The 57,671-nt window shown below is 71.8% G+C and carries 39 protein-coding genes (1 of these 39 only partly in view); 29 read left to right on the top strand and 10 right to left on the bottom strand.

The genetic code is table 11. The features are described from left to right. Window positions 1–165: 165 nt before the first annotated feature. Window positions 166–999 carry a hypothetical protein gene (locus WMF20_RS00395; RefSeq protein ID WP_437609652.1) on the top strand — a complete coding sequence of 278 codons (834 nt, stop codon included), beginning with the start codon at window positions 166–168 and terminating at the stop codon, window positions 997–999. Between the two features lie 33 nt (window positions 1,000–1,032). Here the strand turns inward: WMF20_RS00395 and WMF20_RS00390 are convergent, their stop codons facing one another. Next, window positions 1,033–1,815: a hypothetical protein gene (locus WMF20_RS00390; RefSeq protein ID WP_437609650.1), complete on the bottom strand. Its 783-nt coding sequence runs from the start codon at window positions 1,813–1,815 to the stop codon at window positions 1,033–1,035. 55 nt (window positions 1,816–1,870) lie between these two features. Here WMF20_RS00390 and WMF20_RS00385 point away from each other — a divergent pair, with 55 nt between their 5' ends. The 6 genes from WMF20_RS00385 to WMF20_RS00360 all read left to right on the top strand — a co-directional run bounded on the left by WMF20_RS00385 (window position 1,871) and on the right by WMF20_RS00360 (window position 10,219). After that, window positions 1,871–2,779, top strand: coding sequence for a dienelactone hydrolase family protein (locus WMF20_RS00385; protein WP_437609648.1), 909 nt, complete (start codon window positions 1,871–1,873; stop codon window positions 2,777–2,779). Between the two features lie 198 nt (window positions 2,780–2,977). Then, on the top strand, window positions 2,978–4,333 hold the full coding sequence (locus WMF20_RS00380) for a cyclic nucleotide-binding domain-containing protein (RefSeq protein ID WP_437609646.1): 1,356 nt from the start codon (window positions 2,978–2,980) through the stop codon (window positions 4,331–4,333). Between the two features lie 274 nt (window positions 4,334–4,607). After that, a complete protein-coding gene (locus WMF20_RS00375) occupies window positions 4,608–6,353 on the top strand; it encodes a serine/threonine-protein kinase (RefSeq protein ID WP_437609643.1) in 1,746 nt (581 codons plus the stop codon). A gap of 8 nt (window positions 6,354–6,361) precedes the next feature. Beyond that, window positions 6,362–7,348 (top strand): tetratricopeptide repeat protein, encoded by a 987-nt coding sequence (locus WMF20_RS00370; RefSeq protein WP_437609641.1) that lies wholly within the window; start codon window positions 6,362–6,364, stop codon window positions 7,346–7,348. Beyond that, window positions 7,348–8,988 (top strand): SBBP repeat-containing protein, encoded by a 1,641-nt coding sequence (locus WMF20_RS00365; RefSeq protein ID WP_437609639.1) that lies wholly within the window; start codon window positions 7,348–7,350, stop codon window positions 8,986–8,988. Before WMF20_RS00370 ends, WMF20_RS00365 begins: the two co-directional genes overlap by 1 nt. Window positions 8,989–9,523: 535 nt before the next feature. After that, a complete protein-coding gene (locus tag WMF20_RS00360; protein WP_437609637.1) occupies window positions 9,524–10,219 on the top strand; it encodes a hypothetical protein in 696 nt (231 codons plus the stop codon). A gap of 210 nt (window positions 10,220–10,429) precedes the next feature. Here WMF20_RS00360 and WMF20_RS00355 read toward each other — a convergent pair whose 3' ends face one another. Then, a complete protein-coding gene (locus WMF20_RS00355) occupies window positions 10,430–14,350 on the bottom strand; it encodes a lamin tail domain-containing protein (protein WP_437609635.1) in 3,921 nt (1,306 codons plus the stop codon). Between the two features lie 58 nt (window positions 14,351–14,408). Then, a complete protein-coding gene (locus WMF20_RS00350; RefSeq protein ID WP_437609633.1) occupies window positions 14,409–15,728 on the bottom strand; it encodes a hypothetical protein in 1,320 nt (439 codons plus the stop codon). 80 nt (window positions 15,729–15,808) lie between these two features. Here WMF20_RS00350 and WMF20_RS00345 point away from each other — a divergent pair, with 80 nt between their 5' ends. The 10 genes from WMF20_RS00345 (at window position 15,809) to WMF20_RS00300 (ending at window position 31,386) form a co-directional block, all read left to right on the top strand. After that, window positions 15,809–17,509: a hypothetical protein gene (locus WMF20_RS00345; RefSeq protein ID WP_437609631.1), complete on the top strand. Its 1,701-nt coding sequence runs from the start codon at window positions 15,809–15,811 to the stop codon at window positions 17,507–17,509. 193 nt (window positions 17,510–17,702) lie between these two features. Continuing rightward, the gene (locus tag WMF20_RS00340) at window positions 17,703–18,530 is read left to right on the top strand and encodes a hypothetical protein (RefSeq protein ID WP_437609629.1); all 828 of its coding nucleotides are present in this window, start codon (window positions 17,703–17,705) and stop codon (window positions 18,528–18,530) included. A 44-nt stretch (window positions 18,531–18,574) separates the two neighbouring features. Then, the gene (locus tag WMF20_RS00335; RefSeq protein ID WP_437609627.1) at window positions 18,575–19,468 is read left to right on the top strand and encodes a hypothetical protein; all 894 of its coding nucleotides are present in this window, start codon (window positions 18,575–18,577) and stop codon (window positions 19,466–19,468) included. 101 nt (window positions 19,469–19,569) lie between these two features. Then, complete coding sequence (locus WMF20_RS00330) at window positions 19,570–21,513, top strand: CBS domain-containing protein (RefSeq protein ID WP_437609625.1); 1,944 nt, start codon at window positions 19,570–19,572, stop codon at window positions 21,511–21,513. 568 nt (window positions 21,514–22,081) lie between these two features. Then, complete coding sequence (fadI, locus tag WMF20_RS00325; RefSeq protein WP_437609622.1) at window positions 22,082–23,392, top strand: acetyl-CoA C-acyltransferase FadI; 1,311 nt, start codon at window positions 22,082–22,084, stop codon at window positions 23,390–23,392. Next, window positions 23,389–25,623, top strand: a complete 2,235-nt coding sequence (fadJ, locus tag WMF20_RS00320) for a fatty acid oxidation complex subunit alpha FadJ (RefSeq protein ID WP_437609620.1) — start codon at window positions 23,389–23,391, stop codon at window positions 25,621–25,623. Before fadI ends, fadJ begins: the two co-directional genes overlap by 4 nt. Window positions 25,624–26,210: 587 nt before the next feature. Beyond that, complete coding sequence (locus WMF20_RS00315; RefSeq protein WP_165373720.1) at window positions 26,211–27,239, top strand: STAS domain-containing protein; 1,029 nt, start codon at window positions 26,211–26,213, stop codon at window positions 27,237–27,239. 499 nt (window positions 27,240–27,738) lie between these two features. Further along, complete coding sequence (locus WMF20_RS00310; protein WP_129572421.1) at window positions 27,739–28,767, top strand: hypothetical protein; 1,029 nt, start codon at window positions 27,739–27,741, stop codon at window positions 28,765–28,767. Between the two features lie 61 nt (window positions 28,768–28,828). Continuing rightward, a complete protein-coding gene (locus WMF20_RS00305; protein WP_129572420.1) occupies window positions 28,829–29,893 on the top strand; it encodes a terpene synthase family protein in 1,065 nt (354 codons plus the stop codon). A 65-nt stretch (window positions 29,894–29,958) separates the two neighbouring features. Then, complete coding sequence (locus tag WMF20_RS00300; RefSeq protein ID WP_437609617.1) at window positions 29,959–31,386, top strand: cytochrome P450; 1,428 nt, start codon at window positions 29,959–29,961, stop codon at window positions 31,384–31,386. A 17-nt stretch (window positions 31,387–31,403) separates the two neighbouring features. Here the strand turns inward: WMF20_RS00300 and WMF20_RS00295 are convergent, their stop codons facing one another. From WMF20_RS00295 to WMF20_RS00265, 7 genes are all read right to left on the bottom strand, one after another. Further along, window positions 31,404–32,408, bottom strand: a complete 1,005-nt coding sequence (locus WMF20_RS00295) for a hypothetical protein (RefSeq protein WP_437609615.1) — start codon at window positions 32,406–32,408, stop codon at window positions 31,404–31,406. A 187-nt stretch (window positions 32,409–32,595) separates the two neighbouring features. Next, a complete protein-coding gene (locus WMF20_RS00290) occupies window positions 32,596–34,131 on the bottom strand; it encodes a serine/threonine-protein kinase (protein WP_437609613.1) in 1,536 nt (511 codons plus the stop codon). A gap of 216 nt (window positions 34,132–34,347) precedes the next feature. Then, a complete protein-coding gene (locus tag WMF20_RS00285; RefSeq protein WP_437609611.1) occupies window positions 34,348–35,412 on the bottom strand; it encodes a formylglycine-generating enzyme family protein in 1,065 nt (354 codons plus the stop codon). A 44-nt stretch (window positions 35,413–35,456) separates the two neighbouring features. Continuing rightward, a complete protein-coding gene (locus WMF20_RS00280) occupies window positions 35,457–36,047 on the bottom strand; it encodes a HEAT repeat domain-containing protein (protein ID WP_129572416.1) in 591 nt (196 codons plus the stop codon). Then, window positions 36,040–40,743, bottom strand: a complete 4,704-nt coding sequence (locus WMF20_RS00275) for a PAAR-like domain-containing protein (protein WP_437609607.1) — start codon at window positions 40,741–40,743, stop codon at window positions 36,040–36,042. The genes WMF20_RS00280 and WMF20_RS00275 overlap by 8 nt, the downstream gene beginning before the upstream one ends. Further along, entirely contained in the window at window positions 40,730–41,758 is a 1,029-nt protein-coding gene (locus WMF20_RS00270; RefSeq protein ID WP_437609605.1) for a DUF2169 family type VI secretion system accessory protein, read from the bottom strand. Before WMF20_RS00270 ends, WMF20_RS00275 begins: the two co-directional genes overlap by 14 nt. Window positions 41,759–41,781: 23 nt before the next feature. Next, the gene (locus WMF20_RS00265) at window positions 41,782–44,028 is read right to left on the bottom strand and encodes a type VI secretion system Vgr family protein (RefSeq protein ID WP_437609603.1); all 2,247 of its coding nucleotides are present in this window, start codon (window positions 44,026–44,028) and stop codon (window positions 41,782–41,784) included. A 456-nt stretch (window positions 44,029–44,484) separates the two neighbouring features. Between WMF20_RS00265 and WMF20_RS00260 the strand changes: the two genes are divergently transcribed. From WMF20_RS00260 to WMF20_RS00205, 12 genes are all read left to right on the top strand, one after another. Continuing rightward, complete coding sequence (locus WMF20_RS00260; protein WP_437609601.1) at window positions 44,485–46,758, top strand: DUF2169 family type VI secretion system accessory protein; 2,274 nt, start codon at window positions 44,485–44,487, stop codon at window positions 46,756–46,758. A gap of 157 nt (window positions 46,759–46,915) precedes the next feature. Next, window positions 46,916–47,896 (top strand): SDR family oxidoreductase, encoded by a 981-nt coding sequence (locus WMF20_RS00255; protein ID WP_437609599.1) that lies wholly within the window; start codon window positions 46,916–46,918, stop codon window positions 47,894–47,896. Window positions 47,897–48,060: 164 nt separating this feature from the next. After that, a complete protein-coding gene (locus WMF20_RS00250) occupies window positions 48,061–48,618 on the top strand; it encodes a GNAT family N-acetyltransferase (RefSeq protein WP_437317243.1) in 558 nt (185 codons plus the stop codon). A gap of 14 nt (window positions 48,619–48,632) precedes the next feature. Then, window positions 48,633–49,412, top strand: coding sequence for a lysophospholipid acyltransferase family protein (locus tag WMF20_RS00245; RefSeq protein WP_437609595.1), 780 nt, complete (start codon window positions 48,633–48,635; stop codon window positions 49,410–49,412). Between the two features lie 8 nt (window positions 49,413–49,420). Further along, window positions 49,421–50,392, top strand: a complete 972-nt coding sequence (speB, locus tag WMF20_RS00240; protein WP_437609593.1) for an agmatinase — start codon at window positions 49,421–49,423, stop codon at window positions 50,390–50,392. A 140-nt stretch (window positions 50,393–50,532) separates the two neighbouring features. Continuing rightward, window positions 50,533–51,525 (top strand): M14 family metallopeptidase, encoded by a 993-nt coding sequence (locus tag WMF20_RS00235; RefSeq protein ID WP_437609591.1) that lies wholly within the window; start codon window positions 50,533–50,535, stop codon window positions 51,523–51,525. A 115-nt stretch (window positions 51,526–51,640) separates the two neighbouring features. Continuing rightward, entirely contained in the window at window positions 51,641–53,029 is a 1,389-nt protein-coding gene (locus tag WMF20_RS00230; RefSeq protein WP_437609589.1) for a serine/threonine-protein kinase, read from the top strand. Further along, window positions 53,016–54,029 (top strand): tetratricopeptide repeat protein, encoded by a 1,014-nt coding sequence (locus WMF20_RS00225; protein ID WP_437609587.1) that lies wholly within the window; start codon window positions 53,016–53,018, stop codon window positions 54,027–54,029. Before WMF20_RS00230 ends, WMF20_RS00225 begins: the two co-directional genes overlap by 14 nt. A gap of 73 nt (window positions 54,030–54,102) precedes the next feature. Beyond that, window positions 54,103–54,921 carry an SRPBCC family protein gene (locus WMF20_RS00220; protein WP_437609585.1) on the top strand — a complete coding sequence of 273 codons (819 nt, stop codon included), beginning with the start codon at window positions 54,103–54,105 and terminating at the stop codon, window positions 54,919–54,921. Window positions 54,922–54,926: 5 nt separating this feature from the next. Beyond that, window positions 54,927–56,108 carry a zinc-dependent alcohol dehydrogenase gene (locus tag WMF20_RS00215; RefSeq protein WP_129572404.1) on the top strand — a complete coding sequence of 394 codons (1,182 nt, stop codon included), beginning with the start codon at window positions 54,927–54,929 and terminating at the stop codon, window positions 56,106–56,108. Window positions 56,109–56,336: 228 nt separating this feature from the next. Beyond that, window positions 56,337–57,044, top strand: coding sequence for a hypothetical protein (locus tag WMF20_RS00210; RefSeq protein ID WP_437609583.1), 708 nt, complete (start codon window positions 56,337–56,339; stop codon window positions 57,042–57,044). 157 nt (window positions 57,045–57,201) lie between these two features. Continuing rightward, window positions 57,202–57,671 carry the 5' end (the start) of an alkaline phosphatase PhoX gene (locus WMF20_RS00205; protein ID WP_437609581.1) on the top strand. 853 nt of this gene lie beyond the right edge of the window, so the window shows 470 of its 1,323 coding nt (coding positions 1–470); it begins with the start codon at window positions 57,202–57,204; its stop codon lies off the right edge, out of view.

The following is a 57,671-nucleotide window of genomic DNA, read 5'->3' as shown; positions in this document are numbered from 1 at the left end:
CGCCGCACGCGCCCGCGAGCGCGGCCGGCGCCGCGCATCGCCCTCGTCCTCCCCTTCCCGGGCTTTCCCGGCGTCTTCCCCGCGACGGGCGATTTCCCGCCTCGCGGCGCGGCGCGTCCGGCGTCGACAGACCGATCTTCGGCCCCAGAGATCGCGTCGAGGGACATGATCATCCGGACCCGCCGCGCGACGCTCCGCGGGCGCCTCGAGCGCCTCGCCTTCCTGGCCGTCACGCTGGCGGCCCTGCTCGCGTCGGCGCCCCCCGCGCGCGCACGCGAGATCTTCTTCGATTACGGAGATCACTCGAGCGCCGAGGAGGCTCTCGAGTTCTCCGGGCTCCACCTTTCTCGCATCGTGTATTCGGAGCTCGGCTGTCCGAGCCGCCCGGTGTGGCTGACGCTCGACGCGGCGCAGGGAGAGACGCTGCGCGTGCAGCTCGGCGTGCCGGAGATGGACGCGCTCCGCCGCGAGCGCCCCTCCCTCGCGCTGCTCGGCCCCGGCCTGCCGCGGGCCGCGGCGCTGCCCTTCAAGGCGCCCGCGGGGCTCGGCGCGCGGCTCTTCTCGACCCCGAGCGAGCACGCGCCGGAGGTGGTCCGCGAGCCCGTCACCGGCGCCCGCTCCTGGCTCCTGCTCGAGCTGCAGATGGAGGTGCCGGAGACCGGGACGTATCACCTGGTCGCGTGGAGCCCGGAGGCGCGCCGCGTGCGGCTCTGGATCGCGCTCGGCGACGAGCCGAGCGAGGAGCTCAGCAACGTGGACGACCCCGAGGAGCGCGCGATGGCGTTCCACCAGCCCTGGACGGCGCCCGATCTCGGCGCGGCCTGCGCGCACGCGCGCCCCGCGCGGTCGGGGGACGGCGCGTCGGCGGCGGCCTGCGCGCACGCCGCCGGCCCTGCGCGCGGCGCCCTGCCCGGCCTCGCGGCGGCGCTCGCCGTGGCCGCGGCGCGGCGCGCGCGCCGCCGCGACCGCGCGGGGCGCCGCGGCGGGCCGGAGCCGTGAGGGGCGCCGCGGCCGGGGCCGCCGCGGGGCCGCTCACTGCTCCAGCGCGCCGCCCGGCTTGTGCGGGACGGGCGGACGGCGCTCGAGCAGCTCCCGCGCCGCGGCGCGGACGACCGCGGGCACGTCCGCCGCCGCCGCGAGCTGCAGGAGCTCGGGCCGCAGGAGGAGGCGCACCATGGGCACCGCGATCTCCGGCGGCGCGCCCGGGTTCTGCACGATCGCCATGCGCACCCGCGCGCGCTGGGGCCACTCGGGGTGCCGCGCGATCTCCGTCATGACCTCCGGGCTCGCCGGGCGCCGCGCCGCGAGCCGGACGACGTCATCCTCGGTCAGGCGCGGGTTCGCGAGCAGGTTGCGGATGACGAGCGGGTGCGGATCCCGCAGCAGGGCGTCGAAGGCGGCGCGCGTCGGCCGCCGCGCGAGCGCGCGCCGCTCGCCGAGCGTGAGCGCGCGGCCCGCGCCCGACGTGGCCACCTGGCGCTCGTCGGGCGCCGGCGAGGCCGGCTGCGCCTCGCGCCGCCGCGCCTTGCGGCGCAAGAGCCGCGAGAGCGACAGGAGCGCGAGGGAGGCGGCGAGCTCCCGGAGCAGCGCGACGCGCTCGGAGAGCGCTGGATCCGCGAGGACCGGCACGACGGCGCCGAGCACGTCGCGCGCGGCGGGGTCGGCCTGCTCGGCGTCGCGGCACAGGTCGTCGAGCGCGCGGGCGACGGCGGCGGGCTCGGCGCGCAGCATCTCGCTCCGCAGGAACGCGACCCGCAGCCGGAGCTCTTTCACGGAAGAGACGGCCCGCCTCCATCGCTCCGCCAGCGGATCCACGCCTTCATGTTACTCCGCGCCGGCCCGGCGTGCAGCGCGCGCCCGGCGCCTCGCGATGCGCGATGCGCACGACGCGACGCGCGGTTATCCTGCGCCGCGCCCGAGGGTCCGGCGAAGGCCGTGCCCCGCTCGTTCACACCGGGGCCGGCGAAGGCCGTGCCCCGCTCGTTCACACCGGGGCCGGCGAAGGCCGTGCCCCGCTCGCTCACTGGGGCCGGCGAAGGCCGTGCCCCGCTCGCTCACACCGGGGCCGGCGAAGGCCGTGCCCGCCTTGAAAGGGAGGAGTCGCATGTCCGAGAAGGTTTCATTCCCCGTGAAGGATGGGTCCTCGGCGACCGGCGAGATCGTCTGGCCGAAGCAGGGCGGCAAGGCGCCCGCCGTCGTGCTGATCCAGGAGTGGTGGGGCCTGAACGACCACGTCCGCTCGCTGCTCGATCGGCTCGCCGCCGCCGGGTTCGTCGCCCTCGCGCCCGACCTCTACCACGGCAAGACCACCAAGGACGCCGCCGAGGCCAACCGGCTCATGACCGAGCTCGACAAGCCGCGCGCCCTCGAGGAGATCGCCGGCGCGGTCCGCTTCCTGGCGGCGCACGAGCGGTCGAACGGCAAGGTCGGCGTCATGGGCTTCTGCATGGGCGGCGCGCTGAGCTTCGCCGCCGCGGCGACGATCCCGGAGCTCGCGGCCGTGGTGCCCTTCTACGGCATCCCGAGCCCCGCGCCCGACTACACGCGCGTCAAGGCACCGATCCTCGCCCACTTCGCCGCGCGCGACGGGTGGGCGACGCCCGCCGCCGCCGAGGCGATCCGGAAAGAGCTCACCGCCCGCGGCCAGTCCATGGAGCTCCACGTCTACGACGCCGACCACGCGTTCGCGAACGACACGCGCCCCGAGGTCTACAACGCCGATGCGGCCAAGATCGCGTGGGAGCGGAGCATCGCGTTCCTGAAGCAGCACCTCGGCTGAGCGCTGCGCCCCGGCGCTGCCCGGAGATCCGCGCATCGCGCGGGGCGGCGGGCGCGCCGCCGCGAGCGCCGCCGCCCCGGAGAGGGCTCGCCGCGCTCCGCGCCCCGCGCTGGTCAGACACGGACCGCCGAGCCGCCGCATTGCGACCGGATCGGCCTTCTTTGCCGTCGCGCAACGAACCCTGATATAGACGCCTACATGGCCCTCCCCCCGGTGCTCCCGGGTTCGACCCACCAAGCGGAGTCGCCGATCGACCGAGCGCTCTCGCTCGCGCTCGCAGGAGAGCGCGACGCCGCGCTCCGTTGGGCCGCGGCGCTGGTCCGGCACGACCCGACCATGCCGTCCGCGCTCTGCCTCTGCGGCCGCCTCCTCGGCGAGCTGAACCGGCACGAGGCCGCGCGCGAGGCGTGCGCCACCGCGGTCGTCCGCGCGATCGATCTGGAGAACCTGCCGCTCGCCGTGGCCGCCGCGCGCGAGAGCGAGCGCTTCGGCGGCGACGCCGGCCCGGGCCTCGACCTCATCGCCGAGGCCTTTTGCCGCGACTCGCCGCGGCTCGGCGAGGGCGCGCCGCCGCCGCCGCCCCTGCCGACCGCCGAGGCGTTCCAGCCGCTCGCGTCCGTGCTCACCGGCGCGCTCCTGCTCAACAAGGCGACGGAGATCATCCACGACGCCACCCGCAGGCTCGCCGCCCAGAGCGACCACCCCGGGATCGCGCCCCAGCCGGTCTTCTCGTCGGTCGGGCGCGACGCGCTCCGCGCCCTGTGCGCCGCGTTCACGCCCATCTGGGTGGCGGCGGGGACGACCGTCATCGAGCAGGGCGCCGCGCGCAGCGAGGCCTACTTCGTCGCGCGCGGCGAGCTCGAGGCCCGGCGCCGGCGCGGCAGCGAGGAGATCGTCCTCGCGCGGCTCACGAACGGCGCCATGTTCGGCGAGATGGCGCTGCTCTCGCGGGCGCCGCGCACCGGCAGCGTCGTCGCCACGCGGCCGTCCATCGTGCTCGAGGTGAAGCGCGACGCGATCGACGAGATCGCCCAGCGCGAGCCCGAGGTCGGCCTGGAGCTCGCCGCCTACTGCCGCGACCGCATGGTGGAGAACCTCGTCCGGATGAGCGACGTGCTCCGCGTCGTCCCCGACGCCGACCGGCCCGCGTTCGTGAAGCGGTTCCACACCCGCACGTTCGAGAAGAACGAGCGGCTCCTCGTCCAGGACGAGCGGCCCCCCGGCCTGTTCCTCATCGCCTCCGGCGAGGTCGCCGTGGTCCGGCGCGACACCGCCGACGACGCCCACCTCGAGCCGCTCGTGCTCACCACGCTCGGCCCGGGCGACGTCGTCGGCGAGATCGCGATGGTCCTCCGCCGCGCGGCGAACGCCGACGTGATCGCCGTCCACCCCACCGTGGCGCTGTACCTGCCGGCCACCGAGTTCATGGGTCTGGTCGAGGCTCACCCGGCCGTGCTGGCGCAACTCTACAAGCTCGCCGTCCAGCGCGACGAGGAGACCACGAGCATCATGGCCGAGGAGGTCTCCGTGGCCGAGGACTTCGTGCTGATCTAGGGCGCCGAACAGCTCGAGAGACGAAGAAATGCGCCATGGTTGGGCAGAGTTTTTGTTGTTGTTCCCTCTGTGCCTCTGTGGTTCAAACTCTCTGTTGCGCGGCGTTTCAACCTGTTCGGTGGTCTAGCAGCGTCCTGCGAGCCGAGGCGCGTGCGCCGATTGACGCTCCGCACCATGGCCCGTAGACTTTCAGTCTATCCGTTGTGCTTGTTGAACAGCACTGAACAATTACCGGCGTAGGGTATGCCACGCGCGCACGACAGGTCCTGCGACAATGACGACGAAGGCGTTCGGGCTGGAGGGACAGGTGCTGGTCGGCCGGTATCGGCTGATCCGCCCGCTCAGCTCGGGCAGCATGGGCACCGTCTGGCGCGCGGACGATCTCACGCTCGGCTCGCCGGTCGCGATCAAGATGCTCGGCCCGCTGTACGCGAAGGACGAGACGGTGCGCGCGCGCTTCTACCAGGAGGCGCAGGCGGCGGCGGCGCTCCGCAGCCCGCACGTCGTGCAGATCCTCGATCACGGCGTCGACAACGACGTCCCCTTCATCGCGATGGAGCTGCTCGAGGGCGAGGATCTCGCGCACCGGCTCCAGCGCGTCGGCCCGCTCTCGCCGGCCGAGACGGCGCGCATCTTCGCCGACGTCGCGCGCGCGGTCCGCAAGGCCCATGACGCCGGCATCGTCCATCGCGACCTCAAGCCCGACAACATCTTCCTCGCCCGCGACGACGACCGCGAGGTGGCCAAGGTCCTCGATTTCGGCGTCGCGAAGACGCGCCTGTACGGCAGCGAGGGCCTGGGGACGCAGGCCGGCGTGCTGATCGGGACGCTGCCGTACATGAGCCCTGAGCAGGCGCAGGGCGCGAACGTCGATTACCGATCGGACCTGTGGGCGCTCGGCGTCATCGCCTTCGAGTGCGTGTGCGGCCGGGCGGCGATCACGGCCGAGGCGCCCGGCGCGATGATCCTCGAGATATGCAGTGACCCGCTCCCCGTCCCCTCGAAGGTGGCGCGCGTGCCCGTGCCGCCGGCGTTCGACGACTGGTTCCTGCACGCGTGCAGCCGCGATCCGAGCGCGCGGTTCCCCTCGGCGACGGCGATGGGCGAGGCGCTGCGCGAGGCGCTCCTGCCGGGCGGCGAGGCGCAGGAGGCCGGGAGGGCGTCGCTGATCTCCGCCCCCGCCCCGGCCCCCGCCGTCGCGGACGCCGGGCCGAGCTCCGTCCCGCCGGCGTCCGCCGCGCCGGCGTCCGCTGCGCCGGCCTCTGCCGCCCTGGCATCTCCCGCGCCGGCATCTCCCGCGCCGGCATCCGCCGCGCCGGCATCTGCCGCCCCGGCGTCCGCCGCGCCGACGTCTGCCGCCCCGGCGTCCGCCGCCCCAGCGTCCGCCGCGCCGGCGTCCGCCGCCCCAGCGTCCGCCGCGCCGGCGTCCGCACCGCCGGTCTCCGTCTCGCCGGGCGGGGGCACGGCCTCGCCGCCGGTCGTCGACGAGGGCGCGGAGGCCGACTGGCCGCCTCGCCGCACCGCGCCCGTCACCGCCCTCGTGCTCGGCCTCGCGGCCTCGGTCCTCGGCGTGGCGCTCTTCGTGGGCTGGCGCGCGCTGGGCAGCGACCCGGCCGCGCGCCAGCTGCCGTCCGGCGCGGCGTCGTCGCCGACGCCGGCGCTCGAGGCGCGGGCGGCCGCCCCTCCGGCGAACGCGCCGCCGGCGGAGGCAGCTCCGGCCAGCGGAGCGCCCGAGATCGCGCCTTCCCGCGAGGCGACGGCCGCGTCCGCCGCAGCGCCCTCGGCCCCTGCCGACAGCGCCGCCCCCGCGCGGGCCTCCCGAGCGCCCGCCGCGGCCGCATCGTGGGCCGCGGCGGCGCCCGCTCGGCCGAGCAAGGCCGCCCCGTCCGCGCAGCGGACCAGGGCCCCGTCCGCGGCCGCGCCCTCGGCCTCCGGCGCGGCGCGGCCCTCGACCTCCGGCGCGGCGCGGCCCTCGACCTCCAGCGAGCCGCGGACCAAGGCCGACCGCCTCGGCTTCTGAGGAGACGCATGCACCCGCGCTTGAGGGCCCTCGGCACCGCCACCGTCGCGTTCGCGCTCGCGCTCGCCGCCGCGCCCCCCGCGCGCGCGGCCGACGTCGACCCGGCCACCGTCAACGCTGCCCGGGCGCTCGCGGAGGAGGGCCTCGAGCTCTACGACCGCGGCGAGTACGCCGCGGCGCTCGACAAGCTCGGGCGCGCGGAAGAGCTGATCCAGGCCCCCACGATCGGCCTGTACGCGGCGCGGTGCCTCGAGCAGCTCGGCCGCCTCATCGAGGCCTCCGAGCGTTACCTGCAGGTGAGCCGCACGGCGCTCGAGGCCTCGGCGAGCGACGTCTTCAAGGCGGCCGTCGCCGACGCCGAGAAGGCGTATCGCGATCTCAAACCGCGCATCCCCAAGCTGGCAGTCGGGGTGCGCGGCGCCCCGGAGCGCGAGGTGCAGATCACCGTCGACGGCAAGGCCATGCCGCCCGCGCTCGTGGGGGTGAGCCGGCCTGTCGATCCCGGCAAGCACCTCGTCGAGGGCGCGTGGGCGGGCCGGGTCGTCCGGCAGGAGGTCACGCTGGCGGAGCGCCAGGAGGCGTCGATCGCGCTCGCGTTCCCCGAGGTCCGCCGGCCCGCCGGCCCCTCGCCCGCCGGCCCCGCGCCGCCGGGCGGCGCGCAGCGCGTGCTCGGCTGGTCTGCGCTGGGCACGGGCGCGGCGGCGCTCGCCATCGGCGGCGTCACGCTCGGCGTGACCCTCGCCCTGCGCAGCGATCTCATCGACCTCGGGTGCACCGAGAAGGTCGTGTGCCCTGACACGCCGAAGACGCGCGACAAGCTGGGCTCGTACAACACCACGCGCCTCATCCCCGCGCCGGCGTTCATCGTGGGCGGGGCGCTCGCCGCGGGCGGCGTCGCGCTGCTCCTCACCACGCCGTCGGCGTCGAAGCCCAAGGACGCGGCGGTGCGTCCGTGGATATCGCCGTGGGGCGCTGGGATCGCAGGGGTGTTCTGATGAGACGCAGCGGCTTCTTGGTGCTCTTCGGCGCGCTCGGCGTGGCCGGCGCGCTCGGCGGATGCTTCGACAAGGGCGTGATCGCGATGAACGGCGGCGGCGCGGCCGGCGCCGGCGGGACGGGCGGCCTGGGCGGCGCGGGCGGCGACGGCGGCGCGGGCGGCGGCGTCGGCGGGGCGACGTCGAGCGCCTCCACGGGCGGCGAGGAGCCCTGTGTGCCTTGTTATGACGGCCCCCCCTCCACCTTGGATTCCGGCGAGTGCAAGAGCGGCTGTCTGCGCGGCGGGGTGTGCGTCGGTCAGGTGGTCCCCACGGCCGAGGGTTGCGCGACGGAGGCCTTGGACGAGAGCTGCGATGGTGAGCCGAAGTGCACCGGAAAGCTCGAGTGGAGCACCAAGATCGGGGAGGGCGGCGAGCAGTACGGTCATGACATCGCCTTCGACAGGGAGGGAAACCTCCTGGTCGTGGGGCGGTTCACCGGGAACGTGGGCTTCGCCACCTCCCAGGGCTCGACCGACGCCTTCGTCGTCAAGCTCGGCCCGACCGGGGCCAGGATCTGGGGGAAGGCGTTCGGGGGGACGGGCTCGGATGTCTGCACCCGCGTGGCGTACACGAACGACGGCGTGATCGTGGCCGGGACCTACGACAACACCCTCCGTATCGACGGGTCCTCGCTCGGCAACGACGGCGGCACGGACGTGTTCGTGGCGAAGCTCGATACGAACGGCGACCTCGACTGGATGAACAAGATCAGCGGTCCCGCGGCCGACACGGTCCATGGGCTCGCCGTGGATGCCGAGGGCAACATCTTCGTCGCTGGCAGCTTTACCGATGGGGCCAAGGTGTTCGGTGTGGAGGACCTGAACAGCGCCGGCGGAGAGGACATCTTCGTCTCCAAGATAGACGCGGCGGGGAACCACGTCTGGAGCTTCAACTTCGGCAATCGGAGCGAACAGGTCGCCCTCGACGCCGCGGCCACGCCCGACGGCGGCGTGGTCCTGGTCGGCAGCCTCGCGGGGGAGATGAATTTCGGGAACACGCCCATCATCCCCCGCGGCTATGACGCCTTCCTGGTCAAGCTCGACAGGGACGGGGTGCCGCGCATCGCCAAGAGCTTCGGCGATGACATGGCGCAAGAGTTCGTGTCGGTCGCGGTGGACGCCCAGGGAGGCATCGTCGTCGCGGGGAGCACCCACGGAACGATGAACATCGACGGATCCACTCCACCGTATCGCGGAGGGGCCGACGCGGTGGTCGCCGCCTTCGACGCCGAGGGCAAGCCTGTCTGGAGCCGTCAATTCGGGAGTCAGGACGATCAGCGGGCGCTCGGGGTGGCGGTGGACCAGGCGGGCAACGTCGTCGTGGTCGGAGAATTCGCGCGCTCGATCGATCTCGATTCTCGGCACCTCGAGTCCCGCGGCGACAAGGACGCTTTCCTGGCGAAGTTCATGCCGGATGGCACGACGGCCTGGGCCATCTCGTTCGGCGATGCGATGACGCAGAGCGCAGCGGACGTCACGGTGGGCGCGCTGGGCGTCATCGCGCTGACGGGCAATTTCGACGGCAGCATCGATCTCGGGGGAGCCCCGCTGACGAGCGTCGGGGGCCGCGACGCGTTCGTCGCCAAGCTGCAGCCCTGACGTCCGCCCCGGGGCGACGCGCGCTTCGCCGCCCCGCTGGCGCCCTTCCTGCATTCCTGCAGATCGAGGTCGGCTCGCTGCCGCCACGCTCGTGCAGCCAAGCTCGAATCGCGGGATCCGTACGGAAAAGGGCATCGGGTGTCCAGCGCCTGCGCCGACCAGCGTTCCAGTGGAGATGCTCCGGTACACATCCATTGACATATCTCGGTCGATGACAAAACTTGCTCGAGGCCTCCTCGTGCTGCATTGAGCAACGACGGATCTACGTAGCTGCGAGCAGCAGCGAATCCGACGCGCTGGGGCAGGACGTCCGGTGGACCAGGGGGACACATGGAGGTCCGGTGAGAGCTCCATGTACCAGCACGATTGATCCACCGGATCGAGCGCGCCCCGCCTCTGGATCACCTCGAGATCTCCTGCGTTGCCCGCATTCAGGCGCTTTTCGGGAGGCGCCGCGGCGGGGCGGGGAGCTCCTCGCACCGGGCATTACATTTGCCTGCCGAGGAACCGCTCACGGAGGAGGAGGTCTCGCGCGATGATCAACACTCAAGAGAGGCCGGGGTCGCTGCCCTATACCCCCGTCACACCAGGGGCGCTGCCCTACACCCCCGCCACGCATGCTCAGGGGACGAGGACGGGCGTCCACGCGGCGGTCCAGGTCAGCCCCAGCATCGCGCCGGTGGCGGCCAGCGTGCCGCCCATGTCGTCCTCCTCGGGGGACCTGGACCGCGAGCTCGAGGCGCTCGCCCAGGGCGTGCGGCAGAAGCGGCGGAGCCGGCTCGCGGTCGGCATGGGCCTGATCATCGCGGCCGCGGCTGCGGTCGCGGTCACGACCTTCGCCGGCAAGGTGAAGGAGGCCGAGGCGGCCCAGGCCGAGGCGGTGGCCGCGCGCATCGCCGAGCAGGACCGGATCGCGCAGCTCAACCTGGAGCTCGAGGCGCGCAACAAGAAGATCTCCGAGCTGACCCTCGCGCTCGATACGGCCAAGAGCGACGCCGAGAAGGCGCAGAAGGCGTTCGCCGCGTACAAGGCCGCGGAGGAGGCGAAGGCTGCGGCCGCGGACGAGGACGAGGCCGACGCGAAGACGTCGAAGCTCTCGCCCAAGGCGGCCGCGGCCAAGGGCGGCCGGTCGGCGCCGGCCAAGGCCGCGCGAGGCGCCCGCGCGGGGGTGGCGAAGAAGGGCGGCAAGTGCGTGTGCAAGCAGGGCGACCCGCTCTGCGGCTGCCTGTGAGCAGCAGCGCGCCGCCTGTTCCGTGAGCAACAGCGCGCCGCCTGTTCCGTGAGCAGCAGCTCGCGGTCTATCCCCCTCCAGACCCGCTGACAGGATGACGACACCGGCGGAGGCCGCGCGGCGCGGGCCGCGCGGCGGAACCGGGGTCATGGCGGCCGCCGAGGCGCGCTGCGCCGGAGCGCGCAGCGGAGCGCCTCGGCCGAGGCTCGCTCACGGCACGTTCGCCGCGCCGGGCGTGATCGTCCCGGAGAACGCCCAGTCGGCGGCGGCCTGGTTCGTGTCCGTCCCGTCGGGCAGGCGGCAGAGCGAGCCCGGTGCATCGTTGAGGTCCGCCACGGAGGCGGGCAACGGCTCGCCCTCGACGAGGCTCACGCTGACGCCCCCGATCGTGACGGCGGTGATGCTCCCCTCGTAGGAGAGCGCGTCGATCAACGCGCCTGTCGTCGTGTTCACCAGCGCGATCCCGTCCGGGTCGCCAGGCGCGCCGTTCTGCACCCGGTTGGTCTGGGCGCCCGAGAACGCGATCTTCAGCGCGCCCTCCGGCACCACGCCCGGCACCGTGGCGCTGCCGACCACCGCCGTGCTGCCAACCACGAGGTACTGGCCCGCCGCGAGCGTCCCGGCAGGGCTCAGATCGACCGTCAGATAGGCAGATGGAGGGTCCGCAGCGCCGTTGATCAACACGATCGCGTGACCCGCGAGGTCCACCGGTGCGCCGGTGCCGTTGTAGATCTCGATGAACTCGGCACCATCGGTGTTCTCCTGATCGTAATCCACCTCGTTGATCACGAGCGCTCCCGCCACCGCCACCACCTCGACGGTCGCGGTGAGCGAGCTCTCCCCGAGCGTCGCGGTCACCGTGACGCCGGCGCTCGAGCCGCCGTCCACGTACTCGAACGTGGCGCCCTGCTGCCCGGCCGGGATCGTGACCGACGCCAGCAGGGTGCCAGCGTCCGGCGGATCGAGCGCGAGCGCCACGACCGCGCCGCCCGGCGGCGCCGGGATGTCGAGCGCCACGGTGAACGAGACCGTGCGGCCCGGCGCCACCGTGGCCGACGCCGGGTCGAGCGCGGCCAGCGCCGGCGCCACCATCGGATCGAGGACGCGCACCGCCGCGGTGAGGCTCGCGTCGTCGAGGGCCGCGGTCAGGGTCACGGCCTCCGCCGCGGCGATGGCGTCGAGCAGCACGGGGGCGCTCGTCGCGCCGGCGGGTACGGTCACGCCGCCGCCCACCACCGCGAGCGCCGCCGGATCGCCCGAGGTCACGGCCACGAACATGTCGGCCGGCGCCGGCCGGGAGAGCGTCACCTCGAGCGGCGCCGGCACGGTCTGCGCCCCGGTCTGCCCCACGTAGACGAACGACTCCGCCGGCCCGAACGCCGCGAGCCGCGGCGGGCCCGGCACGAGGTCCTCCGCGCTGCGCGGCTCGATCTTCGAGTCGTCGTTCCGGTAGTCGAGGATGCCGCGGATCCTCGAGAAGCGGTCGCCGACCACCGGGAACGGGTCGGCCAGGTACAGGAGGTCGTTCACGCGCAGATCGCCCGTGACGAAGAACTCGTTGTACATGGTCTCGAGCCCGATCACCCTGACGTCCGCCACCTCGACGAGCACGCCCTCGAGCTCGGCGGCCCGCGGCCCGCCCGTGGCGATGTCGGCCGGCGCGACCGGCGCCGGCGCCGGCGCCGCCTCGCCGAGCGACGCGATCACCTCGACCACGGCGGATCCGAGCTGGATCTGGCCGTAGAAGCTCGTGACCACCGCGCGCGTGATCCGCACGCGATCGCCCGCCACCACGGCGTTGCCCGGGCTGTAGACGTAGAGGCCGGAGTACGCGGGCCCCGCGTACCCCGGGTCCCCGGGCTTGACCTGCACGAAGAACCCGCTCGCGTGCTTCCCCGTCACGAGCACGTTCTCCAGGGCCACCACCATCCCCTCGGCGACGGTGCCGTCCTTGATGTCGTAGATCGACACAGGGCAGCCCAGCGCTCCCCGGTTCGCGTCCGCCGGGCAGAGGTCGCACGGATCGCCCTTGCCGTCGCCATCCATGTCGGCCTGGTCGGGGTTCGCGAGGCTCGGGCAGTTGTCCGCGCCGCTCTCGACGCCGTCGCCGTCGGCGTCGTGCGGGTTCGGCGCCGAGCAGAGGGTGCTGCCCGCGTCGATCGGGCACGCGTCGCAGGCGTCGCCGTCGCCGTCGCCGTCGGCGTCGGCCTGCGCCCCGTCGTCGAGCGGCCGGACGGGGTTGAAGACGCTCGGGCAGTTGTCCGCGCCGTTCTCGATGCCGTCGCCGTCGAGGTCCTCGTCCGTCGGCTGCCCCGTGTAGACGGTCGAGCCGTTCACCGAGGCGTTCACGGGCGCGGTCGCCGCGCGCGACGGGGTGCAGAGCGGCTCGCCCTCGGGCTCGTCGCAGAAGAAGGGCGGGTAGATCTCGCCCGCCGCCCGCTCGAGCTCCTCCAGCCCCATCCCGATCTCGTCCTGCAGACAGACCTGCTTCGCGACGCCGCACACGTCGAGCTCGTCGCAGACCTCCGCGCCTCGGACCGCGGCCACCACGGCCGCGTCGCCGTAAAGGACCTTCCCGCCGCGCATCACGAGCACGACGTCCTCGGGCTCCGCGGCGACGATCGCGCGGTGATCGGCGCGATCCGCGCCGTTGAAGATGGCGATGTCCGCGACCTTCCCCAGCGACAGCGCGCCGATGACCTCGTCGGTGGCGGTGACCGAGGCGGCGCTCCCGGTCACCATCCTCCACAGCTCCTCGTCGGTGAAGAAGCCGTCGTAATACACCTCGTTGAGCGTCGCCGCGCACCGGAGCTCGCGCAGGAGGTTCATCGATCCGGTCGCGATCCAGTCCGTGCCGAGGGCGATCTGCACCCCGAGGCGGGCCGCGGCGGTGACCACGGCCGTGTCGCCGTAGAGGGTGATGTTGGAGCGAGGAGACCAGATGAGCGCCGTCCCGTTCTCGGCCATGGCCGCGTAGTCGGGCGCGGTGAGGCCGATCCCGTGGATGAACGCGCTCTGCGGCTTCAGCACGTCGTTCGGCGCCTTCTGCAGACAGACGAACTCGTTGCGCGCCGACGCCTCGATCCCCTCGGCCACGTGCGGGCAATAGGCGTCCTCCCCCTCGATGTCCTCCCCTCTCACCATGTCCTCCGAGTAGCCGCAGCCGCTCACGAGCTCGCGGCCGTTCGAGTCGCGGAGCGGGAAGGTGTCGAAGACGACCGACTTCTGCCCCAGGCCTTCCTGGTCGCCCCGATCCAGGTTCCGGAGGAGCCCGGTCGCGCTCCCCGAGCCGACGATCGACGTCGCGCCGCCCATCAGGAAGCGGAGCTCGCCCCACCGGATCTGCGCCGGCGTGGCCGAGCCCGGCGTGTCGATCTTCGTGTGGCCGCTATCGCCGGTGCGCCAGTCGTGCCGGTGCTCGTAGCGCTCCTCGGTCGGGGTATACGGGTTGTTCTGCGTGAACGTGATGTGATCGTGCGTGTTGATCAGCGAGGGGGAGATGACGCCCTTCGGGCACGTGATCACCGTCGCGCCCGCCGCCTCGCAATCGCAGCCGACGCACGCGATCGTCCCCCGCTCGTCCACGAGCACCCGCCCGCCGCGGTACACCGCGCCCGGGGCGAGCACGACGCCCCGGATCAGCGTGGCGCCCGCGCCGGGGACCACCTCGCACGTCCCGTGCGCGACCGGCGGGATCTCCCCGCAGGCGATCTCCAGGATCCTCGACTTCGTGCAGTCGACCTCGCATCCGTCGCTTCCCGCGACGTTCCCGTCGTCGCATTGCTCGCCCGGATCCACGACGCCGTCGCCGCAGCGCGGCGGCACCTCGATCTCGCACTCCGCCGAGCAGCCGTCGCCGCCGTCCGTGTTGCCGTCGTCGCACGCCTCGCCCGCGTCGAGCGCGCCGTCCCCGCAGCGGGGCCGCGGCGCGCCCTCGGGCTGGCACGTCGGCGAGCAGCCGTCGCCCTCCGCCGTGTTGCCGTCGTCGCACGCCTCGCCCACGTCGACCGCGCCGTCGCCGCACACGCCGACGGGGGTGTCGCCCCCGTCATCGCCCCCGCAGCCGTTCCAGAACAACAGGCCCACGAGCACGGCCATCAGCCGCGCGAAGTGCATCGATCGGTGAGGCATGGCGCTAGTGTAGGCGATGCCCGCACGCGCCAGTGTGGTCTTCCGATGACGCCTGTCTTCAGATGAGGCGGCGGGAACGTGCGATCGCCGCCCCCGCGAGCAACGCGAGCCAGCCCACATCTGGGAGCGCGCCGCGGCCCTGGGGCGCGCCGGCGGCATAGCTGCAGGAGCTCTCGCGCCGCTTTCCGTCGATCGGCCGCCCTCCCTGGCCGCTCGTGCCGGGCAACGGGGCGCCGCTGACGCCGCCGCTGCTCGAGCCGCTTCCGCCCCCGCCGCTCCCGGTCCCACCGCCCTGCTCGGGCTCGCAGCCCGCGGCCTCCTCGCGGAGCGCGGCGAACGCGACCTTGGCGGCGCCGGCCTCGTCGACAAGACCGTAGAGCCGGTCGTCGCGCGGCCCGTCCTGGAAGCTGGCCCAGACCACGCCTGCGACGTCGTCCCGCTGCTGCGAGAGCAGATCGAGCGAGGTGGTCAGGTTCGCCGCCTGGAGCTCCTCGCCCACGAGCGCCGTCGACCACGCCATCCCGGTCACGAAGAACGGGCTCTCGTCCCCCTCCTGCTCGGCGAGCTCGCGCACCTCGTCGAGATAGCCGCCGAGCACCACCGGATCGACCGCGCCGAACTGGCTCATGAACAGCTGATGGCCGAGGTACGACCACGGGGTCCGCTCGCCGTAGCGCAGCGCCAGCTCCTCCAGCACGGGCTGCTCGTAGAGCTCGCGCAGGTAGTCGACCCCCGAGAACGGCGCCGCGGCGTCGTCCGAGGCGAGCAGGCCGCCCGCGATCAGCGACAGCTCGCCGACGTTGAAGAGCGCCTCGTTGCGGATGCGGATCTGGGCGAGGATCTGCGCGAGCACGCGCGGCAGGATGTAGGTGCAGCCGGCGTTCTCTGGATCGAGCGCGTAATCGGGGTCTTCGAAGCAGTTCGGCTGACTCCAGATCTCCCAGCGCACGACGTCCCCGGCGAACCTCGTCATGAGCGCTTCTGCCGTCTCGGCGAACGCCTCCACATAGGCGTTGTTGCCGTCCCCGTCCGGATCGTCGTTCCAGCGTGCCTGTCCTTCTGCGAGCGTGCGGTGGGACAGCAGCCCGAGCGGCTCGAGGCCGGCGCCGCGCACGGCTTCGATGACGGCCTCGTACTCGTCGAGCTTGTCCTCGTCCCACGCCTCGGCGCCGTCGAGCACGAACTCGACGCGCACGGCGCCGGCGCCCGCGCGCGCCAGCTGCTCTGCCCGCTTCTCGTCGAGGATCACCTTCCCTGCATCGACGGGCGCCCCCGGGTCGATTCCATAGAAGGCGCAAGGCACGTCCTGCGCGCCCAGCGCGGGCGGCGCGAGGGAAAGCGCGGAGGAGGCGGCAAGAGCGACAATGACTGCACGCATGTTTCGAGCATAGCTGGGATGACCGCCCCGACCAAGAAACGACCACGGCATGGACCATCCATGCTAGGGAGACGCATCACATGGCTTCCCTGGAACTGGACGAAGAGGTGCGCGGGCGCGCCGGGGTCGCGGCGGCGGGCGACGACGCCGACGGCGAGGTGGACGACGCGGCCGAAGGCGAGCGCGACGCGCCGCCTGCCCGGGGCTTGCGCGACTGGCTGCGCGGCGCGCCGCTCTCCGGTCGATTGCACCTCGCGCTCGGCCTCGTGCTGCCGGCGATCGTGCTCGTCGCGAACATGGTGCGGGTGCGCTCGTTCACGATCGACGACGCGTACATCTCCTACCGCTACGCGCGCAACTTCGCCCGGGGCCTCGGGCTCGTCTACAACGCCGGCGAGCGCATCGAGGGGTACACGAACTTCCTCTGGACCGTGCTGCTCGCCGCCTTCATCAAGGTCGGCCTCGACCCCGACGTCGTCGCCAAGGTGCTCGGCGGGCTCGCCGCCTGCGGCTCGCTCGGCGCGGTCTACCTCCTCTCCGCGCGGCTGCGCCCGCACGGCGCGATCCCGTGCATCGCCACGTGGCTGTTCGCGACCTCGATCGTGCAGAGCGGATATGCCGTCTTCGGCCTGGAGACGCCGCTCTTCGTCCTGCTCGTCCTCGCGGGCACGGAGATGATGTTCCGCGAGCGCGACCGGGGGACGGGCTTCCCGTACTCGGGCCTCGTCTTCGGGCTGGCCGGCCTGACGCGCCCCGAAGCGCCGATGTTCCTCGGCATCCCCATGCTGTTCCTCGGCCTGCGCTTCTTCGGGCGGCAGAACCTCCTCCGCGGGGTCGTCTTCGCCGCGCCGATCGCGTGCCACATGCTCTGGCGGCACAGCTACTACGGCACCTGGCTGCCGAACACGCTCAGCGCCAAGACCGGGAGCCTCGCCGACCAGCTCGCCGGCGGGCAGCGCTACCTCGCGGAGTACGCGGCGCACACCTCGCCGGTGCTCCTGCTCGCGCTCTTCGGCCTCTGCGTGGCGATCGTCGCGCGCCACCGCGACGCGCTGTGCGTCGCGGTCCTAGCGCTCGCGGTGGGCGGCTACGTGCTCCTCGTCGGCGGCGACTGGATGCCGTTCTACCGCTTCATGAGCCCGTTCGAGCCGTTCTGCTTCCTCCTCGCCGGCCTCGGCGCCCGCTCGCTGCTCGAGCCGCTGCTCACCGCGCTCTCGGCCCGCGCCGCGGCGTCGCGCGAGGGCGGCGCGATCGCCCTCGCCGCGGGCGCCGGCGCGCTCGCCGTCGGCTGCATCGTCGCGCTCGGCGTCTTCCGGGCGCAGAAGCTCGATCGCGCCCAGTTCCGGATCCTCGACGACGACAAGCGGTTCTGGGACAGCGCCGCCGGCGGCACGGCCGCGTGGTTCCAGGAGCACGACAAGCCCGGCGAGGTCGCGGTGGGCGACATCGGGTACATCGGGTACGCGACCGACTATCCGGTGCTCGACCTCCTCGGCCTCGTCGATCCGGTGATCTCCAAGCTCCCGGGCGGCTACACGCGCAAGACGGGCCCCGGCTACGTGCAGCGCGTGTTCGACAAGTCGCCGCGCTACTTCGTGTTCGTCGGCGGCGCCGACACGTGCGACAAGCTCCCGTTCCCGGCGCAGGAGAAGCTCCGCAAGGACCGGCGCTTCCGGGGCATCTACGAGGTGGCCGGGATGATCCGCCACAGCAAGAACGGCTACTGGTGCATCTTCGAGCGGCGGGACGACGCGCCGCCGCCCGCGGCCGCCGCGCCCTGAGCGCCGCCGCCCGCCGGCGCGCGCGACCCCGCGGCAAAGGCGCGCAACCCCACCTCGGATGCGCGCATCCCCACCTCGGACGCGCGACCCCCCACCTCGGATGCGCGCAACCCCACCTCGGACGCGCGACCCCCCACCTCGGATGCGCGCGACCCCACCGCGGCTCCGCGAGGTTTGCTAGCATCGCCGCCCCATGCCCTGGCTCTGGTACGTAGGTCCCCTCGCGTTGCTCGTCGTCTGGTACCTGACCGGCTTGCGCGGCCGGCACGAGGCGCGGCGCGACGCCGAGCTCGTGCGCTGGCGCGTGCTGATGACCCCGAAGGCGGCTTCGCGCCGGTCCGGGGCGCAGCGCGACACCCGGAAGACCGTCGCCGACATCGACGGCCCTCGCCCGGTGCGCTCAATGCCGGGCAGCCTCGAGCGGATGCTGGGCGACGCGGGCGGCGGCGCGGTCGTCTCCCGCTACGAGCTCGTCCCGAAGCTCGCCTACGTCGCGATCGTCGGGCCGGACGCGAAGAACGGCAGCGAGCACCAGGTGGTGGTCGCGAAGCTGGCCAAGGCAGCGCCCCGGCTCACCGTGTGCCCGCTGCCGATCGTCGACGGCAGGCGCGCCCCCAACACCGGCGTCCAGTTCAAGAAGGACCCGGATTTCATGGAGCAGTTCCTGGTCGAGGGGCCGGAGGCGAAGCCGATCGGCCGGTGGCTCTCGGCGCGCGTCCGCGACGCCCTGCGCGACTTCCCCGACGCGTGGCTGTTCGTGCAGGACCGCGTCATGGCGATCGCGGTGTACGGCCCTGTGGACGCGGAGCGCCTCCAGGAGCTCGTTGTCGCCGCCGACGCGATCTTCGCGGAGCACGGCGCCGGCGGCGCCCCCTCGCTCCTCTTCGAGGACAGCGAGGCGGACGAGGACGACGAGGACGAGGACGACAGCGAGGCGGACGACGAGGACGACGAGGACGAGAGCGACGAGGACGAGGACGAGGACGAGGAGGCTGCGGGCGCCGAGCGCGCCGTTCGGTGACCACGGGCGAGCCGGACCGTGTTAGTCATCGCAGCTGGGACCGCTTGAACGCGAAACCGCTGCTCTCCGCCGCCGTCCTCCTCTCCCTCGCCCTCGCGGCCCGGACCGCCGCATCGGCGGAGAATACCAGCTGGATCCGATCCCAGGGCTCCCGCGCGGCGCTCGAGCTCGACGTCCTGAGCAAGTCGGCCGGGTGGTCGATGGCCGACGTCGAGTCCGAGGTGAGCACGTTCGGCCTGAGCTTCGCCCTCGTCGGTCAGCTGGCGTGGCGCAAGCGGCTCCTCCTCGATGCGGAGCTCCCGCTCGCCTACGGCAGCGTCTCCGCGACGTTCCGGTCGTCCCGGCTCGACGTCGACGAGAGCAGCAGCGCCGGCAGCTTCCTCTTCGGCAACCCCACGGTCGGCGCCCACTACGCGCGCGCGATGTCCAAGAAGCTCGCCGTCTTCGGCGGCGGCGCGCTCTCGATCCCCGTCATCACCGACCCCAACGCGGACGCGCGCGCCGCGCTGCAGGCGACCCTCCCGGCGCGCGCCTACGCCGATCTGCACCGGTTCATCCCCAAGCACTTCCCCGTGCGGGCCCGCGGCGGCGTCGAGGCGGAGATCGCCACGCGGCTCGTCTTCCGCGCGGACACCGCGGTGATGGTCGCGTTCCCGACCGGCGGGGGCGACGTCGACCTCGTGCTCGAGCAGGGGAGCGAGCTCGAGCTGCGCGGCAAGGGCGCGTTCGGCGGCGGGCTGCGGCTCCAGGCCGCGCTGACGCTCGCGCACGAGGACCTGGCGCAGCTCGCGCTGGAGCCGTTCGTCGGCTACACGCCGGCGGAGCCCGGCTTCTACGGCCGGGCGGGGCTGCTCGTGGCGCTCGACGCGCCGCTCGGGTTCGGCCTCGCCGAGGACAAGGTCGCCACGCTGCGGCTCGCGGTCGGCCACCGGTTCTGACGCCCGCCGGCGCGCCGCCGGGAACGGTGCGCGCGCGCCGCCGCCCGTCGTAGGCTTCGGCGGAGCGGGAGCGGATCGGGCGAAAGGGCGGGTGGGTCACGATGGGCGAGCATCACGTCTGGGAGCGGGCGAACGAGGAGCAGCTCCAGGCCTTCATGCGGGCGCTGCTCGACGACGTCGCGGCGCTCGAGCGCCTCCTCGAGGAGGATCGCATCGAGTCGGGCGTGCGCCGGATCGGCGCCGAGCAGGAGATGTTCCTGGTCGACCGCGCGCTCCGGCCCGCGCCGGTCGCGCTGGAGGTGCTCGAGCGGGCCGCCGACGCCCGGCTCACGACCGAGCTCGCCCGCTTCAACCTCGAGGCGAACCTCACCCCCCTGCCGTTCGGCGGCGACTGCCTGCGGCGCCTCGAGGCCGAGCTCGCCGACGTCGTCGGCCGGGCCGCCGAGGCGGCGCGCGCCCTCGGCGCCGAGGTGCTGCTCACGGGCATCCTCCCCACGCTGCGCGCCGGCGATCTCCGGCTGGAGAGCCTCACGCCGGCGCCGCGCTACCACGAGCTCAACCGCGCGCTCCGGGAGCTGCGCCAGGGCGACTTCCGCGTGTCGATCCACGGGCTCGACGAGCTCGAGATGACCCACGACAACATCCTGCTCGAGTCGTGCAACACGAGCTTCCAGGTCCACCTCCAGGTCGGGGCGCGGGAGTTCGCGCCGCTCTACAACCTGGCGCAGGCGGTGACCGCGCCGGTCCTCGCCGCCGCGGTCAACTCGCCGTTGCTCCTCGGGCAGCGGCTCTGGCACGAGACGCGGATCGCCCTGTTCGAGACCTCGGTCGACACCCGCCCGAGCGCCCTCGAGGGCCGGCAGCACAAGCCCCGCGTCCACTTCGGCGACGGGTGGGTGCGCGACGGCGCGCTCGAGATCTTCCGCGAGGACATCGCGCGCTTCCGGGTGATCATGACCGCCGAGACCGGCGAGCCGCCGCTCGCGGCCCTCGCGCGCGGCGAGGCGCCGGATCTCCGGGCCCTGCGCGTCCACAACGGCACCGTCTACCGCTGGAACCGCCCCTGCTACGGCGTCGCGGACGGCGTCGCGCACCTGCGCATCGAGAGCCGCGCGCTGCCCGCGGGGCCCACCCTCCTCGACGAGGTCGCGAACGCCGCCTTCTTCTTCGGCCTCATGTCCGGCCTCGCCGAGCGGCACCCGCGCATCGACCTGGAGATGCCGTTCGAGGACGCCAAGGCGAATTTCTTCGCGGCGGCGCGCCACGGCCTCAAGGCGCAGCTCGCGTGGACCGGCGGGCGGAGCCTCCCCGCGCCGGAGCTCATCCTCGTGCACCTCCTCCCGGCGGCCCGGGAGGGCCTCGCGGCCGCGGGCATCGACGCCGCCGACATCGACCGCTACCTCGGCGTCGTCGAGGAGCGGGTGCGCCGCGGCCAGACCGGCGCCCAGTGGGCGCTCGGCTCGCTCGCGTCGATGGCCGGGCAGGGCACCCCGGAGCGGCAGTGCCGCGCGCTCTCGGCCGCGATGCTCGCCCGCCAGCAGGAGGAGTCCCGGAGCGGCGGGGCTGGCCGCCCGGTGCACACCTGGGAGCCCGCGGCGCTCGAGGCGGATCGGGATCTCCTGCGCGACAGCTACCGGACCGTGGGCCAGTTCATGTCGACGGATCTCTTCACGGTGCGCCCCGGCGACATCGTCGACTTCGCCGCGAGCGTGATGGACTGGCGGCACGTGCGCCACGTGCCGGTCGAGGACGAGCGGGGCCGGCTGGTCGGCGTCGTCTCGCATCGCGCGCTGCTCCGGCTCGTCGCCCGCGGCGCCGCGGCGTCGAACGGGTCCGCGCCGCCCACGGTCGCGTCCATCATGCGGGCCGATCCCGTGACGATCACGCCGGAGACGCCGACCTTGGAGGCGATGCGGATCATGCGCGAGCAGCGCGTGGGCTGCCTGCCCGTGGTCGCGGGCGAGCGGCTCGTGGGCATCGTGACCGAGCGCGATCTCCTCGACGTGGCGGCGACCTTGCTGGAGGCGTTCCTGCGCGAGGGGTGAGCGGGGGTCGCTGCCGCGAGGAGGATGAAGAAGAAAAAAAAACGCAAAGGCGCAAAGACGCAAAGGGAGGAGAGAGAAAAATCTTCTTATCTCTTCTTGCGCCTTTGCGCCTTTGCGCCTTTGCGTTTTTTTTCTCTGTCTCATTCTTGGACTGGCTGCGTTCTAGACACGCTGCGCGGAGCAGCGCTCCTGCGCAGGGCTCACGGATCGTTGAGCTCGACGCACGTCATCGCGTCGCCCGGCGACGCCGGCGCCGAGCTGGCCGCGAGCGTCGACCCCCCAAAGGCCACCGGCGCTGCGCACAGCAGCGCAGCGAACCGAATCCGTCTCCCCTAGCCAACCACGCTATCGAGAAGATCCAGTGTGGGCCCAATTAGCATTCAGGGCCGCTCCACCGATCTTCCACCCTCCTCGCCCCCCTCGCCCAGCGCGCCCCACCGAGCGAGGTTGACACGTCGCGTCAGCACACCTAAGGGATCCCTCCAACCGGCGAGCCGGGATCCGGGGGGGCTGCGCGGGGCGCGCGGGGCGGGCCCGCGGCGGTTCCTCCGGCAGCAGAGGAGTCGACATGGCTTCAGGCAAGAATGGGAAGAGCGGCAAGGACCGGGTGGCGGTCGTTGCCGGGCTGCGCACGCCGTTCACCAAGGCGGGGACGGCGCTCAAGGCGATGCGCACCGTCGATCTGGCCGCCACGGTGGTCAAGGAGCTCCTCCAGAGGAGCGAGGTGAGCCCGCGCGACGTCACGCTGGTCGTCTACGGCCAGGTGGTGCCGACGCTCGACTGGCTCAACATCGCGCGCGAGGTGGTGCTGCGCACGGGCCTGCCCAAGGACATCGACGCCTTCAGCGTCTCGCGCGCCTGCGCGACGTCGCTCCAGGCCATGACGAGCGCCGCCGAGGCGATGCTCGCCGGCCAGCACGACGTCGCCGTCGTCGGCGGCGCCGACAGCATGAGCGACGTGCCGCTCGGCGTCTCCCGCAAGCTCGCCTCCGCGCTGACCGACCTCCAGAAGGCCAAGACGCTCGGCGCCCGGCTGGAGATCCTCTCCCGCCTCTCGCTGAAGGACGTCGTGCCCCCGATCCCGGGCTTCTCGCGCGAGCCGACCACGGGCGAGCAGATGGGCGAGGCCGCCGAGAAGATGGCGAAGCAGAACGGCATCTCGCGCGCCGAGCAGGACGCCATCGCCCACCGCTCGCACACGAACGCCGCGCGCGCCTGGCGCGACGGCACGTACGCGGCCGAGGTCATGCACGTGATCCCCCCGCCGTACGACAAGCCGGTCGAGCGCGACAACGTGGTCCGGGACGACTCGACCCCCGAGGCCTACGCCAAGCTGTCGCCCGCGTTCGATCGCCGCCACGGCACCATCACCGCGGGCAACGCCTCGCCGCTCACCGACGGGGCGAGCGCCCTGCTCCTGATGCGCGAGAGCAAGGCCAAGGCGCTCGGCTACCAGCCGCTCGGGTACGTGAAGTCGTGGGCCTACGCGGCGGTCGACCCGGGCTGGCAGCTCCTCATGGCCCCGGTGCTCGCCGCGCCGCGGGCGCTCGATCGCGCCGGCCTCTCGCTGGATCGCATGGACCTCGTCGACATGCACGAGGCCTTCGCCGCGCAGGTCGCGTCGAACCTGAAGGCGCTCGCGTCGCCGTCGTTCGCCGCGGACAAGCTCGGCCGGTCCGCCGCCGTCGGCGAGATCGATCCCGAGAAGCTCAACGTGAACGGCGGCTCGATCGCGCTCGGCCACCCGTTCGCGGCCACGGGGGGGCGCATGGTGCTCTCCACGCTCCGCGAGCTCAAGAAGCGCGGCGGGCAGCACGCGCTCCTCACCGTCTGCGCGGCGGGCGGCCTCGGCGCCGCCGTGGTCCTGGAGGCAGCATGACGACGATCGAGAGCACCGTGACGCAGGCCCCCGCGGCCAAGAGCCCCGTCTCCCTCGAGGTGCGCCCCGACGGCGTCGCCGTCGTCACGTACGACGTCCCGGGCGAGGCGGTCAACACGCTGAAGCCCACGTTCGCCGGCGATCTCGAGCGGATCATGGGCCAGATCGCGAGCAACCCGCTCATCAAGGCCGCGATCCTCGTGTCCGGCAAGGCCGACACCTGGATCGCGGGCGCCGACATCGACATGCTGAAGAGCGTCACCACGGCGGCCCAGGCCGAGGCGATGTGCCGGGCCGGCCACGAGGCGGCCCTGCGGATCGTGCGCTCGCCCAAGCCGATCGTGGCCGCGATCCACGGCGCCGCGCTCGGCGGCGGCTTCGAGGTGGCGCTCGCCTGCCACGCCCGGGTGCTGAGCGACGACAAGAAGACGGTGCTCGGCCTGCCCGAGGTGCAGCTCGGCCTGCTCCCCGGGATCAACGGGCTGCAGCGGCTCGCGGAGCGCGCCGGCCTCCAGGCGGCGCTCGACCACGGCCTCACCGGCAAGAACATGCGCCCCTCGAAGGCGCGGCAGCTCGGCGTCGCCGACGACGTGGTCCCCGCGCCCATCCTGAAGGAGACGGCCGCGGCGCTCGCGCTGAAGCTCGCGCGCGTCGAAGGCGGCCCGCCGTTCCGGCCGGAGCGCGCCGGGAAGAAGGGGCCGAAGCTCGACGCCGCCGCGCTCACCCGGGCCGCCCTCGAGCGGAACCCGATCGGCAGGGCCCTGCTCTTCCAGCAGGCCCAGAAGCAGACGCGCGAGAAGACCGGCGGGCACTACCCGGCGCCCGAGCGGATCATCGAGGTGCTGCGGGCCTACGCGGAGCGGGGGTTCGACGCGTCGAGGGAGGTCGAGGCGCGGGCGTTCGGCGAGCTCGTCGTGTCGAGCACGGCGCACCGGCTGATGGAGCTCTTCTTCGCGACGAACGCGATGAAGAAGGACACCGGCGTGGACGACCCGTCGGTGCAGCCGAGGAAGGTCGAGAAGATCGCGATGATCGGCGCCGGCCTGATGGGCGCGGGCATCGCCTACGTGAGCCTGAACGCCGGCATCGCCGTGCGCCTCCGGGATCGCGACGACGCGTCGCTCGGCCGCGGGCTCAAGTACGTGACCGACATCCTCGACGAGCGGGTGAAGAAGAAGCAGCTCACGCCGCTCGAGCGGGACCAGAAGCTCGCGCTGCTCACGGCGACGACGGACAGCTCGGGCCTGAAGAGCGCCGATCTCGTGATCGAGGCGGTGTTCGAGGATCTCGCGGTGAAGCACGCGGTCTTGCGGGACGTCGAGGCGAACGGCAAGGACGGCGTGATCGTCGCGTCGAACACGTCCTCGATCCCGATCTCCCGGATCGCGGCCGCGTCGAGGCGGCCGCAGAACGTGGTCGGGATGCATTACTTCAGCCCGGTGCACAAGATGCCGTTGCTCGAGGTCATCCGGACGGAGGCGACGTCTCCCGAGGTGGTCGCGACGGCGGTGGCGGTCGGCAAGCGGCAGGGCAAGACGGTGATCGTCGTGAACGATGCAGTCGGCTTCTACACGAGCCGGATCCTCGGGCCGTACATGAACGAGGCGAGCTGGCTGCTGGCGGAGGGGGTGTCGATCGAGCAGGTCGACCGGGCGCTCGTCGCGTGGGGCTGGCCGGTGGGCCCGCTGGCGCTGCTCGACGAGGTGGGCATCGACGTGGCGGCGCACATCGGTCCGATCATGATCGAGGCGTTCGGCGAGCGCATGTCCCCGCCGCCCACGATGGCCAAGCTGGTCGCAGGCGACCGCAAGGGCCGCAAGAACGAGCGCGGGATGTACCTGTACGGCGCGGCGGCGAAGAAGAAGGGCAAGGGGAAGCACCCGGACGAGAGCGTGTACGCCGTGCTGGGGCTGCCGGTGCCGAAGGCGAAGGACAAGCCGCCGGTGGCGGTCGAGGAGATCCAGATGCGGTGCTCGCTCCAGCTCGTGAACGAGGCGCTGTATTGCCTCGGCGAGGGCATCCTGCGGAGCCCGCGCGACGGCGACATCGGCGCGATCTTCGGCCTCGGGTTCCCGCCCTTCCGCGGCGGCCCGTTCCGCTACGTCGACGCCCTCGGCCCCGCGGAGGTGCTCCGCCGCGTCGAGGTGTACGAGCGCCGCTTCGGCAAGCGCTGGACACCAGCCCCGGCCCTCGTCGAGGCGGCCAGGACGGGCAAGCGGTTCTACGACTGACGCGCCGGGGCGCGGCGTCGCTGGGACGTTATCGTCCATGTCGTCGCTCACGGGGCCTGCGCGACGCGGGCCCTGCTCTGGCCTGCCCTCCGTTCCGTGGCTCGCGAAGACCCCGGTCTCCCTTGGATACGTGGACTCACCACCATCCACCTCGCGACGAAGCTCACCAGCGAGGTGAGAAACCCGCCCACCGCCGCCCCTCCATCAACGGCTGCGCGCGCCGCGCGGGCTGCACAAGCCACGACGCCATCGAACGATGGTTCGTCAAGATGTGGTTGAGCGGCTGCCAGTAGAGCGGAGCTCCACACATGTACGCTACAGCACAAACCGTTGATTGTCCCTCATCGGTGGTTTAGCCTCACTCGCAACTAGGCAAGCTGGACGCAGCATCGGATGCGCCTGGAGGACAAGCTCAGGAGAGGAACGCGCGCATGCGACCAGAGGGGACAGCCCCCTTGCTCGTCGTGCGTCCGTGGTCGCGGATCCAGCGGATGGGGCCGGTCCAGGCAACCGTCTGAAGCTTCGTGCCGTAGCCACCAGGAGAAGTTGACATGAAACCGGCCCGTCAAAACGAAGGAAAGACTCGATTGCCCAAACCTTCTCTCCCGTCGAACGAGACCAAGAAGCGAGAGCGCGCCAGCGCGGCGGACGCGAGGCGAAAGAGGAGCAGCCAGAGCGCCGGCGGAGGCGAGCGCGGCTCGTCGGCGCCTCGCGCCGACAAGATCGAAGAGCTAGAGAGCCGCGTGCGGGCGCAGCAGATGATACTGGACAACATCGTTGACGGCGTGGTGGTCAGCGATCGCGAGGGCAAGATCCTCTATTCCAACCCGGCGGCCGAGGCGCTCCTCAAGGCCACGGTGGACAGCGTGTCACCCGACGAGTGGAGCAGGCGGTACGGATTCTACCGCACCGACGAGCAGACGCCGTTCCCGGCGAACGAGCTGCCGGTCGCTCGCGCGCTCAAGGGCGAGGTCGTCGCGGCGGAGGAGATATTCTTCCGGCACGGCAGCAAGCCGGCGGGCGCCTGGCTGGTCGTGAGCGCTCGCCCCGTCATGGCCAACGATGGCTCGTTCTTCGGCGCCGTGGGTGTGTTCCGCGACGTCAGCGAGCGCAAGCGGTGGGAAAAGGAGCTCGAGCAGCAGCTCACCCGTGAGAAGGATAGGAACGACGCGCTCGAGCGCCTGCGGCTCACCGTGCAGCAGCTCTCGACCCCGATCCTCGAGGTCTGGGATGAGATCCTCGTCCTGCCCATCATCGGCGTCCTCGACTCCCGGCGCAGCGGCGAGATGACGGACCAGCTCCTCCAGGAGATCACGCGGAAGCAGTGCCGCTTCGTCATCGTCGACGTGACGGGCGTCGAGATCGTGGACTCCTCGACGGCGGATCAGCTCCTCAGATTGGTGACCGCCGTGGAGCTGCTCGGCGCCAGGTGCATGTTGACCGGAGTCCGACCTGCGGTGGCGCAGACGCTCACCATGCTGCGCGTGGATCTCGGCCCCATGCTCACCCTCCGCAACCTCAGGCACGGCCTACAGACCTGCCTGCGCATGATGCAGACAGAGGCGAACGTGGCTCACTCCATCGCGTCGCGGCTCGACGTCGCCGCCCGGCGCTGAGGCACGCCAGCGCGCCATCGGCTCCGGCGCACCGGGCCGACAGGCTCCTACGACGCCGGACGGCGGCACGGATTCGCCCGTGCACAGGCGGGCACGATCCATCAAGGCCTGCCTGCCTTCCGCTCCGCAATACAAATATGTCCAGAGTGAACCAGACCACGGCTCGAAGCCGCAAACGCGGTGTGCCATCCGGGTGAGCAACATCGCGCGAGCGTTCCCGGGAGAGATGCGCGACCCGCGCGCGAGCTCAGGCCAGGACGCTCTGCTGTCCAGGACGCCGTGATGTCCTGTATCGAGCCATCGCCCAAACGCGCGTTATCATAACACAATTTACGACGGCGCAGCCATTGGCCCCTTCGCTGATTTGCGCCGGGTGCTCGCCTGTAAGGATAGGCACCAGGTCCGTGCGCGAGCGTTGACATCGGTTCATCGTTCCGCGATTGTGTCAAGGACTGAATGGATCCGCCAGTGCCAGCAGCATGCAGAAGGAGGTCCATCGATGCTCAGCAATCGCGCGTCCCACACCGACGGGCAGTCAACCTTTGGCGCCAGCTCGACACAACACGACATGTTGAGCCTGCGAGAGGGCGAGGCAGGGATACTGGAGCGGCTCAGCTCCCTGAGGAGGATTGAAGAGAGCCCCATCGACAGGGGCTATCGATACCTAGGCCGGGCCTTCGACGTCGACCGCTGCTACCAGGCCACGCTGAGCCGGACACCGGACTTCAGGTCACGCATCGAGATGCCGGATGAGATCTTCAGCTCCGCGGTCATCTTGGATCTGCTGATGAACAGCAGGCTGAGCTCGAGGATAAAACACCGGATCATAGAGTTTCTCGGCGAGCGCCACGAGCACGGTCTCTTCTCGTACTTCGTGGACACGAGCCTGCTCCCCTGCGACGTGGACGTCACGGGGCTCGTCTTGTCGGTCCTCGTCAAGCTCGGCGCCATTCCCACGGGCGTCGCTCGTTCGGCTGCCTCGAAGGTGCTGCAGAACGTGAACGACGCCGGGATCATCCACGTTTACTTGCCGCCGAGGGGCGAAAGGGAAGGCCGCTACAGGATCGACCCGGTCCCCTGCGCCAACGCGCTGTACCTGGCCTACCTCCTGGGGAGGGAGGGCGAAGCCCGGCCCACGGAAGAGTACCTGATCGACTCCCTGCGCGCACAGGAGGCCGCGCGTACGAACGCCTACTATTACTATCTGACCCCGGACGTGTGCCTCTACTGGGCGTCGAGGTTGCTGGAGTTCGAGAGGTTCAGGAAGAAGTACGCTCACGTCGTCGAGGAGGCGCTGAGGGCGCGCGTTGGGAGCAGCGATGTCCCTCTGGAGCTCGCGTACAGGGTCATCACGGCCAATCGCCTGCGCATCGACAACTCGTCCGAGCGAGAGGCTTTACGCAGAGCACAGGCTTCAGACGGCTCATGGCCCAACTCGCCCATGTACAAGCTGGGTCGCTCCGATGTCTACGTCGGCTCGGAGGCCCTGGTCACCGCCTTCGCCCTGAAAGCGCTGGACGACCAGTGAACATCATTACACATTTGAGCCGGCGGGCTCGCGCGTCGAGCATCGCCGAGGAGAGGGCGATATGAACCCGCGATCGGGCTTCGGGGCGAGCCAAGGTTCCGGAAGCGCCGAGGGCTTCGGCGAGCGCCTGAAGGGCATGGAGCTCGATTTCCCGGGCTTCGAGGGGGTCAGGATCCCGGCTCTCCTCGTCCCGCTGGAGCGCAGGGTCAGCGAGCACCTGGAGCAGATTCGGTCTCCTTACGTCGACTGGGTCGTGGACGCGAAGCTCGTCGAGCCAGGGACGCGCGGACATGACGTCCTGATGCGCATCAAGCTGGACGACTGCGCTGCGCTGATCTTCCCGGAGCATCCGAGAGAGCTCGTGATGTATGGAGCGATATCCTTGGCGCTCTTCTTCGCGCTCGACGACGTGGTCGACGACGTGAACGCCGACCGGTCGAAGAAGCTCACCTACATCAGGAGGGTGGAGCAGATCGCCAGCGGAGATGCGCCGACGTCGCGAGACGACCACATCGTCAGGGCATGGCACCGGTGGTTCGCGGAGATCGAGGCGCTCGCCTCGCCGCGGGCCTTCGAGGGTTTCGCCGGGGCCCTGCGGTTCCACCTCCGGGCGCTGAGGGCCCAGACGCTGAACCAGCAGAGCGCCGCCCCGTGCCCCACGACGCACCTGATGCGGAGGCGAGACAACGTCGGCAGCAGCTACTTCATGCCGCTCGCCGCCATCTTCCTGGAGCGCGAGCACGGGCTGGGCATGCAGGAGGTGCTGGAAGACCAGCACGTCAAGAGCATCACCGACCTCGCGGCCTTCGTCATCGTGCTCCACAACGAGCTCCTCGGCCTGTACAAGGACATGAGGAGCGGTGAAGCCAACTTCGTCGGGCTCCTCCGACGTGAGCACGGCATCGAGCTGCAGAGCGCCTGCGACCTGGCGGGCAAGCTCGCCGACGACATGGTGAAGGCCATGGTCCAGATGGCGGCGGATCTCCCTGCTCTCGTGGACGGGTACGAGGAGAAGGCGGAAGCGATCACGCGGTGCGTGCGCACGGCCTACTCGCTCATCCGTGGCACCTTCGATTGGTACATGATCACTCGCCGCTATTACGACGAGAAATATTTTTCGATGTGACGCGCACGCCGGCCCTCGGCTCACGCCGCGGTTCCGGCGGAGGAGAGGGCCCGGAAGGAGGAGGGGTGGCGTTGAACACCGAGATCGATCCTGCGACGTTCCCAGGCAGCCAGGCGCCCGTTTACGCACGCATGCCGCCCCTCGCGGAGGGCGGGCTGCCGCTGCTCGGGTCGCTCCCGGCGCTGCTCAGCCAGCAGGCCGAGTTCTTCCCGAGGGCCCGCATGCGACACGGGGACGTGTACAGGCTGCGGCTCGGCCCCTTGAGCATGATCGTCGTGAATCACCCGAGGCACGTCCAGCATGTCCTCCGGGACCACAGCTCGAAGTACGGGAAGGGCGGCGCGCTGTGGGACTCGCTCAGGACCCTGCTGGGCAACGGCCTGGGCGTGAGCGAAGGGGACTACTGGCTGCGCCAGCGCCGCATGATGCAGCCGCACTTCCACCGCGAGCGGGTCGACCAGCTCGCCGGCGTGATGGTCGACTCGATCGACGACGAGCTGGAGATCTGGGACGTCGCGGCGAGGACGGGCTCGCCGCTCGATCCGATGCGCGCCGTCAGCCCGCTCGTGATGAAGCTGATCGCGAGAGCGCTGTTCGGGGGCGACATCAACCGCGAGGAGATCGAGCTCGTCACCGCGCGCGTGACGTTCGCCATCAACTACGTCTTCCGCGGCATCGTCGCGCAGGAGCTGCCTGCGTGGCTCCCCGTCCCGGGGAGGCGCCGCTACCAGCAGGCGATCCGCGACATGGACGCGGTGCTGCTCAAGATCATCGAGCGCAGCCAGCGGCGGCAGCAGCGCGCCGGGGACCGCGGGGGCTTGCTCGCGATGCTCGTCAGCGGGGTCGATCCCGAGACCGGCCGGCGGATGACCGCCAGCGAGCTCCGCGACGAGGTCGTGAACCTGTTCCTGGCTGGCTACGAGACCACCGCGGTTGCGCTCGCGTGGACACTGCAGTTGCTGCTGCACGAGCCCGCCGTCATGGCGGAGCTGCGCGCCGAGGTCGACAGCGTGGTCGGCCGGGACCGACCGGATGCCTCCCACCTCGCCAAACTGTCCTATACCCGCATGGTCTTCCAGGAGTCGCTGCGCGTGCGCCCGCCGCTCTGGTGGCTGGTGCGGGTCGCCGTCGTCGATGACGAGATCGACGGCTTTCACGTCCCGGCGGGCACGCTCGTGCTCGCCCCGACCTACGCCATCCATCGTCATCCGGAGCTCTGGGAGGATCCCGATCGCTTCGATCCGGGGCGCTTCACGCCGGAGCGCGCGGCGTCACGGCACAAGCTGGCCTGGATCCCTTTCGGAACCGGCCAGCGCCAGTGCATCGGCAGCACCTTCGCTCTGGCGGAAGCGCAGCTCATCCTGGCGCGCCTCGTTCAGCGCTATACGTTCGCCGCCGGCTTGCCGCGCCGGAAGGTCGTGCCGGCGCTGTCGATGGCCTTGCACATGAAGAACGGGACGCCGTTCCGGGTGACGCGGCGCAGCCCGGCCTGAGCGGGCGGCGGCCTTCGTCAAAAGGTGCCTTTCGCGCCGAGGACCGCCCCCGCCGGCCCCGCCTCCAGCACCCCCGCGCTGAGCCACCTCGGGCTCGCGCCGGTCGTTGCGCCGGCGTGCGCCGGCTCAGTCCACAGCAGCACCGCCGCCGCTCCGAGCCCGGCCAGCCCCACCCCGAAGCCGATCGTGCTCACCACGGCCATCGCGTTCGCGCTGTTCGCGGCGTCGAGCCCTGTCGCGTCACAGGCCTTCTCGTCGCTGGCCTGGATGGCGGTGCCGCAGTGCTGGTCGATGACGCCCTTCCTGCCGAGGACGAGCGCGCCCATGATCCCGCCCAGCGCGAGCCCCGCGGCGCCGACCCCGCCCGCGACGTAGGCCGCCGTGCGACGGCCCGCCGGGGCCTCCCGCGCGCCGGAGTCCGGCGGCGGCGCTCCTTTCTTGATGTCCAGCACCATCTCCTTCGACTCGCCTTCGGCGATCGTGATGCGCTGTTCCTGGACAGCCCCTCCCGGCATCTCGATCGCTATCCTGTGCTCACCTGGATCCACCGGCAACGCGACGCCGAGCGAGGCGTCACCCAGCTCGTGGCCGTCGCGCCTCACGACCGTTCCGGCCGGCGCGCCCGGCGGCAGGGAGAGCGCGAGCCGCGGGACACGCCGAGACAGCGCGTCGATCTCCTGGGCCGCGACCTCCGGCCGCCTGCCTTGCCGGGCCTTCTCGGCCCGCGTCATCCGATCGAACAACGCCATGTAGTCCTTGAAGCGCGCCGCCGCGGTGGCGACCCGGCCCCACCTCGCCTCGCAGGAGGCCAGCGTGAAGAGCGTGCCCGGCTGAGGGTCGAGGCGCTCGCTCTCGGCGAGGGCCTTGCAGCCCGTCTCGTAGCGACCTGCCTTCATGTCGGCGAGCCCTCGGTCGAAGAGCGCCTCGGCGGCCGCGATGTCCTGGGCCGCGGCGGACGCGGAGAGCGAGAGCAGGCCGAGGGCGGCGAGGAGCTGCGTGGACCGGCGGAACCAACGGATCATGATCTGGCGCTCAGCAGGCAAGGGAGCTCGGGATACGGGCCCATGTGGGGGACAAGCGACGCGGAGCATGAAGGCCGGAGGGCAGGCTGGCGAGATGACACATCACCCCTCCCGTGAGCCTCGCCGGGGCGCATCGGGCCGGTCGCGGCGCGCGGGCAGCGAGGCGGCGTCGCGGCGGAGCTCCAGATCAATGCCGCCCATACAGGTCGGGGGTCGAGGCGGGTTCGCGCGGCGGCGGCTTCTTGTTGGCGGACGACGCCGAAGGCGCCCTGGGCCTCGAGGGCGCGGACGTGCTGGTAGGCGCCGGCGGATGTGCGCTCGGGCGGCGGGAGGCCGCGGCGGGCGCCGAGGAGGCCGAGGAGGCCGGCACCGAGGCCGCACGCACCGCTGGCGCAGGCGCGGCGCTGGGCCCGGGCGGCGCAGCGCTGGGCTCGGACGCTGTCGCGGGCGCTGCCGCGGCCAATCCGGGCGCTGCCGCGGTCGGCCCGGGAGCTGCCGGCTCCTCGGCGACAGGGCCCGGAGCCGTTGCCTCCGGACCGCCTCCGCCGCGAGCGCCCAGCATGAGCCAGCTCCCGGCGCCGAGGACCCCGAGCCCGAGCACCGCCAGTCCTGCGGCGATCGGCCATCGCATCGGCCTCGCCGCCCTGGTCGGCCCGGCCGACACCGCCGCCTCGGTCTGGGTCCTCGCGAGCGTCAGCCCGTGGGAGCGCGAGTCGCGCTCGTACTCCGGGATCGTCGCCGGCTCCGCCGCCTCGTGCGCCGGGGTCATCGCCGTGGCGGCGGCGACCATCCCGGGCCGGGACGGCGCCCCGGGGATCGACCACCGATCGCCGCCCACCGGGACGCCGAGCACCTCGCCCAGGGCCTGCACCGCCTCCACCGCCCGGCCGAACCGCGCCGCCGGCACGACCGCAGTGGCCCGCGCAAACCACGCATCGAAGCCCGGCGGCAACATCACACCTTGCGCGCGCGCGCGCTGCACCGGCGGCTCCTGAGGACCACGGACGGCCAGCAGCGCGAACGCGACCATGTCGCCGGCGCTCCTCGCCTCCTGCCTCCAGTAGGGTATCCCCACGAGCAGCGTATAGGCGATCATGCCCAGAGCATAGATGTCCGCGGCCCCGGTGAGCCTCGCGCCGACCTGGAACTGCTCGGGCGCCATGTAGATCGGCGTGCCGAGGTTGCGCGTGGCGCCGGCCGCGGCCGTGCTTTCGGCGATGAGCTTCGCGATGCCGAAATCGAGGAGCTTCACGCGGACGGAGCCGTCCTCCCGCTCCGACAGGAAGATGTTTGCGGGCTTGAGGTCGCGGTGCACGATGGACGCGGCGTGGGTGCGGTCGAGCGCGAGCGCCGTCTGGTGGAGGTAGGTGATCACCTCGGCGGGCGGCAGGCGGCCGGCGCGCTTCAGGCGCTGGCCGAGCTCCTCGCCGCGAAGCAGCTCCATGACCAGGAAGGGCGTCCCGGTCGCCTCGTCGACGCCCGCGTCGAAGACGTCGACGATGTACTCGCTCTCGACGTCCGCCGCGATGCGGGCCTCGAGCTTGAAGCGCGCGCGCATCTCCTCGTCCGCGAAGATGTGCGGGTGCATGGCCTTGAGGGCCCGGCGGCGGGCCGTCTCCAGGTGCACCACCTCGTGGATGCTCCCCATTCCACCGGTAGCGATGAGGCGCACCACGCGATAGCGCCGCGCGAAGACGGTCCCCTCCGCGAGTGTGGCCGACACGGCGGGAGGCTCGCTTACCGGGCTGGCGGCGTCAAGGATCCAGGGAGCCGGCGGCCGGCCGCGAGCGAGCGCGGCGGCGGTCTCCCTCGGTGCCCGCCGTCCCCCCTCGCCGCGCCGCCGCGCAGCGAGCGGGGCCGGGCGCGCGGCGATCGCGCGGCTGGACGGCGGGGCGCCGGCATCGCGCTCGTCGAGGAGCTCCGGCGACGCCGCTCTCCACTACAGGTCTCTCGCACACCGGACGCCGGCGTCATTGCCGCTGTTCGCCGGATCGTCCTTGATGCGGTAGGAAGTGAGCAGGAACGATGAATCGTTGACGAACGCCCCGCCGCGGACCACCCGGCCCGAGGCAGCGGCCATGTTGGCACAATCCTCGCACTCTTCTTCGGGATAATTGGCGTGCCAGTCCAGGGCCCACTCCCACATGTTCCCCGCCAGGTCCGCCTGCCCCCATCGCCCATCGCCCTTCGGCCGGGCCCCGACGGGCAGGATATCGCTGAACGCACAGTCGCTGGTCGGAGACCCATCTCCGGTACAGTCATACGCCGCGTAGCTCTCATCGATGGTCGTGTCCCGGGGCTCCGACCACGGGTATTCTCGCTGCTGTTCACCGCCGGCCGCGGCGTAGTTCCACTCCACCTCCGTGGGCAGCCGGCCCCCGTCCCACGCGCAGAACGCGAACGCCAGGTACCAGGTCAGGCAGTTCACCGGTAGATGCTCGTGCGCTTCGGGCACGTCCGTCCATGTCGACAAGGTCGAATCGCACTTCAGCGCTTCCTTCAGCGCCGCCGCGTTCGCGGGCAGCCAGCTGTTACTCCAGCCATCATCCCACCCGCTCCTGTCGACGAGCGGGTGCTTCCCCGCGCCCGCCTTTGGCTTGCTGCCGGGATACGCCTCCACGAACTTTCGAAACCGCCCCACCGTCACCTCGAACCGATCCAGCGAGAACCCGCTCACCCTCGCCGGATATCTCTCGTCGTTGTCTCGCTTGAAGCTCCCGCCGGCGACCTCCAGGCTCGCGCAGCAGCTCTCGTCGCCCCTCGGGCCGCATGTCTCGTCCAGCCCGGCGCAGCTCGGCGGAGCGGGGCACGCCCCTCCGCTGCAAGCCCCTCCAGCGCCGGTCCCGCTGGCTGCTCCAGCGCCGGTCCCGCTGGATGCTCCAGGGCCGGTCCCGCCGCCCGCTCCTTCGTGCAGGTAATAGCCATCGTCCAGCCCCACGAGCGTCCCGCACCCGCCGGTCATGACCGCCCATGCCGCCCATATCCATGCCGCGAGCTTGCTCATTGCGCAACTACGAGGCTCGGTCGCAGAGCTTCGTGCCTCTGGCCTCACGCCTGTCCCTCCGAGTCGGCAACGTCGACCCGGGAAAGCGCTGCCTGCGCCGCTGTTCGGACCTCCTCTGGCGCACCTTCGGATGCGAGCTCCTGGAAGCGACGAATGATCTTCGACCGCAAGCTCGGCTCTTTGAGCTCTCCGAAGAGCTGCTCGAGCTTGGAGACGGCCTCTGGTGTACCGATGTTCCGCAAGGCATGAATGGCCTTCGAGCGGAGCTCGAAGCTGTCGTCATAGTCCTCGAGGTAACGATGGTGCGAGCGCGCGGCCGCGTAGATCGCATCGACGCTCGTTGGCGACGCGAGCCTTCCGAGCGCAAATACTATATCCTCGTGCTTGCGATGCCAATCTTCACCCGCGAGCCGCTCGAGCACATCGACGTACTCCCTTCCCATTCCGTAGTAGTCCCCGAGAATGACCCCGACCTCGACGGCATCGCTCTCTCTCTCTGACAACGCGAACTGCAAGACTCTCCACCCCAGCGAGAGCTTCTCTTCGGCGGGCAGCGGGAATTGACGCAGAAAATCGTCCTCGCCGATCCTACCGAGCGCGAGCGACAGCACCAGCTTCCTTTGCCGTTCATTCACCAACACAATCAAATCCCTGAATATTATCGTTGAATATATCTAGCGCCTTGCCAGTGCCCAGCGCGATGTTTATCTGCTTTCCTTCGCCCTTGAAACGCGCGTGCTTCTTTCCCCATCCCTTTTCACCGATGGGCATATCCGGATAAGCCTCCGTGGTGAGGGCGGACACGTCTCGCACGCCGATCGCCTCCAGCGCCGCCCTGGTCCCCGGTTTCATCTTGAACTCCACCAGGACGCCGTTGTAGCTCTCCGAAAATGATTGCGTGGGGGAGATGGTGGTCTCGGTAGTCCCGGGCATCCTTCCGGTGGCTTTCAGGGTCTCATAGTGCTCCTTGCTCATGGTACGGTAGAATAGCTCCGACTCATCACCGGCACTCGCTCTACCCTTCGCACCACCCGTCTTGAGCCCCCACGGGTCCACCTCCATCGTGGGACACCCGTCGAACGCAAACAACCGTGCTCCACCATGGATCCCCAGCGGATCCGGGCTGCACCACCGCCCCACCTCCTGGTCGAAATACCGGAATCGCGTATAGCACAACCCGGTCTCCTCGTCCTCGTACTGCCCCAGCAGCCGGAACGGGCTCTCCACCGGCCGCGCGTGCTGCGCCGCCGGGTCCCTCCAGACCTCGACCACCCGCCCCCATACCGAGTGCGCCGCCGACCAGGCGACCCGCCCGTCTTGCCCCACGAGCTCCTTGGGCATCCCGAGGTGATCGCTCACTACCGCGAACACCTCCCCCTGCTCCGCGTGCAAGAGCGGCACGAACGTCCCCGGATCGTGCACGAACACGCGTGCTCCCCGCGTCCGCTCCAGGTCCGCTGCCAGCTCATCCCCGTCCCAGACGAACTCCACCACACGGTCCGGCGTCTCAGCGCCCGCCGGCACGACCTCCTTGCGCACCCGCCGTCCGAACGCGTCATAGGAAAACCGCACCCGTGTCCCGTCCGGCCGCCGCACCTCGCGCAAGCGATCTCGACAGTCCCACGCGTACTCGGTCGCTGCCCCCTGAGCGTTCGCCGCGCGCGCCCCGAGGTCGAGCTTGACGACGCGCCGGCCCCGCTTGTCATACGTGTACTTGGCCTTGCCTGTCTGCCGCAGCAGGTCCCCCGGCGCGATCTCCCACTCCGCAGCCCCCGTCTGGGCCTCGAGCCCCTCGAGCATCTTCAGCAGCGAGCCCGCCGCATCGTACGCGAACACCTCGCGCAGCGAGCCGCGCCGCGCTTCGAGGAGCTGGTCGATCCGCTCGTACCGATACGTGGTCGCGCCCCATCGACCGTCCTCGATTCGTGTCACGCGTCCGAGCGCGTCATAGCTCCACTTCCGATCGACCAGGTCCTGGGTGATCGCTGCCCCGGGCGCGGACGCCGATACCCGCTGCTCGATCAGCCGATCCATCGCGTCGTACCCGCTCTGGATCGACACCTGCTCATCCGGACGACCGCGCCAGACCTCCCGTCCGAGCACGTCCCGCTCGATGTCCATCCGGTAGCCGTCGTGCTCCACGGCGACCAGCGCGCCCAGCGCGTCGTGCACGTACTTCGTCGTCGCGCCGTTCGGCAGCACCCGCTTGGTCCGCCGCCCGAGCGCGTCGTACTCGAACCGAAGCGCCTTGTCTCCCTGCCGCTCCGTCACGATCCGCCCGAGCCCGTCGCGCTCGAACATCGTGACGACCTTGCTCTCTCCCTCCTCCACGACCGCGGCGAGCAGCCGCCCGAGCGCGTCGCGCGGATAGGTCGCTATCCCGTCGGTCGACTGCTCGAAGACGACGTTGCCCAGCCGATCGTGGTTGAACGATCGGAAGCTCCCATCCGGGTAGTCGATCCGCGCCAGGTTGCCGGCCTTCGAATAGCCGTACTTCAGCACCCGCCCGTCGAACGTCAGCTCCTCGACGACGCGACCTGCGATATCGTACGTGAAAGCATACACCTCTCCACGCGGGTTCTCGATCTCCCGGAGGCGCTCCTTGGACGAATACCGGAAGGACCACGTGCGCCCATCGGGCTGGGTGACACGCGTGAGCACCCCTGTGCCGGCATACTCCATCACCGTCACATGCCCGAGGGCGTCCGCGATGCGTGCGACGTTGCCCTGCGCGTCGTAGGCTTGCCGGGCGATGGTTCCATCCGGACGATGGATCTCGATCGGCCTGCCCAGCCGATCGTACGTGAGCCGCGTAACCCTGTCGAGCGCGTCCGTCATCGACACGGGGCGCCCGAGCGTGTCGTACTCGAACGTGGTCCGTGCGCCGCGCGCGTCCGTCTCGGCGATCACATTGTGCCGCGCGTCGTATTCATACCGCACGACGAGCCCGTCGGGCCCCTCGATCGAGCACAGGCGCCCTCGGTCGTCGTGCGAGAGCTTGTAGGTGACGCCCGTCGGGTATTGAATTTCGACGAGATTCCCGCGCTCGTCGTGCGAGTAAAGCGTCTCCAGCCCGTCGTGCCCCGTGCGTTTGACGGGGAGATCCCCCTCGTACGCCCAGGTCGTCACATTGCCGGCCGCATCCACCACGCGCACGGGGTTGCCGCGCGCGTCGCGCTCGAGGCGCGTTGCGTCGCCCGCGCCGTTGCGCTCCTCGACGATGAAACCATCCTCGTCGTACTCGCGCTCCGCCAAGACGACGCCCGTCGTCGTCTCTTCGCGCGTGACGAGTCCATCGTCGTCCCATGTGTAGATCTTCGGCTCCTCGCTCTCCGCCCTCGTCGTCTGCGCCCGCTCGTCGATGTAGAGCGCCACCTCGTGCAGGCCGTCCGGCCCCCACGTCCGCACGCAGCGCCCGCTCTCGTCGTCGTAAGCGTACTGGAAGCGCGCGCCCCCCTTGAGCCGGGCGGCGATCATTCGATCTGCGCCGTCGTACTCGTACTCCTCGACGTTGCCGAGCGCATCGACCACGGCGGCGAGGTTCCGGGCCTTCGAATACCGGTACTCCACCGATCGCTCGACGCGGCCGTCGACGCGCACGTCGAGGCGCGCGAGCCGGCCGCGGTCCCACGTGAAGAGGACCTCACGCCCGGCCGTGTCGACCACGCGCGAGAGCAATCCTTCCTGATAGTCGAGCGTGATCGCGTTGCCGCTCGCGTCCTCGATCGAGCGGAGCAGCGCCTCGCGCCCCGGGCCGGCGAAGACGCGGGTGATGCGGCTCTCTGGGTTGTAAACGCGATAGCTCCCATCGCGGCCGACGCGGAGCTCAAGCCGCTCGCCGCGGAGGAACGATGCCTCGCCGGCGCCTACCTTATCGAAGTAGATCCATCGACCATCGCCATCGTGCAGGTCGATCGTCTCCTCGCCCTCCTCGATCCACTCCTCGAGGCTGTGGACCCATCCCGGCCCCAGCGCCGCGTCGCGGTCGCCGTGGCGTGAAGAGGCATAGCGACGTCCGATGACGAGCGGAATGGCGCCGGGCAGCGACAGATCGGTCGCCTCGTCGACGACCTCGCCCGTCACCACGTCGACGGGGTGCCCTTCGCGTTTCCGCTTGCGCGGCGGCTGCTCGGACGAGCTCTTGCGTTCCCGGGGGCGCTTCGGGCGCCCTCTCCCGCCACCCGCTTTGCTTCCCTTGCCGGGGGTCCCCTTGATCACGACCCCGTCTTTGCCACTCTTCTTGGGCTTCTTCGCACCTCCGCCAGCGGCGTCGTCAGCGCCCTTCTTGCCCGCCTTCTCGGCGCCCTCTTTCCCGGCCTTCTCGGCGCCCTTCTTGCCCGCTTTCTCGGCGCCCTCTTTCCCGGCCTTCTCGGCGCCCTCTTTCCCGGCCTTCTCGGCGCCCTCTTTCCCGGCCTTCTCGGCGCCCTCTTTCCCGGCCTTCTCGGCGCCCTCTTTCCCGGCCTTCTCGGCGCCCTCTTTCCCCGCCTTCTCGGCGCCCTCTTTCCCCGCCTGCTCCGCCCCCTGCTTCCCCGCCTGCTCCGCCCCCTGCTTCCCCGCCTGCTCCGCCGCTTGCTTCCCCAGCTGCTCCGCCCCCTGCTTCCCCAGCTGCTGCGCGGCCTCTTGCGCCCCCTCCTTGCCGACCGCTTCCGCGACGGCCTTGCCCGCCTTCACGGCCAGCCTCCCCCCCGTGGCCGCCGCGCCCGCGAAGGGGATCATCCCCGCCGCGGAGATGCCCGCGTTCAGATAGTCGCCTTCCGCGAGGTAGATGACCGCGTTGAGCCCATCGGCGATCTCCCCGAGGCCCGGGATGAAGCCGACGATATCGAGCCCGGTGTGGACCCAGTCCGAGGCCTTGTCCCACCAGCTCTTCTCGGCCTCCTCGCGCATCTTGTCGAGGTCCACGAGCGGCCCTGCATAAGGCGCCGAACCGTGGGCCATGAACACCGCCTTGCCGATCGTGTTCTCTGGCCCGTCCGGGCCCGCGCAGTTCATCGCGTACAGCGATGTGTGATAGATGATGTTGTTCCCCTGCGCCTGGACCGTCGTGCTGTGCGAGATCGGCCGGCAGTACCCCAGGTTCACCCCGCTCTTGACGCCGCCGCCCGTCCCCGGCTCGTCGCCCTCGACGGTGGTGATCCGGCTCGCCATCGTCGTGGTGTCGAACGTCCCGAGCTTCACCGTGCTCGCCTCGTCCACGCCGGCGGCCAGGCAGGCGCGGATCTGGTACGGCACCGGCTTCATCTCGTCGCCGATGGGCGTGTTGCAGACATCCGGCTCGATGCAGACGACCCACGCGTTGCCCGTCTTGCGGAGCCCTTCATTCTCGGCCACGAGTCGTCCCTCCCGGCGCCGCCATGCACGCCTCGAGCGCCTCAATCCTGCGTCTCTTGCTGTACGCGCCGCGCCACGTCATGAACAGGCGCCCCTCCGGCACGTCGATCATCAGCGTGTCGAGGAGCATCGGGACCACCGCGCGCGAGCCCGTCTCGAGCAGCGCCAGCAACCCGAGCTCGTACCCCGGGAGCCGGAGCTCGAGCGCCCCGTCCGGGTGCAGGTTCTCGAGGACGATCTCCTCGTTGCCGCGAAGATAGCCCGGATAAACGAGGTCAGGATGAGCGCTGTTGTAGAACCGGTAATCGAAATCGAGCGGCGCGTGCGGCCAGCGCTCCGCTTTCCACGCCTCGTCGTAGGTCCCCGCGTACGCGCGCCGCGGGAGCCAGACGCCCGGGATCGGGCCGAGCCCCTCCGGCTTGTGGAGCCGGCCGAGCTCGGTGACGGGGTCGTCGGGCGACTCGATCTGCGGCGCCTCGAACGTGACGTCGCTCGGCGTCTTCTCCTCGGGGAGATAGCCCTTCCCGACGGGGTTTTGCTCGAACGCGTGGCGGGCCCCCCACGCGTCCTTGAAGGTCCCGCCGAACGCGTGCTCGTACCGGATGGGCACCTCGCGGCAAGGCTCGGGCTCGGTCAGGCGGTACTCGCCGCCTTCGCGCACCCAGCGACGCGGCCCTGTCACGCGGAGCGTCTTGTCCACCTTGCCGACGCGCGCGCGGACGAACCACGCCGGCGCGGGCCAGCCCCCCGGCGCGTGCGCCGTCGCGTTGATGTGGATGTCGCTCCGCTGCTTGAACGGCGCGAGATCGCCCTCCATGCGCAGGCTCGACGAGCCCGAGTCCCCGTGGAACACGTCCCCTCCGGACACCTCGGGTTGCTCCGGATCGAGCTGCGCGACGCCTCCAGGGACGATGCGGAAAGCGCCGCGCAGCACGAACACGCCGAACTCGCGCCCCTGCGGATCGACGCTGTCGAAGTAAAAAGGCCAGAAACGAGTATAGTTCCGAACGATCATGGCAGCGCCCGTCCAGCGGCTGATCAGTTGAGGTCGATGTACTCGCCGTCGATGTCCACCACCCCCGACGCCGCGATCAGGACCGTATCCCCGTTGACCTCCACCGCCGCGGCGTCCACGGTCGCGCGCTGGCCCGCCTTCACCTCCACGACGGCGCCCGCCGTGGTCGTGATCGTCACGCCCGCCGCGTTCGCGATCGTCACGCCCGCCGACGTCTGGATCGTCGAGCCGGCGGTGATCTGGATGTTCGCGCCCGCGCTCATGCTGATGTTCGCGCCGGCGCTGATCGACACGCTCCCCTCGGCCGTCAGGCTCACGTCCGGCCCTTTCATCGTGAGCGTGGACCGCCCCGTCGTCTGCGAGATGAACTGATCCGTCATCACCGTCCCGGTGGGCGGGATCGTCGGCGGCGGCTCGGCGGGTTGCTCGATCGTGACCGTGTGCTTCTTGCCCACGAGCGTCGAATCCTGGACCCCGATCGCCGCGGCCCGATCCTTCCCGACCGTGATCGTCTGATTGTTCCCAACCGCGATCGTCTGGTCGTTCCCGACCGTGATCGCCTCGTCGTGCCCGACCGTGATCGTCCGATCGACGCCCGTCGTCTCCGTCTCGTTGTTCTTGACGAGCTTGTTCAGGTCCTTCTGCGCCTGGACATTGACGAGCTCCCTCCCCGCCGCGTCCTCGAACATGATCTCGTTGTAGCCGCCCGTCCCGCCCGTGGAGTTGCTCCTCCACCCGCTCTGCGTCTTGTTGTCAGGCAGCTTGTACGGCACCTTCTGCAGGTTCGTGTACACCCGTCCCACGATGACCGGCCGGTCCGGGTCCCCGCTCAGGAAGTCCACCAGCACCTCCTGCCCGACGCGCGGCAAGGTCACCCCGCCGTACCCGGCGCCTCCCCACGACTGGCTCACGTGGATCCAGCACGAGCTGCTGTCGTCCATCTGGCTCTCGCGGTCCCAGTGGAAATGCACCCGGACCCGCCCGAACTCGTCCGTGTGGATCTCCTCGCCGGGCGGCCCCACCACGGTCGCGCTCTCGACCCCGTTCACCTTCGGCTTCGGCGTCACGAGCTCCGGCCGGAAGGGGATGTCCGTCCCCCGCGCCTTGCACCGATGCGCCCACTCGCCGTGATGGCTCCCGCTCATCGACGACTCGACGACGAGCAGCGTCCGGCTCTCGGCGAGCGCCTCGTGCGGATGCCCCGCGATGCTCACCACGCTCCCTGGCGCAAGGTCATGGGCGTTCGTCTCGAAGGTGCAGACCTTGGCGCTGCCGCGCTTCGCGTCGAGCCGCCGCTGCGCCAGGCTCGACGCCTCCTTCTCGTCGGTGCGCGCCTTGCCCTTGTCGTCGGCGCTCGGCGTCGCGTCCCCCTGATCCGTGCCGAAGAGGAACGCGCCCGGCGTGTACTGGTAGCGCTCGAGCTTCGCCTCGAGCCCCTGCCCGCCCGACGCGCTGCCCACCAGCTTGTAGCCCGGCGGCCGGCGATAGTCGTGGTCCCGCAGCGTGTATTTCCCCGGCCGCACGCGCTTGCCCATCCGGACGTCGGTCACGAACGAGATGCCGTGGCTGCGCGAAAGGCTCGCGTCGTCCAGGAACATCAGCGGCGCCCCGCGCTTCACGTTCGCGTGCGGCGCGTCCGACAGGACGAGCTTCGTCTCGCCCCCGATCTGCTCGAACGCGTACGAGATCCCCGCGTCCTCGAGCATCCGGCTCACGAAGGCGAAGTCCGACTCCGCGTATTGCACGCGGTATTTCCGCTTCTTGTAGGCGCCGCCGTCGATCCGCACCTCGGGCGCGATGCCCCACTCCTCGAGCACCTTGAGCGCGATGTCCGGCTCGGAGGTGTGCTGGAACATGCGGTAGTTCTTCCGCTGCGTGAGGAGCCACATCGTCGGCACGACGGTGAGCTGGTACGTCGAGAGCCCGCCCGGCTCGACCCGCACCTGCTCGAGGTGGTTGCAGAGGCCCGACCAGGACCTGTCGTGCGCGCCCGCGCGCAGCGTGAAGCGCGCCGGCTGGCCCACGACGGCGTCGAAGTCGATGCTGGCGTTGTCCGAGACCGCGACCAGGTTGACCTCGAACAGGGACGAGAGCCGCTCTTGTACGGAGAAGTTGCGCACGTCGAGCGCGTCGCCCGAGGCGACCTCGACCTCGAGGTTCTTCCCGCCGATGCGGCTCGCGGCGGCGCCGGCCGCGTTGCCGAGGCCCTTGACCGAACCACCAGCGGTCGCCTGCGAGGGATCCTCACCATGGCTTTTAACGAACGTCATCCTCGCGCCCTCCTGCGCTCCGGCCCGCGCCGTCTGCTCGCGAGCGTCCAAGGCTCCTGTCGAACCAGGCTAGTCGAATCATGGCTGGGAATGCGCCGGGGAGCGTCTCACGAGATCTGGTGTACTGTCCAGGGCCTGCCGCCCAGGCGAACGGCGCTGGATGGCCATGCGCGCTCCGCTCGGCGTAGAGGGTCGTTGGACGCGGGGCTATGCCAGGGTGTGCGCACTGCGCAGCTCCGTGGACGATGGCGGGACGGAGGCACTCCATCGCTGAACCTGTAAAATTACACCATTCCACGAACAAGATCGCGCGTGGCAGCGTGAATGGCACCCTGCGGCCACGATGCCACACCCCTCGCGCCCCTCGCGTCCCCTCCAGGGGACGACGCACGAGGAGGCGACGTGTAGAATTTCAAGTCTTAACGTTACGGGTCGACCCTCGTACGCTCGCGTCCGATGAACGTGGTGTCGCTGTGCCCGCTGCCGGCGTCGGGGTTCGTCTGGCAGTCGCAGGACGGGAGAACTGCGCAGACCGTCGTCGTGAAAGCGACGTTCGTGCTCGTGCCTGGGAAGTCGTATCTCGCGGCGGAGCAGCAGGCGCCGAACGAGGAGGACAAGCACTGGAACGACGATCCGGCGCGCAGCGTCGTCGCGCCGAGCGACAGGGTGCCCTACAAACCGCGCGCCGACGTGGTGCTCGTCGGGCACGCGTACGCGCCGGGCAAGCGCCCCATGCGATCGATGATGGTCCGTGTGGCGGTCGGAGACATCGACAAGTCGATCGAGGTGTGGTGCGACCGGGCCTTCCGGGTGCGAGATGGCCAGCTCCTCGAGGGACAGGGCTTCACGAAGATGCCTCTCTGCTGGGAGCGCGCCGCCGGCGGCCCCGACACGAGCAACCCGGTCGGCGTGCGGTTCGACGCGCCCCCGGACATGTATGGCAGGGTCACGGTCCCGAACCTCCAGCCGCCCGGGATGCATGTGGTCACGCCGTCGGACACGTTCGCTCCGGTGTGCTTCGCCCCGATCGGGCGGAGCTGGCCAGGGCGAACATCGTGGCTCGGACCTCTGGCCGGGAAGTTCCCGCAGCCCGGGTGGGAGGAGCGGCCGCTGCCGGAGGGGCTCGATCCCGTGTACTTCCTGGCGGCGCCCCCGGACCAGCAGGTGGAGCAGATCCGACCCAACGAGCACATCATCCTCGAGAACCTGAGCCCCGATCACGCCCGCCTGGTGACGAACCTGCCGGGCGTCAGGCCGCGGGCGGTCGCGCACCGGGCCACGGGGGAGCACGAGGAGGTGACGCTCGTCGCGGACACGCTGTGGATCGACACCGATCGTGGGCTGTGCACGGTGGTCTGGCGGGGAAGGATCGGGCTCAGGCATCCGAGCGAGGCGGGGCGCATCACGGTGACGCTCGAGGGCGACACCGGCGGCCGGGTCTCCAGCGATGGGGCGAAGCCGTCCCCGCCGGAGGCCAGGGACGCGGCGGAGAAGCGCGGGGTGGAAGAGGACGCGGAGGGGACGCTCCAGCTGGGGGACAAGGTCGGCGCGGCGGTGGCGCCGGTGATGCCGTTCCAGGGCGGGGGCGAGCCGCGGCAGGCGCCCGCGCCGCCGACGTCGAGGCCAGGGGACGCCGCATTGCCGTTCAGGCCGGGTGGTCACCCGCCGCACACTGCCGAGCCGGCGGCGCCGCCTACGCCGCCCGCCGTGAGCCCGGCGCCCCCGCCGCTCGTGGTGCTGCCGCCGCCGGCGGAGCCGATCGCCAGGCCTGCGACGGCGGGGCCGTGGAGCCGGCTGGAGGCGGGCGGGAGGCCTTCCATCGGACAGTCCGTCGTGGAATCCATGGTGGGACCGAGCCCTGGCCCGAGGAGCCCCGCGTCGCCACCGGCGGAGCCGACCCCCGCGGCGGCCGCGCCCGCGCCCGCGCCCGCGCCCGCGCCGAGGCGCGGCGGGCGTGAGATCGTCGATCTGCTCTGGTTCAGCCCCGCGGCGATGCCGCGAATCCGGAAGCACGCGGCGTGGAAGGAGATCCTCGCGGACGTGAAGCCGCGGCCCGACGACGAGGAGCTCGACGACGACATGCCGCCGGGCAAGCGGCCGTCGGCGAAGGATCGCCGGGACGTGCTGGCGATCCTCGCGCGCGGGCAGCCGATGCGGGTGGAGGACCTGGAGCAGGCGATGATGGAGGCCGTGGGCGAGGACGGGGCGTTCGTGCCGCCGCTCGTGCTCGTCGCCGGGGAGCTGGAGCTCCCGTTCGATGAGGTGGAGACGCTGAAGGCGCTGGTGGCCGCGGCGAGCCCGCTCGTGATGGCGGACAAGAAGCTGAAGGAAACGGTGGAGGCGATCCACGACGTCTTCAAGATGCCCTGGGTGCAGGGGGCGACGAGCGTGGTGGAGGGGCTGACGGGGCAGCTGCGCGAGGCGCTGGGCCAGAATCGCGTGGTGCCGGCGAGGACGATCGAGGCGCATGCGGAGAGGGCGCTGCTCGAGCACAGGCATTTCCAGAAAAGGCTGGTGATGGGGCAGATGAGATTGCGGGCGCTGCTCTCTTCCTCCGGAGGTCACGCGAAGGTGCCAGTGTACTGGCCTGAGGCGGTGGGAAAGGAATTGCCGGGTCTCCAAAGAATGCAAGTGAGAATGATCGCCGCGCTCGGAATGCGCACCGAGCACCAGGAGAGCGCTGGCCTCGCGCTCCGGGCTTGCGCGCTCGCGAGACGCGGAGCTCTTTGAGTCGCGCGCGTGAGAGGGCCGGCGCGGCGCGCGCCCCGTTGCGGCGCGCCCGGCGCCGCGCGCCGGCCCCGGAATCCCTGGACGCGCCCCGGGCCAGGGTGGCCCGCGGGTTGCTCCCCTCCCGGTGCGGGACAGACCGCGCGGGAGGTTGTCAGTCATGCGGAAGTGCGTGCGCGATTCGGTGGTCGTCATCACCGGGGCTTCGTCGGGGATCGGCAGGGCGGCGGCGATCGCGTTCGCGCGGCGCGGCGCGCGGGTGGTCGTCGCCGCGCGGAACGCGTCGGCCCTCGAGGAGGTCGCCGCCGAGTGCGCCAGCGCCGGGGCGCGGGCGCTCGCCGTCCCGACCGACGTGCGGGACGAGTGCGCCGTCAGGGCCCTCGCCCGCGCCGCGATCGAGGTGTTCGGCAGGATCGACGTCTGGGTGAACAACGCCGCGGTGTTCCTCTACGCGCGCGCCGACGAGGCGCCTTACGAGACCTACCGCCAGGTCATCGAGACGAACCTGCTCGGCTACGTGCACGGAGCGCGGGCGGCGCTGCCCTATTTCCGCGCGCAAGGCGCGGGCGTGCTCGTCAACAACGTCTCCGCGCTCGGCAAGTTCGGCGGGCCGACGATGAGCGCCTACGTGAGCTCCAAATTCGGGATCCTCGGCCTCTCGTCCTGCCTGAGGCAGGAGCTCGTCGGCACCCCGGACATCCACGTCTGCACGCTCCTGCCCGCGGCGGTCGACACCCCGATCTACCAGCACGCCGGCAACTACACCGGCCGCGCCGTCCAGCCGATCTGGCCGGTCCTCGACCCCGCGCGGGTCGCGGCCGCGATGGTCTCCCTCGCCGAGCGGCCGCGGCGCCAGGTGTACGTCGGCGCCGGCGGCCGCGTCACCGCCGCGGCGTACGCCGTCTTCCCGGGCCTCACCGAGCGGGTGCTGGCGGCGTACATCCCGAGCGCGACCTTCCTGGATCGCGCCGCGCCGCACACCGACGGCAACATCTTCTCACCGATGAAGCGCTGGACCGGCGTGACCGGCGGGTGGCGCCGGGGCTCGGGCCTCGCCGCGCTCCTCGACACGGTGAGGACCGCCGCCCGGCTCGCGCTCGAGATCCCGTCCGCGGCGCTCGGGCGCCGCAAGCCACGGTGAGCTCGCCGTTCTGGCACCCTCCGTACGCGATCTCCCAGCCGTCCTGACGCGCCGCCGTGCCCGGGGTGCCGCCCAACCTCGGGGATTCTGTGACGCGTTCTCCACCGATGCTCGGCATGCTGCGCGCCGACCAACGATTTGATGAGAATCAAGGAGGCGCAACGATGAGCCGTTATGTGGCGCGCACGCTCCGAAGCGATGACTTTTCGACGCTGATGGACCTCGAGGCGGCGCTCTTCGGAAGCGCGGGCGAGGGCGAGCTCGGGCGGTATTACATCCGTCTTTGCTGCGATTTCTTCAAGGACTCTTGCTTCATGGTCGAGGCCGCGGGCAAGCCCGCGGGCTACCTGCTCTCCTTCGCGCGCGGCAAGGAGGTCTATTGCACGACCCTCGCCGTCCTGCCCGAGTACCAGGGCTCCCGCGCCACGCACACGCTGCTCCGGGCGTTCGTCGGGTCGATCCTCGGCTGGGCGGAGTCGTGCTGGTTCACCGTCGAGGAGGACAACCACGCCGCGCGGGCGCTCCACGCCATGCTCGGCGCCAAGGAGATCGAGGTCCGCCCCGACTTCTACGGCACCGGGCACCCGCGCATCATCTCGCGCATCGATCGCGACGCGTTCATGGCGCTCCGGGCCCGCTTCGAGCGGGTCGGGCTCGTCGATCGCGCCGCCGAGGCGAAGGAGCCGCGCGCGGCGGACGGCGGCATCGCCGCGGTGGCCTGAGGCGGATAGACCTCATGACGACCACCGCTCCGCTGGACGCCGCTCGCCGCCCCGGGGCGGCGGGCGTCTGGCCGTGGACCGAGGCGCGCTCCGTCGTCAGCCGGGTCTCCGGCGTGATGGGGCTCGCGCTCGACACCGTGTTCCGGACCAGCCTCTTGCCCGAGCTGCCCGCCGCGCGCGACCGCGAGCGGGCGCGCCTCCTGCACGCGATCGCCGGGGAGCTCTGCGCGCTGCACGCCCTGCGCGTCCGCGTGACCGGCGCGCTCCCTGCGCCGCCGTTCGTGATCGTGGCCAACCACGTCAGCTACCTCGATCCGATCGCCCTCGCCTCGCTCACCCCCTGCACCGCCATCGCCAAGCAGGAGATCGGCGGCTGGCCGATCGTCGGCGAGCGCGCGCGCGATCTCGGCGTGCTGCTCGTCGACCGGCAGCGCCCGGCGAGCGGGGCGCGCGTGCTCCGGTCGGCGCTCCGCGCCCTGCGCCACGGCGTCCCGGTGCTGAACTTCCCGGAGGGCTCCACGACGCGCGGCGAGAAGGTCCTCCCCTTCCGCAAAGGCATCTTCGGCCTCGCCCGGATCGCGGGCGTCCCCATCGTGCCTGCGGCGATCACCTACGATGCCCCGGAGCTCTGCTGGGCGGGCGACGACACCTTCGTCCCCCATTATCTCCGCTTCTCCAGCCGCCGCGAGGCGAGCGCCCACATCACCTTCGGCCCCCCGCTCGGCGACCACGGCGGCGCGGCCGATCTCGCGGAGCGCGCCCGCGCCGTGATCCTGGACCTCTTGAGCCTTTAGGAGATCTCATGTCGCAACAACGAGCCGCCGCGTACCTGCGGCACGGGCAGACTCCCTTCTTCCGCCTCCCGACCGCGAGCTTCCAGGAGGCCGGCGCGTCGGCCTACGCCGGCGCCGACGCCGTGCTCCTCGGCGTCCCGTGGGACGGGAGCGTCACCTACCGCCCGGGCACCCGGTTCGCGCCCTACGAGCTGCGCCGCGTGAGCGCCCTCGTGCAGTCCTATCACCCCGGCCACGGCATCGACGTGTTCCGCGCGCTCCGCGTGCTCGACGGCGGCAACGTGCCGTTTCCCCCGTTCCACGCCGAGTCCGTGCGCGAGCTGGTCCAGGCCTCGGTCGACGAGGTGCTCGCGGCCGGCGCGGTGCCGTTCGTCGTGGGCGGCGACCACTCCATCGCGCTCCCGGTGCTCCGCGCGCTCGCGCGACGACACGGCCCCGTCACGGTCGTCCACGTGGACGCCCACCTCGACACGAGCACGGCGGAGGTGTGGGGCGAGCCGTTCCACCACGGCACGCCGTTCCGCAACGCCATCGACGAGGGGCTGATCGGCCGGGGCGCGCTCCACCAGATCGGCGTCCGCGCGACCTGGGGCCACCCGGAGGAGGGCGCCTTCGCGGCGCACGCCGGGGCGACCCTGTACGGCATGGACCGGATCGACTGGGACGGCGCCTCCACGATCGCGGCCGCCATCCGCCTCGCCGCCGGCGACGCGCCCGTCTACATCTCGTTCGACATCGACGGCATCGACCCCGCCTTCGCCCCGGGCACCGGCACGCCCGTGCCCGGCGGGCTCACCTCGCGCGACGCGATCCAGCTGCTCCGCGGCCTCGCGGGGATCAACCTCGTCGGCATGGATCTCGTCGAGGTGTGCCCCGCGCTCGACCACGCCGACATCACCCTTCACCTCGGCGCGCACCTCCTGTTCGAGGGCCTCGCCCTGCTCGCGACGAGGAAGGTCAACAATCGGCCGCTCGGGTGACGCACCCCCGATCTCGGCGTCGGCGATCACGAGCGTGAGTGAAGTGAAGACGACGAGAGAAAACGCGCTCCGCCGCGCCGCGCGGCGCCTCAATCCGCTGGCGCCCCTCGCCATTCCGGTGTCACATAAGAGACACTGGGATGACACGCTCGCTCGATCTTTCCGGTCGTTACGCCGATCTCCCGCAGCTCGACGCCGCGTGGGCGCGCCTCGCGCGCGCGCACGGCGGACATGAAATGACGGTGGGGACGTCCACCCATGGACGACCGTTACGGCGGTATGACTTCGGCAACCCGCTGGGCCCGACGTTCCTGCTGACGTCGCTGATGCACGGGGTCGAGGTGATCGGCGGGCTCGCGTTGCTCGATGCGGTCCGGTCGCTCCTGTCGGGCGGCCGGGGCGGCATCGCCGCGCACGCGCGGCTGGTCGTGATGCCGGTGGTCAACCCCGACGCGTTCGCCGACAACCTGGAGCGCCTCCGCGGCGAGCGATGGGCGTCGCAGCGGTGCAATGCCCGCGGCGTGGATCTGAACCGGAATTTCGCGCCGCTGTCCGCGTCGCGGCCGCTGCACCCGTTCGCCGGGTCGCGGCTCCGGTGGTCGCCGCACTACACCGGGCCGCACGCGTTCTCGGAGCCCGAGTCGCGTGCGCTGCGCGACGTCGCGCTGGAGACGCGGCCCGCGCTCGCGCTCGGCTTTCACAGCTGCGGCAACCTCCTACTCTACCCCTGGGCGCACACCGGCGCGCCCAACCCGCGCGCCTCGCTGTACCGCGCGCTCGGCGACGCCTTCTGCCGCGCGCTGCCGCGCGAGCGGTACGAGCTCCGGCAGGCGGCGCACTGGTACCCCACGGTCGGCGACATGGACGACTGGCTCGACGCGAACCTGGGGACGCTCGCCTTCACCGTGGAGGTCAGCCGCCCCGCGCGCTCGCTCCGCGATCTCCGCCGGCTGCTCAATCCGTTCTGGTGGCTCAACCCGCGCGAGGCCGACGCGGCGATCGAGAACGTCGTGCCCGGCGTGGGCGCGCTCCTCGGCGACGCGCTCGACCGCGGCGTGGGCCGGGCGGCCCCGCACGCGCCGCCGCGCCTCGAGGAGCCGCCGGCGGAGCTGTTCGCCGACGCCGCCGAGTGACGCGCCCGCGCGCGCGGCCTCCGCCCGGCTGACCGCTGGCGCCGTCCCACACCGGCCGGGCGCCGGCGGACAAAAAGTGCCAGTCCCGCACGCGGCATCCACTATCCTTCGCCGTGTGGACGCTGACTCGCCCCGCCTGCCGACGACCGTCAGGGTCAGCCCCAGCGCGGCGGAGCGCTCGGCGGGCGCGGACGAGTCCGACATCTGGCAGCACGAGGCCGACGAGATCGTCGACGGCAAGTACCGTCTGGTCCGGCCGCTCGGGCGCGGGGGCATGGCCGAGGTCTGGCTCGCGGTCCACGTCACGCTCAAGACCGAGCTCGCCATCAAGTTCCTCAGCGTCTCGCTGACCGGCGACCCCACGCGGAGCCGGACCGTCCTGGAGAGGTTCCGGTTCGAGGCCCAGATCTCGGCCCGCCTGGGCGCGCGCACGCGGCACATCGTCGCCGTCCACGACGCGGGCGTGCACGACGACATCCCTTATCTCGTGATGGAGTACATCCGGGGCCGGACGCTGTTCGCCGAGGTGCACGAGAAGGGGCCGATCGATCCGAGGCGCTTCGCGGACATGCTCGATCAGATCGCGGACGCGCTCACCGTCGCGCACGACATGGGCATCGTGCACCGCGACCTGAAGCCCTCCAACGTGATGCTCCTCGACGATCCCGGCGCGGAGCTGACGGTGAAGGTCGCCGATTTCGGCATCGCCAAGGCGCTGCACGGCGATCTCGGCCTCGATCGGCCGCGCGAGACGGAGGCCGACGTCATGCTGGGCTCGCCGAACTACATGAGCCCGGAGCAGCTCTCCTCGCCGCTCGCGGTCGACGCGCGGGCCGACGTGTGGGCGCTCGGCGTCCTCGCCTATGAGGTGCTGACCGACTGGCCGCCGTTCCAGGGCAACACGATCGCCGAGCTCATCGTGGCGGTCAGCACCCGCGATTTCGAGCCGGCCACGGAGATCCGCCGGTCGCTCCCCCGGGGGCTCGACGGCTGGTTCTCGCGCGCCCTCGCGAAGGAGCCGGCGCGGCGGTTCACCTCGATCCGCGAGATGGTCCGGGCCTACCGCGACGCGCTCGCGGCGCCGCCGCCCGCGCCCGCGGCGGCCCCGCCGGCGCGGCGGCCGGCGGCGCTCGTCGCCGTGGCGGTCGCCTGCCTGGGCACGCTCGCGGGCGCCACCGCGCTCGCGTGGCGCCTGCTCGATGGGCCGCGCGCCGAGCCGGAGGCGGCGCGGCGCCTGTCCCCCGGCGTGCGCGGCGCGCTCCAGGAGCTCGCGGTGCGCCCGCCGCCGCCCCCGCCGCCCGCCGCGACGGCGCCGCCGCCCGCCGTCGCCCCGGCGGACGAGCCCGCTCCCTCCGCCGCGGCGACCGCGTCCGCGCGGCCGCGCTCGAGCCAGCCTCGCCCTGGGGCGGACGGGGGCGCTCCCCGCGCCACGGCGACCGCCAAGCCCGCGCCGCCCACCGTGCCCCGGCGCCGCAAGGAGATCGACAAGAGTGAGATCCTTTGAGCGACAGCTCATCACGCTGTGCGGCGCCGCCTTGCTCGCGGCGGCGCCGGCGCCGGCGCTCGCCGTCGGGGCCGAGGAGGACGCGAAGACGCTGTTCGCGCGCGGGCGCGAGCTGCGGAGCGCCGGCCAGTGCGAGCAGGCGGTCATCGCCTTCCGGAGCGCGCTCGAGATCTACCCCGAGGGGCTCGGCGCGCTGCGGAACATCGCCGAGTGCGAGGAGGAGATGGGCCGCTACGCCTCGGCGCGGCGGGACTGGTGGGATCTCCGGCGCGCCGCGCTCCAGTCCAACGAGGCGAAGTACGCCGGGTGGAGCGAGGACGCCGAGCTCCGGTACCGGGCGCTCGGCAACAAGGTCGGGACGCTGACCGTCCGCCTGCAGGGCGCCGAGGGGCGGCCGCCGGTGCAGGTGGTGCTGGACGGCAAGCCGCTCGATCCGAGGCTCCTCGGCGTCGCGCTCGAGCGCGATCTCGGCGCGCACACGGTCGAGCTCTTCTACGGCGGCGCCGCGCCGATCCTGGAGCGCGTCGAGCTCACGCCGGGCGCGAGCCGGGACGTGACGCTCACCGTGCCCGCGCCGCTCCCGGCGCGCGACGCGCGCGCCCCGGACGCCGCGCCCGCGCCGCCGTCGTCCAGCGGCGTCCGCACGGGCGGCTACATCGCGCTCGGCGTGGGCGGCGCGGGCGCGATCGCGACCGCGGTGGCGCTCGCCGTGCGCGCCAGCGCGCTGTCCAGGGTCGAGGACGGGTGCTCCCCTGCCGGCGGCGGGGGCTACGTGTGCCCGCGCTCGCTGCAGGGGGACTACGGCACCGGGAAGACCGCCACGACGCTCGCGGGCGTCTTCGCCGGCGTCGGGCTGGTCGGCATCGGCGCCGGCGTCACGCTGCTCCTGCTGAGCCCCTCCGAGGCCGCCTCGCCGGCGCCTGGCAAGCCGCCGGTGGCGGAGCTCTCGCTCACCCCGTCGCTGGCCGGCCTCGGCTCCCGCCTCCTCGTGCGCTTCTGATCGGGCCAGGCGCGCGCCTTGCCTGATCTCGCCGCGAACCCGGGCTGCGACCCAGGTTGCGAGGAGTGGTGTCATGACGATGCTCGAACCGATCTCCGAGGTGCCGCCGCTGGTCGAGCGCGACCGGGCGGGGGCGGGCAGAACAGCGGGCAGGGCGGAGCGCCTGGCCTCCACGATCGGCGGCAGCGCCCTCGTGGCGTACGGGCTCGCGCGCCGCAGCGTGCCCGGGCTGGTCCTCGCGCTCGCGGGCGGGGCGCTGATCCATCACGGCGTCTCGGGCCGCCGCGGCGCCGCGGGCGCGCCCGACGATCGCGCCGCGCCGCGCGCGCCGCTCCTGCGCACGGGCCAGCGCGTGGGCCGCCTGTTCGGCGCGCTGGCCCCGGCGGCGACGCGCGTCACGCGCGCCGTGACCGTCGCGAAGCCCGCGGACGAGCTCTATAAATTCTGGCGTAATTTCGAGAACTTACCGCGTTTCATGGAGCACCTCGCCGAGGTCGAGGTCATCAACGATCGCCGCTCGCGGTGGGCGGCGAGGGCGCCCGGCGGCGGCTCGGTGTCGTGGCGGGCCGAGATCGTCGAGGACCGGGAGAACGAGCTCATCGCGTGGCGCTCCCGCGAGCCGGCGGACATCGAGAACGCGGGCTCGGTCCGGTTCGTCCCTGCGCCGGGCGGCCGCGGCACCGAGGTCCGCGTGACGATCGACTACAAGGCGCCGGCCGGCGCGCTCGGCCGGGTGATCGCGAAGGTCTTCGGCGAGGACCCGGATCAGCAGCTCAGGGACGACCTCCGCCACTTCAAGCAGCTGATGGAGGCGGGGGAGATCCCGACGATCGACGGACAGCCCAGCGGCCGGAGATCGGCCGCGCTGGGCGGGGCCGTGCTGGGGAGGTGAGGCCCATGCGCGCGCTCTGCTGGAACGGGGTGAACGATCTCCGCGTCGAGACGGTGCCGGATCCGCGGATCCTCGCCCCGCACGACGCCATCGTCCGCGTGCGGATGTCGTCCGTATGCGGCTCGGATCTGCACCTGATCGACGGCTATGTGCCCACGATGAAGAAGGGGGACATCCTCGGGCACGAGTTCGTCGGCGAGGTCGTCGACGTCGGCCCGGACGTGAGCAAGCTGAAGAGGGGCGACCGCGTCGTCGTCTGCTCGATCGTCGGCTGCGGGCATTGTTATTATTGCGAGCACGCGCTCTGGTCGCTCTGCGACAACTCGAACCCGAGCCACGCCGTGCTCGACGAGGCCTTCGGCGACACGACCGCCGCCATCTTCGGCTATAGCCACGCCTTTGGCGGCATCGCCGGCAGCCATGCCGAGTACGTGCGCGTCCCGTTCGCCGATCAGGGCGCCTTCCAGGTCCCCGAGGCGGTCCCGGACGATCGCGCGGTGTTCGCGGCCGACGCCTTACCGACGGGCTACATGGCCGCGGACATGTGCGGGATCCGCCCCGGCGACGTGATCGCGGTGTGGGGGGCCGGCGGCGTGGGACAGATGGCGATCCTCAGCGCGTACCTGCTCGGCGCGGAGCGGGTCATCGCCATCGACCGGCTCCCCGAGCGCCTCCGGCTGGCCAGCGAGCGCGGCCGCGCCGAGGTGCTCAATTACGAGGAGGTGGACGTCCGCGAGGCGCTCCGCGACATGACGGGCGGCCGCGGCCCCGACGCGTGCATCGACGCGGTCGGCATGGAGGCGCACGGGCGAGGCCTCGAGTACGCCTACGACCGCGCCAAGCAGGCGATGCGGCTCGAGACCGATCGCCCGATCGCGCTGCGCCAGGCGATCATGGCGTGCCGCAAGGGCGGCACGGTGTCGATCGTCGGCGTCTACGGCGGGCTCATCGACAAGTTCCCGATGGGCGCTGCGATGAACAAGGGCCTGGTCTTCCGGATGGGACAGCAGCACGGCCAGCGCTACATCCCGCGCTTGCTCGAGCACCTCGAGCGCGGCGAGATCGATCCCTCGTTCCTCGTGACGCACCCGATGAGCCTCGAGGAGGGGCCGCGCGGATACCAGCTCTTCAAGAAGAAGCAGGATGGCTGTGTGCGCGTCGTCTTCACGCCGGCGGCGAGCGCCTGAGTCGGCGCTGCCGTCCCGCGGCGAGGGCGCGATCGGCGCCGCGACGGTGGGCTTGCGGGCCGGCGAGCGCGGCCTCTGCGCGCCGCCGGCCGAGCGCATCTTCAGCAGGGGCGCCGGGGCGGATCTCGCTCGTGGCGACGGACGGAGCGCGCGGCGCTGAGCTTGTCTTTCCGCCCCAGGGCGCTACCCCTTGACGAGGCGGGGGCGCGCGCAGACGGCGAGGTCGAGATGAGCTCACGGCGAAACAAGATCCTTGGTTCGGTGGCAGGGAGCGGCGCGGTCGCCGTCCGCGGGGCGGCCGAGGCGCTGTTCTCGGTGGCGGGCAAGGGGCTGCTCGACGAGGGCGCGCGGGAGGGCCTGCGGCGCGCGATGGTCGAGAACACCACGGCGGTCGTGGACGCGTTCGCGCCGGGGCTCTCGCTGGGGGCGCAGGCGACGGCGAAGATCATCGTGGATCACGGCGAGAAGCAGGCGGGGGCGCTCGTCGCTCAGGAGGCGGCGCGGCAGGCGGGCCAGGCGGCGCTCACCGACGGCGCGTCGGCCGCGGTGGCCAAGACGCTGACCCGCGAGGTGATGAAGACCGCGGGCCGGGAGATCCTGAAGGGCGCCGGCAAGGCCGCCGGGATCGGGTTCGTCATCGACGGCGCCTTCGGCGCGTACGAGGGGGTCACGGCCTACCAGCGCGGCGAGATGACGAGGCAGGAAGCGATCGCGCACGCGGCCCAGGAGGCCTCGACGGGCGCGGTGGCGACCGGCGCCGGCGTGCTGCTCGCGGCGGGCCTCGTCGCGGTCACCGGCGGCGCTGCGGCGCCGCTCGTCTTCGCGGTGGGCGCCGGCGGCGCGATCGGCGCGAAGCAGGCCCTGCGGCGGCTCGTGGGCCGCGTGTCGTCGAAGATCCTGGTTCGTGCGGTCCCCGACGGAAGCCAGGCGGGGTGACGCCGCGCCGCGGTATGCGCGCCGGCGAGCTTGTCGCGGCCTCGAGGCCTCCACCCGCGCGCACCGGCATTCGTCCCGCGCATCGGCCGAGCGGCGGCCTCGCGGCGCTCGCGCCCGACGGCTTTCGGGCGGTGGTCGATCGACGTAGATCATCGTCATGAAACGACGCGTCCCGAGGCGATCGTTCTTGCGCGTCGGCGGGGCTGCAGCCGCGGCGCTGGCCCTGCCGTTTTCCCTGATCTACGCGCGGAGGCCGGCGACGAAGAACACGGCCGGCCGGTTCGGGCCGCTCCTGCCCGATCCCGCGGGCATCCTCGATCTCCCTGCGCGCTTCGCCTACCGGATCCTGGAGCGCGCCGGCGGCGCCATGGAGGACGGCTACCGGGTGCCCGGCCGGCCGGACGGGATGGGATGCTTTCCTGGGCCGGACAACACGTGGCTCTTGCTCAGGAATCATGAGAATGGGCCGGCCGACCGGAAGATCGGGCCTTACCGGGCCGGGCAGAGCGCGCCGGCGGAGGCGTACGACGCGGCGAGCATGGGCGGCGTCACGAGGCTCGTGGTCGACGCGGCGACGCTCGAGCGCCGCTCGAGCAACCTCGTGCTCGCCGGAACGAACCGGAACTG

The organism is Sorangium sp. So ce834, assembly GCF_051521425.1.
Taxonomy (GTDB): Bacteria; Myxococcota_A; Polyangia; order Polyangiales; family Polyangiaceae; genus Sorangium; species Sorangium cellulosum_D.
Note: the sequence above shows the minus strand (reverse complement) of the source record. Positions and strands in the feature narration are given on the sequence as shown.

Coding starts and splice junctions, on each gene's coding strand:
- WMF20_RS00395 (WP_437609652.1), top strand. CDS start 166: ATGATCATCCGGACCCGCCGCGCGACGCTCCGCGGGCGCCTCGAGCGC.
- WMF20_RS00385 (WP_437609648.1), top strand. CDS start 1,871: ATGCGCGATGCGCACGACGCGACGCGCGGTTATCCTGCGCCGCGCCCG.
- WMF20_RS00380 (WP_437609646.1), top strand. CDS start 2,978: ATGGCCCTCCCCCCGGTGCTCCCGGGTTCGACCCACCAAGCGGAGTCG.
- WMF20_RS00375 (WP_437609643.1), top strand. CDS start 4,608: ATGACGACGAAGGCGTTCGGGCTGGAGGGACAGGTGCTGGTCGGCCGG.
- WMF20_RS00370 (WP_437609641.1), top strand. CDS start 6,362: ATGCACCCGCGCTTGAGGGCCCTCGGCACCGCCACCGTCGCGTTCGCG.
- WMF20_RS00365 (WP_437609639.1), top strand. CDS start 7,348: ATGAGACGCAGCGGCTTCTTGGTGCTCTTCGGCGCGCTCGGCGTGGCC.
- WMF20_RS00360 (WP_437609637.1), top strand. CDS start 9,524: ATGATCAACACTCAAGAGAGGCCGGGGTCGCTGCCCTATACCCCCGTC.
- WMF20_RS00355 (WP_437609635.1), bottom strand. CDS start 14,350: ATGCCTCACCGATCGATGCACTTCGCGCGGCTGATGGCCGTGCTCGTG.
- WMF20_RS00350 (WP_437609633.1), bottom strand. CDS start 15,728: ATGCGTGCAGTCATTGTCGCTCTTGCCGCCTCCTCCGCGCTTTCCCTC.
- WMF20_RS00345 (WP_437609631.1), top strand. CDS start 15,809: ATGGCTTCCCTGGAACTGGACGAAGAGGTGCGCGGGCGCGCCGGGGTC.
- WMF20_RS00340 (WP_437609629.1), top strand. CDS start 17,703: ATGCCCTGGCTCTGGTACGTAGGTCCCCTCGCGTTGCTCGTCGTCTGG.
- WMF20_RS00330 (WP_437609625.1), top strand. CDS start 19,570: ATGGGCGAGCATCACGTCTGGGAGCGGGCGAACGAGGAGCAGCTCCAG.
- fadI (WP_437609622.1), top strand. CDS start 22,082: ATGGCTTCAGGCAAGAATGGGAAGAGCGGCAAGGACCGGGTGGCGGTC.
- fadJ (WP_437609620.1), top strand. CDS start 23,389: ATGACGACGATCGAGAGCACCGTGACGCAGGCCCCCGCGGCCAAGAGC.
- WMF20_RS00310 (WP_129572421.1), top strand. CDS start 27,739: ATGCTCAGCAATCGCGCGTCCCACACCGACGGGCAGTCAACCTTTGGC.
- WMF20_RS00305 (WP_129572420.1), top strand. CDS start 28,829: ATGAACCCGCGATCGGGCTTCGGGGCGAGCCAAGGTTCCGGAAGCGCC.
- WMF20_RS00295 (WP_437609615.1), bottom strand. CDS start 32,408: ATGATCCGTTGGTTCCGCCGGTCCACGCAGCTCCTCGCCGCCCTCGGC.
- WMF20_RS00285 (WP_437609611.1), bottom strand. CDS start 35,412: ATGAGCAAGCTCGCGGCATGGATATGGGCGGCATGGGCGGTCATGACC.
- WMF20_RS00270 (WP_437609605.1), bottom strand. CDS start 41,758: ATGATCGTTCGGAACTATACTCGTTTCTGGCCTTTTTACTTCGACAGC.
- WMF20_RS00265 (WP_437609603.1), bottom strand. CDS start 44,028: ATGACGTTCGTTAAAAGCCATGGTGAGGATCCCTCGCAGGCGACCGCT.
- WMF20_RS00260 (WP_437609601.1), top strand. CDS start 44,485: ATGAACGTGGTGTCGCTGTGCCCGCTGCCGGCGTCGGGGTTCGTCTGG.
- WMF20_RS00255 (WP_437609599.1), top strand. CDS start 46,916: ATGCGGAAGTGCGTGCGCGATTCGGTGGTCGTCATCACCGGGGCTTCG.
- WMF20_RS00250 (WP_437317243.1), top strand. CDS start 48,061: ATGAGCCGTTATGTGGCGCGCACGCTCCGAAGCGATGACTTTTCGACG.
- WMF20_RS00245 (WP_437609595.1), top strand. CDS start 48,633: ATGACGACCACCGCTCCGCTGGACGCCGCTCGCCGCCCCGGGGCGGCG.
- speB (WP_437609593.1), top strand. CDS start 49,421: ATGTCGCAACAACGAGCCGCCGCGTACCTGCGGCACGGGCAGACTCCC.
- WMF20_RS00235 (WP_437609591.1), top strand. CDS start 50,533: ATGACACGCTCGCTCGATCTTTCCGGTCGTTACGCCGATCTCCCGCAG.
- WMF20_RS00220 (WP_437609585.1), top strand. CDS start 54,103: ATGACGATGCTCGAACCGATCTCCGAGGTGCCGCCGCTGGTCGAGCGC.
- WMF20_RS00215 (WP_129572404.1), top strand. CDS start 54,927: ATGCGCGCGCTCTGCTGGAACGGGGTGAACGATCTCCGCGTCGAGACG.
- WMF20_RS00210 (WP_437609583.1), top strand. CDS start 56,337: ATGAGCTCACGGCGAAACAAGATCCTTGGTTCGGTGGCAGGGAGCGGC.